This window comes from Tardiphaga sp., from assembly GCF_044340795.1.
Classification (GTDB): domain Bacteria; phylum Pseudomonadota; class Alphaproteobacteria; order Rhizobiales; family Xanthobacteraceae; genus Tardiphaga.
Map to the genome: position 1 here is coordinate 1 of NZ_JBIISY010000013.1, position 51,841 is coordinate 51,841.

At 62.8% G+C, this 51,841-nt stretch carries 54 protein-coding genes and 1 pseudogene; 27 read left to right on the forward strand and 28 right to left on the reverse strand.

Annotation, left to right across the window (positions count from 1 at the left end; genetic code table 11):
• The 3 genes from ACIQ17_RS03670 to ACIQ17_RS03680 form a co-directional block, all read left to right on the forward strand.
• A partial coding sequence (locus ACIQ17_RS03670; RefSeq protein ID WP_398465495.1) for a hypothetical protein occupies positions 1-845 on the forward strand: 845 nt, incomplete at its 5' end.
• Between the two features lie 57 nt (positions 846-902).
• On the forward strand, positions 903-2,681 hold the full coding sequence (locus ACIQ17_RS03675) for an ATP-dependent nuclease (RefSeq protein ID WP_398465497.1): 1,779 nt from the start codon (positions 903-905) through the stop codon (positions 2,679-2,681).
• Positions 2,671-4,452: an ATP-dependent helicase gene (locus tag ACIQ17_RS03680; protein WP_398465499.1), complete on the forward strand. Its 1,782-nt coding sequence runs from the start codon at positions 2,671-2,673 to the stop codon at positions 4,450-4,452. Before ACIQ17_RS03675 ends, ACIQ17_RS03680 begins: the two co-directional genes overlap by 11 nt.
• Positions 4,453-4,463: 11 nt before the next feature.
• Here the strand turns inward: ACIQ17_RS03680 and ACIQ17_RS03685 are convergent, their stop codons facing one another.
• Positions 4,464-4,856, reverse strand: a complete 393-nt coding sequence (locus ACIQ17_RS03685) for a helix-turn-helix domain-containing protein (RefSeq protein ID WP_398465501.1) — start codon at positions 4,854-4,856, stop codon at positions 4,464-4,466.
• A gap of 161 nt (positions 4,857-5,017) precedes the next feature.
• On the opposite strand from ACIQ17_RS03685, the gene ACIQ17_RS03690 reads away from it, so the two are divergent.
• The 7 genes from ACIQ17_RS03690 to ACIQ17_RS03720 are packed head-to-tail and all read left to right on the forward strand — an operon-like array spanning position 5,018 to position 9,059.
• Positions 5,018-5,398, forward strand: coding sequence for a hypothetical protein (locus ACIQ17_RS03690; RefSeq protein ID WP_398465503.1), 381 nt, complete (start codon positions 5,018-5,020; stop codon positions 5,396-5,398).
• A gap of 45 nt (positions 5,399-5,443) precedes the next feature.
• Positions 5,444-5,884, forward strand: coding sequence for a hypothetical protein (locus ACIQ17_RS03695; RefSeq protein WP_398465505.1), 441 nt, complete (start codon positions 5,444-5,446; stop codon positions 5,882-5,884).
• Positions 5,885-5,935: 51 nt separating this feature from the next.
• Positions 5,936-6,472: a hypothetical protein gene (locus ACIQ17_RS03700; protein ID WP_398465507.1), complete on the forward strand. Its 537-nt coding sequence runs from the start codon at positions 5,936-5,938 to the stop codon at positions 6,470-6,472.
• Positions 6,473-6,477: 5 nt separating this feature from the next.
• Positions 6,478-7,200: an SOS response-associated peptidase gene (locus ACIQ17_RS03705; protein WP_398465509.1), complete on the forward strand. Its 723-nt coding sequence runs from the start codon at positions 6,478-6,480 to the stop codon at positions 7,198-7,200.
• Positions 7,190-7,459: a hypothetical protein gene (locus ACIQ17_RS03710; protein WP_398465511.1), complete on the forward strand. Its 270-nt coding sequence runs from the start codon at positions 7,190-7,192 to the stop codon at positions 7,457-7,459. The genes ACIQ17_RS03705 and ACIQ17_RS03710 overlap by 11 nt, the downstream gene beginning before the upstream one ends.
• Complete coding sequence (gene dinB / locus ACIQ17_RS03715) at positions 7,438-8,547, forward strand: DNA polymerase IV (RefSeq protein ID WP_398465513.1); 1,110 nt, start codon at positions 7,438-7,440, stop codon at positions 8,545-8,547. Before ACIQ17_RS03710 ends, dinB begins: the two co-directional genes overlap by 22 nt.
• A gap of 2 nt (positions 8,548-8,549) precedes the next feature.
• Positions 8,550-9,059 carry a 2'-5' RNA ligase family protein gene (locus ACIQ17_RS03720; RefSeq protein WP_398465515.1) on the forward strand — a complete coding sequence of 170 codons (510 nt, stop codon included), beginning with the start codon at positions 8,550-8,552 and terminating at the stop codon, positions 9,057-9,059.
• A gap of 24 nt (positions 9,060-9,083) precedes the next feature.
• Here ACIQ17_RS03720 and ACIQ17_RS03725 read toward each other — a convergent pair whose 3' ends face one another.
• Positions 9,084-9,296 (reverse strand): DUF2934 domain-containing protein, encoded by a 213-nt coding sequence (locus ACIQ17_RS03725; RefSeq protein ID WP_398465517.1) that lies wholly within the window; start codon positions 9,294-9,296, stop codon positions 9,084-9,086.
• Positions 9,297-9,391: 95 nt separating this feature from the next.
• The gene (locus ACIQ17_RS03730; protein WP_398465519.1) at positions 9,392-9,916 is read right to left on the reverse strand and encodes a MarR family winged helix-turn-helix transcriptional regulator; all 525 of its coding nucleotides are present in this window, start codon (positions 9,914-9,916) and stop codon (positions 9,392-9,394) included.
• A gap of 400 nt (positions 9,917-10,316) precedes the next feature.
• On the opposite strand from ACIQ17_RS03730, the gene ACIQ17_RS03735 reads away from it, so the two are divergent.
• The 7 genes from ACIQ17_RS03735 to ACIQ17_RS03765 all read left to right on the forward strand — a co-directional run bounded on the left by ACIQ17_RS03735 (position 10,317) and on the right by ACIQ17_RS03765 (position 15,716).
• A complete protein-coding gene (locus ACIQ17_RS03735) occupies positions 10,317-12,815 on the forward strand; it encodes a PAS domain S-box protein (protein WP_398465521.1) in 2,499 nt (832 codons plus the stop codon).
• 316 nt (positions 12,816-13,131) lie between these two features.
• Positions 13,132-13,488: a hypothetical protein gene (locus ACIQ17_RS03740; RefSeq protein ID WP_398465523.1), complete on the forward strand. Its 357-nt coding sequence runs from the start codon at positions 13,132-13,134 to the stop codon at positions 13,486-13,488.
• Between the two features lie 80 nt (positions 13,489-13,568).
• On the forward strand, positions 13,569-13,745 hold the full coding sequence (locus ACIQ17_RS03745; protein ID WP_398465525.1) for a hypothetical protein: 177 nt from the start codon (positions 13,569-13,571) through the stop codon (positions 13,743-13,745).
• 13 nt (positions 13,746-13,758) lie between these two features.
• A complete protein-coding gene (locus ACIQ17_RS03750; RefSeq protein ID WP_398465528.1) occupies positions 13,759-14,112 on the forward strand; it encodes a PRC-barrel domain-containing protein in 354 nt (117 codons plus the stop codon).
• A 373-nt stretch (positions 14,113-14,485) separates the two neighbouring features.
• Positions 14,486-14,659, forward strand: coding sequence for a hypothetical protein (locus ACIQ17_RS03755; RefSeq protein ID WP_398465530.1), 174 nt, complete (start codon positions 14,486-14,488; stop codon positions 14,657-14,659).
• Between the two features lie 57 nt (positions 14,660-14,716).
• Positions 14,717-15,061, forward strand: coding sequence for a hypothetical protein (locus ACIQ17_RS03760; RefSeq protein WP_398465532.1), 345 nt, complete (start codon positions 14,717-14,719; stop codon positions 15,059-15,061).
• A 175-nt stretch (positions 15,062-15,236) separates the two neighbouring features.
• A complete protein-coding gene (locus tag ACIQ17_RS03765; protein WP_398465534.1) occupies positions 15,237-15,716 on the forward strand; it encodes a TspO/MBR family protein in 480 nt (159 codons plus the stop codon).
• A gap of 28 nt (positions 15,717-15,744) precedes the next feature.
• Here the strand turns inward: ACIQ17_RS03765 and ACIQ17_RS03770 are convergent, their stop codons facing one another.
• The gene (locus tag ACIQ17_RS03770) at positions 15,745-16,929 is read right to left on the reverse strand and encodes an ABC transporter substrate-binding protein (RefSeq protein WP_398465536.1); all 1,185 of its coding nucleotides are present in this window, start codon (positions 16,927-16,929) and stop codon (positions 15,745-15,747) included.
• A 42-nt stretch (positions 16,930-16,971) separates the two neighbouring features.
• Positions 16,972-18,585: a gamma-glutamyltransferase gene (gene ggt, locus ACIQ17_RS03775; RefSeq protein WP_398465538.1), complete on the reverse strand. Its 1,614-nt coding sequence runs from the start codon at positions 18,583-18,585 to the stop codon at positions 16,972-16,974.
• Positions 18,586-18,739: 154 nt separating this feature from the next.
• Between ggt and ACIQ17_RS03780 the strand changes: the two genes are divergently transcribed.
• Positions 18,740-19,618 (forward strand): LysR family transcriptional regulator, encoded by an 879-nt coding sequence (locus tag ACIQ17_RS03780; RefSeq protein WP_398465540.1) that lies wholly within the window; start codon positions 18,740-18,742, stop codon positions 19,616-19,618.
• A 27-nt stretch (positions 19,619-19,645) separates the two neighbouring features.
• Here the strand turns inward: ACIQ17_RS03780 and ACIQ17_RS03785 are convergent, their stop codons facing one another.
• The gene (locus ACIQ17_RS03785; RefSeq protein WP_398465542.1) at positions 19,646-20,551 is read right to left on the reverse strand and encodes a LysR family transcriptional regulator; all 906 of its coding nucleotides are present in this window, start codon (positions 20,549-20,551) and stop codon (positions 19,646-19,648) included.
• Positions 20,552-20,702: 151 nt separating this feature from the next.
• Here ACIQ17_RS03785 and ACIQ17_RS03790 point away from each other — a divergent pair, with 151 nt between their 5' ends.
• The 3 genes and pseudogenes from ACIQ17_RS03790 to ACIQ17_RS03800 all read left to right on the forward strand — a co-directional run bounded on the left by ACIQ17_RS03790 (position 20,703) and on the right by ACIQ17_RS03800 (position 24,430).
• On the forward strand, positions 20,703-21,596 hold the full coding sequence (locus ACIQ17_RS03790; protein ID WP_398465544.1) for a carbon-nitrogen hydrolase family protein: 894 nt from the start codon (positions 20,703-20,705) through the stop codon (positions 21,594-21,596).
• 25 nt (positions 21,597-21,621) lie between these two features.
• Positions 21,622-22,959 (forward strand): MFS transporter, encoded by a 1,338-nt coding sequence (locus ACIQ17_RS03795; protein ID WP_398465547.1) that lies wholly within the window; start codon positions 21,622-21,624, stop codon positions 22,957-22,959.
• Positions 22,960-23,027: 68 nt separating this feature from the next.
• A pseudogene (locus ACIQ17_RS03800) lies at positions 23,028-24,430 on the forward strand (FAD-binding oxidoreductase).
• 144 nt (positions 24,431-24,574) lie between these two features.
• On the opposite strand, the gene ACIQ17_RS03805 reads toward ACIQ17_RS03800, so the two are convergent.
• From ACIQ17_RS03805 to ACIQ17_RS03830, 6 genes are all read right to left on the reverse strand, one after another.
• Positions 24,575-26,155 carry a Fic family protein gene (locus tag ACIQ17_RS03805; protein WP_398465549.1) on the reverse strand — a complete coding sequence of 527 codons (1,581 nt, stop codon included), beginning with the start codon at positions 26,153-26,155 and terminating at the stop codon, positions 24,575-24,577.
• 632 nt (positions 26,156-26,787) lie between these two features.
• Entirely contained in the window at positions 26,788-27,288 is a 501-nt protein-coding gene (locus ACIQ17_RS03810; RefSeq protein WP_398465551.1) for a hypothetical protein, read from the reverse strand.
• A complete protein-coding gene (locus ACIQ17_RS03815; protein ID WP_398465553.1) occupies positions 27,263-27,619 on the reverse strand; it encodes a nucleotidyltransferase domain-containing protein in 357 nt (118 codons plus the stop codon). Before ACIQ17_RS03815 ends, ACIQ17_RS03810 begins: the two co-directional genes overlap by 26 nt.
• 206 nt (positions 27,620-27,825) lie before the next feature.
• Positions 27,826-28,776, reverse strand: coding sequence for a transporter (locus ACIQ17_RS03820; protein ID WP_398465555.1), 951 nt, complete (start codon positions 28,774-28,776; stop codon positions 27,826-27,828).
• 678 nt (positions 28,777-29,454) lie between these two features.
• On the reverse strand, positions 29,455-31,050 hold the full coding sequence (locus ACIQ17_RS03825) for a hypothetical protein (RefSeq protein WP_398465557.1): 1,596 nt from the start codon (positions 31,048-31,050) through the stop codon (positions 29,455-29,457).
• A 182-nt stretch (positions 31,051-31,232) separates the two neighbouring features.
• Positions 31,233-31,853, reverse strand: a complete 621-nt coding sequence (locus ACIQ17_RS03830; protein ID WP_398465559.1) for a hypothetical protein — start codon at positions 31,851-31,853, stop codon at positions 31,233-31,235.
• 168 nt (positions 31,854-32,021) lie between these two features.
• Here ACIQ17_RS03830 and ACIQ17_RS03835 point away from each other — a divergent pair, with 168 nt between their 5' ends.
• Together ACIQ17_RS03835 and ACIQ17_RS03840 are read left to right on the forward strand one after the other, a co-directional pair.
• Positions 32,022-33,476, forward strand: coding sequence for an alkaline phosphatase D family protein (locus tag ACIQ17_RS03835; protein ID WP_398465561.1), 1,455 nt, complete (start codon positions 32,022-32,024; stop codon positions 33,474-33,476).
• A 186-nt stretch (positions 33,477-33,662) separates the two neighbouring features.
• Complete coding sequence (locus ACIQ17_RS03840) at positions 33,663-34,316, forward strand: outer membrane protein (protein ID WP_398465563.1); 654 nt, start codon at positions 33,663-33,665, stop codon at positions 34,314-34,316.
• A 92-nt stretch (positions 34,317-34,408) separates the two neighbouring features.
• Here ACIQ17_RS03840 and ACIQ17_RS03845 read toward each other — a convergent pair whose 3' ends face one another.
• Positions 34,409-34,669 (reverse strand): hypothetical protein, encoded by a 261-nt coding sequence (locus ACIQ17_RS03845; RefSeq protein WP_398465565.1) that lies wholly within the window; start codon positions 34,667-34,669, stop codon positions 34,409-34,411.
• 89 nt (positions 34,670-34,758) lie between these two features.
• On the opposite strand from ACIQ17_RS03845, the gene ACIQ17_RS03850 reads away from it, so the two are divergent.
• Both ACIQ17_RS03850 and ACIQ17_RS03855 read left to right on the forward strand, forming a co-directional pair.
• Positions 34,759-35,112 carry a hypothetical protein gene (locus ACIQ17_RS03850; protein WP_398465567.1) on the forward strand — a complete coding sequence of 118 codons (354 nt, stop codon included), beginning with the start codon at positions 34,759-34,761 and terminating at the stop codon, positions 35,110-35,112.
• 154 nt (positions 35,113-35,266) lie between these two features.
• Positions 35,267-35,533 carry a hypothetical protein gene (locus ACIQ17_RS03855; RefSeq protein WP_398465569.1) on the forward strand — a complete coding sequence of 89 codons (267 nt, stop codon included), beginning with the start codon at positions 35,267-35,269 and terminating at the stop codon, positions 35,531-35,533.
• Positions 35,534-35,706: 173 nt separating this feature from the next.
• On the opposite strand, the gene ACIQ17_RS03860 is transcribed toward ACIQ17_RS03855, so the two are convergent.
• Positions 35,707-35,976, reverse strand: a complete 270-nt coding sequence (locus ACIQ17_RS03860; RefSeq protein WP_398465571.1) for a hypothetical protein — start codon at positions 35,974-35,976, stop codon at positions 35,707-35,709.
• A gap of 458 nt (positions 35,977-36,434) precedes the next feature.
• Here ACIQ17_RS03860 and ACIQ17_RS03865 point away from each other — a divergent pair, with 458 nt between their 5' ends.
• Together ACIQ17_RS03865 and ACIQ17_RS03870 are read left to right on the forward strand one after the other, a co-directional pair.
• On the forward strand, positions 36,435-37,883 hold the full coding sequence (locus ACIQ17_RS03865) for an OprO/OprP family phosphate-selective porin (RefSeq protein ID WP_398465573.1): 1,449 nt from the start codon (positions 36,435-36,437) through the stop codon (positions 37,881-37,883).
• 116 nt (positions 37,884-37,999) lie between these two features.
• Positions 38,000-38,239 (forward strand): DUF2171 domain-containing protein, encoded by a 240-nt coding sequence (locus tag ACIQ17_RS03870; RefSeq protein ID WP_398465575.1) that lies wholly within the window; start codon positions 38,000-38,002, stop codon positions 38,237-38,239.
• 49 nt (positions 38,240-38,288) lie between these two features.
• Here ACIQ17_RS03870 and ACIQ17_RS03875 read toward each other — a convergent pair whose 3' ends face one another.
• The 14 genes from ACIQ17_RS03875 to ACIQ17_RS03940 form a co-directional block, all read right to left on the reverse strand.
• Positions 38,289-38,507, reverse strand: a complete 219-nt coding sequence (locus ACIQ17_RS03875; protein WP_398465577.1) for a ribbon-helix-helix domain-containing protein — start codon at positions 38,505-38,507, stop codon at positions 38,289-38,291.
• 56 nt (positions 38,508-38,563) lie between these two features.
• The gene (locus tag ACIQ17_RS03880; RefSeq protein ID WP_398465579.1) at positions 38,564-38,821 is read right to left on the reverse strand and encodes a hypothetical protein; all 258 of its coding nucleotides are present in this window, start codon (positions 38,819-38,821) and stop codon (positions 38,564-38,566) included.
• Positions 38,818-41,010, reverse strand: a complete 2,193-nt coding sequence (locus ACIQ17_RS03885) for a heavy metal translocating P-type ATPase (RefSeq protein WP_398465581.1) — start codon at positions 41,008-41,010, stop codon at positions 38,818-38,820. The genes ACIQ17_RS03880 and ACIQ17_RS03885 overlap by 4 nt, the downstream gene beginning before the upstream one ends.
• A 10-nt stretch (positions 41,011-41,020) precedes the next feature.
• Complete coding sequence (locus ACIQ17_RS03890) at positions 41,021-41,227, reverse strand: hypothetical protein (RefSeq protein WP_398465583.1); 207 nt, start codon at positions 41,225-41,227, stop codon at positions 41,021-41,023.
• The gene (locus tag ACIQ17_RS03895) at positions 41,227-41,964 is read right to left on the reverse strand and encodes a flagellar hook-basal body complex protein (protein ID WP_398465585.1); all 738 of its coding nucleotides are present in this window, start codon (positions 41,962-41,964) and stop codon (positions 41,227-41,229) included. The genes ACIQ17_RS03890 and ACIQ17_RS03895 overlap by 1 nt, the downstream gene beginning before the upstream one ends.
• A 25-nt stretch (positions 41,965-41,989) precedes the next feature.
• Positions 41,990-42,889, reverse strand: coding sequence for a cation diffusion facilitator family transporter (locus ACIQ17_RS03900; RefSeq protein ID WP_398465587.1), 900 nt, complete (start codon positions 42,887-42,889; stop codon positions 41,990-41,992).
• 1 nt (position 42,890) lies between these two features.
• Complete coding sequence (locus ACIQ17_RS03905) at positions 42,891-43,730, reverse strand: hypothetical protein (RefSeq protein WP_398465589.1); 840 nt, start codon at positions 43,728-43,730, stop codon at positions 42,891-42,893.
• Positions 43,730-44,203, reverse strand: a complete 474-nt coding sequence (locus ACIQ17_RS03910) for a hypothetical protein (RefSeq protein ID WP_398465591.1) — start codon at positions 44,201-44,203, stop codon at positions 43,730-43,732. Before ACIQ17_RS03910 ends, ACIQ17_RS03905 begins: the two co-directional genes overlap by 1 nt.
• A gap of 5 nt (positions 44,204-44,208) precedes the next feature.
• Positions 44,209-45,348, reverse strand: coding sequence for an OpgC family protein (locus ACIQ17_RS03915; protein WP_398465593.1), 1,140 nt, complete (start codon positions 45,346-45,348; stop codon positions 44,209-44,211).
• A gap of 52 nt (positions 45,349-45,400) precedes the next feature.
• Positions 45,401-45,769, reverse strand: coding sequence for a hypothetical protein (locus ACIQ17_RS03920; RefSeq protein WP_398465595.1), 369 nt, complete (start codon positions 45,767-45,769; stop codon positions 45,401-45,403).
• The gene (locus tag ACIQ17_RS03925; protein WP_398465597.1) at positions 45,769-48,990 is read right to left on the reverse strand and encodes an efflux RND transporter permease subunit; all 3,222 of its coding nucleotides are present in this window, start codon (positions 48,988-48,990) and stop codon (positions 45,769-45,771) included. Before ACIQ17_RS03925 ends, ACIQ17_RS03920 begins: the two co-directional genes overlap by 1 nt.
• A gap of 81 nt (positions 48,991-49,071) precedes the next feature.
• Positions 49,072-50,091 (reverse strand): divalent metal ion exporter adaptor subunit IhpB, encoded by a 1,020-nt coding sequence (gene ihpB, locus ACIQ17_RS03930; protein ID WP_398465600.1) that lies wholly within the window; start codon positions 50,089-50,091, stop codon positions 49,072-49,074.
• A complete protein-coding gene (ihpA, locus tag ACIQ17_RS03935; RefSeq protein ID WP_398465602.1) occupies positions 50,088-51,356 on the reverse strand; it encodes a divalent metal ion exporter subunit IhpA in 1,269 nt (422 codons plus the stop codon). The genes ihpB and ihpA overlap by 4 nt, the downstream gene beginning before the upstream one ends.
• Before the next feature lie 55 nt (positions 51,357-51,411).
• Positions 51,412-51,841: hypothetical protein (locus ACIQ17_RS03940; RefSeq protein WP_398465604.1), on the reverse strand; the 430-nt coding region annotated here is incomplete at its 5' end.

A 51,841-nucleotide genomic window follows, 5' to 3' on the forward strand; every position in this document is an offset into this window, starting at 1 on the left:
GCCATGTCGCCCACCTCGCATCGGCACAAAGGATCGTGGAAGATGCTCGGATAAGGTCTCGCCTCGTCTACGACAAAAGCGTTGCAAACACGTCGCGCATCAGCGTTACATGGCTGTCAGCGAATACGTGGGCGGACGGCTCGTTGTACGGCACCACCGCCTTCGAGTTTCCGTGGGACGAGATCGAAGGCGGCAGAAACATTTATTGGGTGGAGGCGATCGATTCCTATAGACCTCCGGCGTTCAGGCTTCTCTTTACCAAGCACTCTCCGTCATTCACCTTCCTGATACCTTATGATCCTAAGACCGACGATGGCCCTATCCGTTTGAGAAACGGAAAATGGTATCGTAATCGCAGGTTCAATTCGGAGTTCATGCTAGACGAGGACATCACTCTAGACCGCTGCGTCGAGATCAACTTCGTGAAGCATCACCATTCGCTGTGCAATCTGCTGGGAGGCTCATGCCCCGATATCAGCCAGCAACCTCTTCCGGAATTCACAGCGAGCAGAATGTTGGCTCACACCCTGGCCAACGACATCCACCACATCGATGACCTTTGGAAACCTCACGGAGTCAAATCGGTGTTTGCGCCCTTGGAAATGGCTCACACAGGCATTTGGCGAAGACTGGTCACTTTCAGTTCAGGCCTTTTCGCAGGTACCGTGCGCCAACCGAACGAATGCAGATTCATCGCGCTTGGCGGTTTGGCTCTTTACAGCGCGGGACGATTGGAGGAGGCACGCAGATTGATCGAGATGATCGCCGAAGAAAAGCACTATGAAGACGCTCTCACGGAAATCATCAGAAGGCATTTCAACGATCCGTCTTGGTCACCTGTCTGATGATCCGGCGACGCGGATGACCGGTCATAAAGCAGCGGCAACGACAAGGAAGATAAGATGCGCCTGAGCAGACTGACCGTCCGCAATTTCCGCAACTTCAACGCGGTCGACATCCCGCTCGCCGGCGACGTGGTGCTGCTCGGCGAGAATGCCATCGGCAAAAGTAACCTGCTCTTCGCCATCCAGCTGATACTCGATCCCATGCTGCCGGATTCCGCGCGGCAGCTTCGACTGTCGGACTTCTTCGACGCCGGTCCCCCCAGCTACGACCAGCCCATAGAAGTCTCGCTGGATATCGCGGACTTCAGTTCGGATCCGGCGCTGATCGCGCTACTCACCGATTTCCGGACGCCCCACGATCCATTGGTGGCGCGGCTGACCTATGTCTTCCGGAAGAAGGCGGACGTGGCGGGCACCGTCCAATCCAGCTCCGATTGTGAATTCCTGGTCTACGGCGGCGGCGACGAAACCCGCAGCGTACCGAGCAAGGTCCGGCGCCGGATAGCAATCGACGTCCTGGATGCGTTGAGGGACGCCGAGGGCCAACTGGGATCATGGCGCAGTTCACCGCTCCGCCATCTTCTGGAAGAGGCCGTCGCTGCGATCGATCCGTCGGATATCTCCAAAGTGTCCGCAGAGCTTGCCGCAGCGACGACCACGCTGGAGTCCTTCACGCCGATCCGCACGCTCGAGGAAGCGATCAGGACGGACATCCTCAACCTTGCCGGCAAGGCCAACGACATCGACGCGCGGTTGCGGTTCGCTCCGTCCGACCCGCTCCGCCTCTTCAGGGCCATCGCGATGTACATCGACGGCGGCAAGCGCGGCATTTCGGAAGCCAGCCTAGGCTCCGCGAACGTCGCCCTCATCGCGTTGAAACTGGCGGAATTCGCCTGGCGGCGGCGGAAGAACGAACGCAACTTCTCCCTCCTCTGCATTGAAGAGCCCGAGGCGCATCTGCACCCGCAGCTGCAGCGCTCCGTGTTCAAGAAGCTCTTCGGCAACGGCGATCCGGCGCAGGCGCTGATCGTCACCAGCCATTCGCCGACGCTCGCCGCCGTAGCGCCGCTGCGTTCAATAATCGTGCTGAAGACCGACAAGACGTCAACCCAGGCGCTCTCGCTCGCGAATCTTCCAGTCTCTCAGGACGAACTGGACGATCTCGAGAGCTATCTCGACGCGACGCGCGCCGAGCTTCTCTTCGCGAGGGGCGTCATCTTCGTCGAGGGCGACGCGGAAGAGGCGTTGCTGCCCGTCTTCGCCAAATCGCTCGGCCACGACCTGGACGATCTCGGCATCACGGTGTGCAATGTTGCCGGGGTGAATTTCCGCCCTTACGTGAAACTGGCGACCGCACTCTCCCTTCCCTTCTCGGTGATCACGGACTGGGATCCCCAGCCCGATGGATCCGCATTAGGGCGCAAGCGAACGTTGGACATCTATCGGGACTACGTCGTGTCGAAGGGAATGGCACAACCGACCGCTGAAAGCTGGCAGTCGTGGGGGAATGCCGACTTTGCCACCTTCACCGGGTGGTTCGCCGGGTTGGGCGTATTCCTCAACGACCACACGTTCGAAGTCTCTGTCGCAAACACGCCGGCCCTGCGGGATCCCCTGCTCGACGTACTCGACGCGCAAGGCTTCGGATCCACTCGAACCAAACGCCTGGAAAGCTGGAGGAACAACACGCCAGTCGATGCCCAACAGCTGCTCGCCATGATCGCAGACGTCGGGAAAGGCCGCCTCAGCGCGAAGCTCGCCAAGAACGCTGCCGGTCTCGCACCGCCGGTCTACATCGCGAGCGCGATCAAGTTCGTGGTGGACCTTGTTCAGTGAGAGGGCCTGGCAGCGCGCCGTCCAGGACCACCAAGGCAATCCGGAACAGACGGCGGCGATAAACGAGACGGGGCACTGCGTCGTGCTGGCGGGCCCCGGAAGCGGGAAGACCAAGACGCTCACCTCCGCCATGGCTCGAGCGCTACGCGACGACGTCCTGGATCCGCGCGGCTTGGCCTGCATCACCTACAGCAACGAATGCGCCGCCGAACTGGAGGGGCGCTTGCAGGCTTTCGGAATCGCGCCTGGCGACCGCACCTTCATCGGTACCGTCCATGGCTTCGCATTGAGCCAGGTGCTGATGCCCTACTCGCGTTGCGTGCCGGGTGGTCTTCCATCCGACTTCCGTCTGGCGACCTCGGACGAAATCAGGGCTGCCATCGTCGCTGCCCACGCCGCCGCGATCAACATCTTCGAAGATCCACACGAACGCTGGAAGTACGCCGCCGAAAAGCGGAAGCGGGACGTCGATCGCTCGCGGCCCGAGTGGTACGGCACGAACATCGAACTCGCCCGGTTCATCGAGGCCTACGAGGCGGAACTCCGTCGGCAGGGTCTGATCGACTACGAAGACATGCCGCTTCTGGCATTCCGCATGCTTAAGGAGCACGGTTGGATCAGGGAGGCCATCCGTGCCCGGTATCCGATACTATTCGTCGATGAGTATCAGGATCTCGGGCATGCGCTGCACGAGCTGGTGCATCTGCTGTGCTTCGACGTCGGCATCCGGCTCTTCGCCGTCGGCGACGTCGATCAGACCATCTACGGCTTCGCCGGCGCCAGCGGAGATCTGCTGGAAGAGCTGGCTGCCCGGCCGGACGTCCGCACGATCAGGCTGCGGTTCAACTATCGCTCAGGTGCCAGGATCATCCGTGCGTCTCTCGGCGCGCTGGGCGAAGATCGCGACTACTCGGGTGTCGCCGGCGCTCCGGACGGCGACCTGACGTTCTTCGAACTGCCCTACGGTCTCGACTATCAGGCGCAGGTGATCGCGACCTCGATCGTTCCCGGACTCATCGCCAAAAACTTCGAGCCGGATGAAATCGCCGTCCTCTATCGAAACCAATGGCAAGGTGACAGGGTCGCTGCGGCGTTGAGGGACGCGAACATCCCCTTCGTCCGGACGGACCCGAAGGCGCTCGTCCGCCGCAACTCGCGGCTCTCCAGGCTGATCGAGGGATGCGCCCGATGGGTCACTGGCGGTTGGCGCGATGGCGACCCGACATATGGACGGCTGCTTTCTCAGGCGATCTCGCTCGTTTTCGGGCGGCGCATCGCAGAGCCTTTGGAGCAGCAATTCTCGACCGAGTTCATGGCGTTCCTTAGCGGATCAATCGACACGACGGAAAGCACGCATGAATGGTTGACGCGCTTCTCGGATGAGCTTCTCGACCCATGGCGGGCGATGGCACGCAATCCGGAACAGGATTGGGACAAGTGCGCGGAGATGATCGCAAACACCGATCCGGCGGAGGGACTGGATCTACCGCTCCGTCATTTCGCCGGACGGATCGAGGGCACCGGACGCGTGACGCTCACCACCATGCACAGCGCTAAGGGCCGCGAGTTTGACGCCGTTATCCTGTATGGCGTGAATGCCAGCGATCTGCCGAACGACCGAGACCGGCGAAACGATACCTCGCTCAGGGATGCGCGTCGGTCTTTCTACGTCGGCGTCACGCGGCCGCGGAAGGAGCTTTGTCTCGTCTATCAGGAATACCACCAATCGCCCTGGATCACGGAACTCATCCAGCGGGTGAATGCGGGTTAGCCGAGCTAACGTCACATGCCATAAGACATCGTCGGCTCACGGTCCGCCTCGACGGGCGCGGCTTCGACGACCGAGACCTCGCCCGTCGTCCAATCCGGGCGCTCTTCCATAACCACCGAGATGCTTACGCCCAAATTGTTCAGCAGCTTGTAGAGCCGGTCGATGCAATAGTCTTCCGTACGGCCTCTCCGCAGTTCGGAGACCTTCTGCTGAGGCAATCCCATGAGCAGGCCGGCCTGTACCTGGGTGAGACCGCGCTTTTCAATGACTTCGTCGATCTTCGCAACGAGCTGAGACTTGAGGAGGCGAAGCTCCGGGTCGGGCAATCCCAGACCCGCAAAAACGTTTCCGGATCCGACAGTGCCCAAAACCGTCTGACGGCGGCTATGGCTTTCGTGGCTCATTCGACTTTTCCTTCAGTTCCTGTTCGTCGAGTGCTGTTTGCCGGTGCCGCCCTGGAATGTTTCAATTCATATGGTGACACCGGCTTCGGCAAGTTCCGACTCGACTTTTGTTCTTCTTATGTTCTAATTCGGCTATGAAGGATCATCCTGCGAGCTGGCGCATGCCAACACCGAAACAAATGGAGCGGATGGAGGCGGAGGCCGTCCGGAAGCTGGCCTCGGGTATGACCGGCGCGGAAAGCGCCGACATGCCGCCCGAATACTGGGATGCCGTGCTGAGCGACCCCAGTGCGGGCGCGCGCCCGTCCGGCGGCGTCCCCCTTCAGCAGCGCCGGCTGTCGGAGATCCCCCGCCACGTGCTGCGGGTATCCTGCCGACGATGCGACCGTGTCGTCGAGATTCAGACCGCTGACGCCATTCGGCTCGCCGGACCGCATGCCGTATGGAAAGACGTCGGAATGCGCCTCCTGGGCGACGGCTGCCCGCAGAGGACCGGTAGCCGAGACGACGACGGCTGCTGGCCGAACTTCGAGACGCCTTGAGCTTCGGCCGTAGCCGATCCCCGTATTGCCCGCACAGCGACCCTGATGGCGCCCAAGTACCACCCCACGCCCCTCTCCGGAGGGGATCGGAGGGCTCTCCAGAAGGAGCTCGGCAAGGCCCGCGCGATGACGACCGTTTTCGCCCAGCAGGCCGAGGAATTCCGGGCCAAGGGTGAGGCTCTGATCCGGAAGGCTGACAAACTCTCTTGCGAGAGCTGGAACGAACGGATGTGGGCGGACGGCGAGCCGATCGATCCGTCCCCCACGATCGACCAGGCCGTGAACGGCGGCTTTCCCTGGCTGCAGATCGAGTGCTCCCGCTGCAGAGCGCCGAGCGAGGTCGATTTCGCCGCCCTTCCCCATCCACCGACCACCTTCGTGCATGATCTCGCCAGTCGGCTGCGGTGCAGGAAATGTGCGAAGGTAGGGCGACGCGCCGGAGCCACGCTGCTTCAGCTCGCGCAACAGAGACGAAATGGCCCTTAGCTGGCCCGGTGCCGGATGGATCGATTGATTGGATTTCCACCGATGGTGACCTTGAGCGACATCAAAGCCGACCTCCCGGCCTGGCCGGACGACGTCATCGAGGGATGGCTACTGAAATTCGCGAACCAACCCGATATGGGATGGCCTCCTCCGGCCTCTCTGGGATCGCATCGCTGGGCCCTGCTCATCACGAACCCTCTCGAATGGTGGAAGAAGGTCAGCTGGAAGCTCGAAGACGCCGATTGCAGCTTCGACAAGCTATCGACGAACACTCAGGATATCGTTCTCAAAATGTTTGATGCGCTGGTCATCGGCAACAAGAACGGCTTCGAAGGTGACAACAGTTCCGAGCGATTTCAGCAGGCACTGAAGCATCTCGGTTTGACGGGGAGGTTCTTCAGTCCTCCGGTGACGATGGCGATCGATTCCGGCCTGAGCTTCCTGGACGGCAATCACCGGATTTTCGCGCATTTCGTTTCGCAGGTAACTCCTGATGTGGAGCTCGAGAAATACAAGCTGAAACGGCCTGGCTCCATCCAGAAAGTCTGGCTCGGATCCCATGAGGACGGAGAGGTCCTGGAAAGCTAAGTGCCATGTGCAATCTCTATTCCATGACGAAGAACCAAGCGGCGATCCGGCAACTCTTCGCGGTCACGAAGGATAGCGCCGGCAACTTGCCGCCTCTACCAGGCATATTCCCCGACAAGATGGCACCGATCGTCCGGAATGCCGATGACGGACGCGAGCTCGCGATGCTGCGCTGGGGCATGCCATCGTCATCGCAGGCGATCTTCAAGAAGGCGACCACGCGTGCCGAGAAGCTGGCGGCGAAGGGAAAGCAGTACGATTTCAAGGAGCTGCTGCGGCTGGAGCCCGACAAGGGCACGACCAACATCCGGAACACGACGAGCAAACACTGGAAGCGCTGGTTCGGCGTCGAGCACCGCTGCATCGTGCCGATCTCGTCCTTCAGCGAGTTCAACAAGGATGCCGGGGGCGACATCTGGTTCGCGCTCGACGAGAGCCGCCCTCTCGTCTGCTTCGCCGGCCTCTGGACGAATTGGACATCGGTCCGGATCATCAAGGAAGGCGAGACGACCAACGACATATTCGCATTCCTGACGACGGACGCTAATGCCGAGGTGCATGCCGTTCATCCCAAAGCGATGCCCGTCATCCTCACCAAACCCGAGGAAGTCGACGTCTGGATGCGAGCCCCCTGGGACGAAGCCAAGGATCTGCAACGCAAGCTTCCCGATGGGTCACTCCAGATCGTGGCGCGGGGACAGAAGAAGGATGGGAGCGATGCGAATTAAGTGGATTGCCCTGCTCGCCTTGATCATGCCGACCGCCGTTGCGGCGCAGGACATCACGCAGCGACCGGCGCGCACGGAAAAGATAACCGCTGCGCCTGCAGGAGTCGGGCTGTACGACGTGTCGCCGGACGGCGCCGTCATGATCGACTGGCGTGCCGTCGAGGCGACCGCCGAAGGTCCGACCGACCGGACTCTGACGCCGGTCGCGCAGATGATGCTGGCCATCCGGGACGGCAAATGGAAGCCGATGTCCCGTTGAACGACGACGAGCAGACCACCGCGCCGCAACGCAAAGTCATCCATATCGACATGGATGCCTTCTACGCGTCGGTTGAACAACGCGACAATCCGGAACTGCGGGACAAGCCCGTCGCGGTCGGCGGCTCCCGGGAACGGGGTGTCGTGGCGGCCGCGAGCTATGAAGCCCGCAGGTTCGGTGTCAGGTCCGCCATGCCGTCCGTGACCGCCAAGCGTCAGTGCCCGGATTTGATCTTCGTGAAGCCCCGCTTCGAAGTCTATAAGGCGATCAGCCAGCAGATCCGCGAGATCTTCGCCGAGCACACACCGATCATCGAGCCGCTTTCGCTCGACGAGGCCTATCTCGACGTCACGGAGAACCTGCAGTCAATTCCGCTCGCCCGCGACATCGCCTTGGCGATCCGAGCGAAGATCAAGACGGAGACTGGGCTGAACGCCTCGGCCGGCATCAGCTACAACAAGTTCTTGGCCAAGCTCGCGTCCGACCATCGAAAGCCGAACGGACAGTATGTGATATCTCCGGAGACGGGACCGGCATTCGTCGAGACGCTGCCCGTCGGCAAATTCCATGGCATCGGCCCGGCGACCGCCGCCAAGTTCAATGCGCTCGGCATCCGGACCGGCCTCGACATCCGCAATCAGACGCCGTCTTTCCTCGAAGCAAACTTCGGCAAGTCCGGCACATACTACTACTGGATCTCGCGCGGCATCGACGAGCGCCCCGTCCGCGCGAACCGCATCCGCAAATCGGTCGGTGCGGAGAACACGTTCTTCGAGGACCTTAACGACTTCGAAGCCATGGCGACCGCCTTGACGCCGCTCGTCGACAAGGTCTGGCGGCACTGCGAGACGACCGGCAACCGAGGCAGGACGGTGACGCTGAAAATCAAGTTCTTCGATTTCGAGATCATGTCGCGGAGCCGTTCTACCGATGTCCCGGTCGGCACCCGCGACGATCTAAACCGGGCAGCGATTCAATTGCTGAAGAGCGTCATGCCGCTGCCGAAGGCTGTCCGCCTGCTCGGCGTTTCGCTTTCGTCGCTACAGCGGACCGATGACGAAGCCGAACAACTCGGATTGCCGATATAGCGATGACCGATAGCACCGGCCCCATTTTCATCCTCACCGCCGAACTGGACGCCGAAAACTTCGCCTGGCTGGATGGCCTGCGACGAGCGCACTTTCCAGCGGAGCGGAACTTCCTGTCCGCTCATCTCACGATGTTTCATCGCTTGTCGCCGCTGCACATCGAGCGCCTACTGGCGATCCCGCCTCCGTCGGGTCCGATGAAGATCGCGTTCACCGGCGTCACCTTCCTTGGCTTCGGCAGCGCGATACGCGCCACCTCGAGCGAACTCGAGCGATTGCGCGAAGAGTTGAAGGATGGCATGGGCGACGGGTTTTCACGTCAGGACGCACGACATTGGTCACCCCACGTTACGGTCCAGAACAAGGTGTCGCCCGAGGAGGCCCGCGATCTGTTCCGGACGCTCGATGACAAATTCACGACACGGGACGGCGAAGTGCTTGGACTGCTTATCTGGGAATATCTCGGTGGCCCCTGGAAGCTGGCTCGCCGCCTGCCCTTCGAGCACCGGTAGGACACGCGCCTGACGATGGCGGCCTCAGGCGACTTTACGCTTGCGGGTCGAAGCCGCCTTCGCGCGAGATGGTTTCTTCGGAGTAGCGGGTTTCACGCTGGCGATCTGCCCCAGCGACTCGGCGATCAGTGCGCGTTGAGCGTTCAGCCAAAACGCCTCGGAGCTACCGTCCGGTCGGCCGGCGTCATTCCACATGTGATAGGCGCGAACTCGGATAGCTTCTTCCATGTACAACATCGACAACTGCTACTGCGACGCGCCAACGATGGATCGGCCTGATTAACAAAAACCTACCGCGAAAATGAAACTTGGATGACCCATCGAGCGATTCCTCACGCGGACCGATCCGACGATCGTTGGCAATTCTTCCGCATGATGCTCATGACCTTGCGGAAAGACGACATCTGCTCCGCGGTCGCCCCCTGCAGAATGGACTCGTCCGCAGCTTTGCGCGCCGGCCCGCTCTTTCGTACGAGCTCCCTGCCCCGCCGAGTGAGCCCGATCATGCTTCCGCGCGTGTCATTTTCCTTGGGACGCCTCTGAACGATTCCGGCAGCCTCGAGCTTCGCGATCTCCGAGCTAATGAACTGGCTGGAAACCGATAACGCCGCCGCCAGGGCGCCCACGGCGACCGATCGCATTTCGGAGATTGCCATCACGGCGCCCAATTGGAACGCCGTCACGCCCGCATCTCGCGCGACGTGGGATCGAGCTTTCGCGACAAGTTGTGAAACCGCAAGCAGATCCCTGACAAGCTCGCTCGATCCGTTACCGTCTTCCCCCGACAACGAGCTCGCATCGACCGTGATGCGCTCCGAAGATCTGTCTTCCGTTTCGATCGCGTCGATATTCGGCACCACTTGGCGCCGGCGTGTCCTCGGCATGTCTCTTCCGTCCACTCGATCTCATACTTCGTGACGGCTCACCGTCGGCACCGGTGGCCGCTGCAGGGCCGCTCTGACGCAACAACGGTGCGACCGCGGAAGTTGCAATGCGCGTGCCCGGAACATGTGTCAATCCAACGCGCGGACGCCGGCAATGACCAATAAGAGCGAGTGCCGCAACGCGCGAGCATTCAAATCGACATGGATACCGTTTGCTGTCCTGTCGAGCAGCGAGACGCGCGACCCCGAGATCGGTTCCAGCCGTACTGAGCGCCATTTTGCGCGTTTCAAGCCACCGCAAGTTCGTCTACGGTTGCGGACCGATTAAGGGCGCGCTTTGCAGCTCGTCGGCTGTCAGAGATACGCCAGATAGATGTCCACCGTATTGGAGCCAAACGTCGGCCGCAGCGACGCCCGACCCGCCTTTCTTCGGGGTGGCGGCTGCTGCGCCGACCTGATTGCCGAGAAAAACTGGGCTGCAACTCCCCTGGGTCCGATGGAAGGTTGGCCACCGTGCCTGCGGAATGCCATCGCCCTTCTCCTTAGATCGCATGTACCGATCGTGATGCTGTGGGGCGACGAAGGCGTCATGCTCTACAACGACGCCTATTCCGGATTCGCGGGAGGACGCCATCCGGAGTTGCTCGGGTCCAACGTCCGCGAAGGATGGCCCGAAGTCGCCGACTTCAATGACAACGTCATGAGGGTCGGCCTTGCCGGCAAGACGCTCCACTACCGCGATCAAGAGCTCACGCTGCATCGCAATGGCGCTCCGGAACAAGTGTGGATGGACCTCGACTATTCGCCGGTGCTGGACGATGACGGCGAGCCCGCCGGGGTCATCTGCATTCTCGCTGAAACCACCGAGCGCGTGGCCGCTGACCGACGGACCGCCTTCCTGCTGTCACTGTCGGACGCACTGCGACCGCTGACGACGCCGGCGGATGTCATCCGCCTGACTGCCGACCGCATCGGCGAATGGTTGGGAGCGAGCCGCGTGTTCTATGCGGAGATCGTCGACGGCAGGATGACCGTCGAGCGCGATTTTACCTGCGGTGTCCCATCCATCGTCGGCGAACATTCACTGGAAGCGTTCGGTCCCGACCTTCTGGCCGCATACAAGATCGGAACGCCGGTCGTGGTCCGGGACGTGACCTCGGACGGGCGGCTAAGCGATGGAGCCCGCGAAGGATTGAGCTCTCGGGAGGTCGGCGCCTTCATCGACGTCGTGATGTTCGAGGAAGCGCAGTGGGTGGGTCTCCTGGCCGTGCAGAGCGCGGCTCCCCGGGTATGGACCAGCGCGGAGGAAACGCTCGTCCAAGAGGTCGGAGAGCGCGTCAAAATCGCCGTCGAGCGTGCGCGTGCAGAACGAGACCGTCTCTGGGACCTCTCGCAGGATCTTCTCGCCCGCGCCGACTATGCCGGCATGATGTCCGCAGTGAGCCCGGCTTGGACACGCGTGTTGGGTTGGAGCCGGACGGAGCTTCTTACGCGCGGGTATGAGACGTTCATGCATCCCGAGGATGCGCCTCCGACGATCGAGGCGATCCAGCGGATGGCAGCCACGCGCCAGCCAACCAGATTCGAAAATCGCATCGCTGCGCAGGACGGAACCTGGAAACACATCGAATGGACTGTGGCTCCTGAGTCCGATGGCGCCAACTTCGTCGCCGTCGGACGCGATCTCAGCGAGGCCAAAGCACGCGACGCGGATCTGCAGGCGGCGCAGGACGCGCTGCGCCAGAGCCAGAAAATGGAAGCGGTCGGCCAACTCACAGGCGGCATCGCGCACGACTTCAACAACATGCTGACCGGCGTCATCGGAGGCCTCGATCTGATCCGGCGGAATATCGCGGCGGGAAAGATGGACCGCGTCGATAAATATCTCGAGGCCGCCACCATCTCTGCGGAACGGGCTGCTGGGCTCACATCCCGGCTACTGGCATTCGGAAGGAGGCAATCGCTCGATCTGCGGGCGACCGACGTGAACGCAATGGTCGTCAGCATGGAGGATCTGCTTCATCGCACGCTCGGCGAACAGATCACGCTCGAAGTCAATCTCGCGGAAGACCTTCGTAACGCCTACACCGACGTCAATCAGCTCGAGAGTGCTCTGCTCAATCTCTGCATCAATGCTCGCGACGCGATGCCCAATGGCGGCAAGCTGATCGTCGAGACCGACAACATCGAGTTGGACGAACGCTATACGCGTGAATACCCCGAACTTGAGCCCGGGCAGTACGTCACCATGAGCGTGACGGACACCGGATCGGGCATGTCGGCGACAACCTTGGAAAAGGTCTTCGAGCCGTTTTTCACTACGAAGCCGGTCGGTCAGGGCACCGGTCTCGGTCTCTCTATGATTTACGGCTTCGCGCGCCAATCCGGCGGTCACATCCGGATCTACAGCGAGCCTAGCCAAGGCACGACGGTCAAGCTTTTCCTGCCACGCTTCAAGGGCTCAACCGAACCGGAAGTCGTCAGCAAGGCCGAGACGCCCCGTGGCGCCGGCGAGACGGTGATGGTCGTCGAGGACGATGCTTCGGTCCGCCTGATCGTGACCGAAGTCTTGAACGAACTAGGCTACAGATCGATCGAAGCGGTGGATGCGGCGACGGCGATCCCGATCCTGGAATCTCAACGGCGTATCGACCTTCTTGTCACCGACGTCGGATTGCCTGGGCTCAATGGACGCCAATTGGCAGAGATCGCGCGGCAATCCAGGCCTGACCTGAAGATCCTTTTCGTGACCGGCTACGCTCGAAGCGCGGCCGTTCGCTCGGGGTTTCTCGATCCAGGCATGGATATGATGACAAAGCCATTTGCGGTCGACGCGTTAGCTACCAAGATCCGCGAAATCCTGCGCGTCTGATCCCGGCCAGCCGAATTGCCGCCGTTCCAAACGGATTACGGGCCGTGCGAGGAACGCCACCCCGTTCCAAGCCGTTGCACATGCCGAAGACAAGTTCGGAGATCCAATGCTGAAATGGTGGCGCCTCATTCGCGAGCACAGACGATCCCGCATCCGTTCCAGGGACGAAGACCTTCCCTTCGCGCCGGACGAACTTGCCCGGTTAATCCGGAGCGGCAGCAGAGATGATTTCAAGCGTCTCGCCGCGGGCCTCAGCGATCCTCGCAGAGCTGGCCGTCCTTTCTAGGCACCACGTGCAAGCAGCTGGACGATCCCCATGAAGGTCCACGACATCCTGCTGGAGTACGGCTACGCATTGTCAGGCATGGCCGGAGCGCCCCGGGACGGCCGCCCGATCATCGCCTTCTCCAAGTGGGAGGGAGCGAAGATCTACTTCTGGGAGGCCTCCCCCGCCCATCTTGCCGGGCCGGCGTGGGTCGAGCGACCAGGTGCCGAGGCAGGATTCGTCGACCGCTACTTCCAGGGCTGGATCGATCTGGCGCGACTGAGGCCGATCGACGAAATCGGGCTGCAGCGGCTTCTGATCGCCCACATCGACGAGGCGCGCTCGAAGGGCGATCCGATGACGGTCCTCGACGACGTCGCCGACCGACAGAATGCCAACGATCGCTGACGCGACGTTCCCCGTGCCCATGTCGCGAATGAACTCCTCCCGTTCCCGTGAGTTGGCCGGGCACAACATCGGAGGACGGCATGAGCATCGAAGAACGCACAGTCGAAAAGCCCGCGCACCAGCGCGGAACTGAACCGCAACAAGAGGCGACAGGTGCCCTGGCGGGCCGTGCCGCGACCATTTCGCCCGAAGCCGGCAAGGACGACGAGGCGTCGCCTGGTGCCGAAGCCGACAAGCGTGCGGCAAAAGACCGGTAAGGAGAATCAGACCATGGAAGAGCGGGAAACCGTCGCGCTGATCGGCAGCGACAAGGTCGCAGGCACCACCGTGTACGGAGCGGACGGCGAACGCGTTGGCTCGATCGAGCGTGTCATGATCGAGAAGACCAGCGGTCAGGTCTCCTACGCCGTCCTGAGCTTCGGCGGCATCCTCGGCATCGGCAGCGATCGCTATCCGTTGCCGTGGAAGAGCCTGGTCTACGACGAGCGCCTGGGCGGCTATGTCAGCAGCGTGACCAAGGATCAACTCGATGCGGCCCCACGCTACAGCAACGAGGCCGACTGGAGTTGGGAGGATGCCGGTCGCACGTCGGCGCTCAACGACTACTACAAGAATCTCACCTGAAACCTTTCGCACACCGGGACATTGCCGAATGCACGTGCCGGGTGCCAACCGGCCGCAACGGGGATGATGGACGCGGTGGTTTTGCCGGTTTCTCATCGCGACAGCAACGCATCGGTACGCGTGGCAATCTAACCCGTTCCCGGCGCGTGCTCTCGTTCGACGACGTCGGATAGTGCAAACGCGCATAGTTTGCCGCGTCCAGAAGGAAACGCTTATGCTCGAAGAAACGATCACCGAAGCCATCAAGGTCGAACTCGAACGACAGGCAGCCACACCCCCTCCAACTTTTCGATCGACGACAAACAGGGTTACCGAGTGAACGGCGTCATCGATCTCGAGGCGCTCGCAATGGCCGTGGCCGGGAGCGTCGCCGGTGGCCCGTGAGCCGGAAACCGATCCGGCCAGGCTCCGGCAACTGGCCGAAAGGGCCCGACGCCTTGCGGACGGCACGCAGGATGGCCTCACTCAGGATCGCCTGCGGGCGGCAGCAAGCGAATATGAGCAACGAGCAAAGGAAATCGAAATGGACGACGGAACGGGCCAGTGAACCGGAACCAATCGCCGGTACACGCCTTGAATCCGCCGTCTAGACGCGGAGTCGAGTATGAGTTGGTCCCCCTCGGTAGTGCCTGCCGGCGTTCATGACACCGTTTACCTCGTCGTCGACTGCACCGGTCCCGGCGGGTGCGTCTGGCGCGAAGCCGACATCAACGGCACCGATCTCGAGACGATCATCGCCGATCTCATGCGGGGGGAATACTCGGACCCGTTGTGCGTAGTCGCGTTCAACACGACCGAGAACTGGTCGAAGGACGTCACCGCCGACATCGCGCGAGAGATTCAGGAACGCAGCGATCTCGCCTACGAAGACGTGCCAGCGTGGCTCGAAGACTTCGTCCATCGCCACGTCCGTCCCGAGCTCCAACTGCCGTTGCGGCTGAAGCCATGAGCGATCTCTGCCCGTCGCTCACCCCCGCGCTGAAGACCATCTCTAGCCGAGACTTCCTCCGTGGGCTGGTTGGATATCCGAGTGCATCGCTTGTCCGAGCCGACAAGGTCACCTACGCCACCGCGCGGGAATATCTGACTTCGCGGCATCGGCGGAATTAAATGCAGGTGTCCGCATGAATCTCAGCACCGGTTCGCTGGTGGCTTTGGTCATCAGCCTCACGATCTGCTTCGCTGCGGCGGCGCTGGGCGCCCGAGTGACCACGCCGGAGATTCCGACGTGGTACGCGAGCCTTGCAAAGCCGTCCTGGACGCCTCCACGAGCCGCTTTCCCGATCGTATGGCCAATCCTATATCTCCTGATGGCAGTGGCGGCGTGGCTCCTGTGGATCGCTCCGCCGTCGCCGGCGCGGACGGCCGCGCTCATCGGCTTCGCCGCGCAGCTCACTCTCAACGCCGTGTGGTCGCCGGTCTTCTTCGGCCGGCACGACCTCACGGGCGGACTGGTCATCATCTCGCTGCTCGTCGTGGTCCTCACGTTCACAATCGCGATGGCGTTCGAGGTCGCTTGGTTGCCGGGCGTCTTGCTGGTGCCGTACCTGATCTGGATCTCGTTCGCGGCCGCGCTCAACTTCCGGATCTGGACCTTGAACTAGGTCACTCTCCCCTTGGCACGGGTCGGCATCACTGGACCGTCGGGCACCCGCCTTCGGCCATTGGCCTAAAGGACTCCTCACCGGACATCTCGGCGAGCTGTTCATAGAAATCACCGCGATACTTCGATTGCTGCGGGCCTTTCACACGCATGAGATAGGTCTTGTGCATGACTCGGCCATCGGCGCGCAGTTTCACGTTCTTGTTGTAGAAGTCATTGACCGGCAGCTCCTTCATCTTCGCGGCGACCGCCTTGCCTTCATCGGTACCTGCGGCCTCGACGGCCTTTAGATAGTGGAGGACCGACGCATAGGTGCCTGCCGTGATCAGGTTAGGGATGAACCCGCCGGACCGAGCCATGTACCGTTTTGCCCAGGCGCGGGTTTCCTCGTCCTTATCCCAATAGAACGAGGTCGTCAGAGTCAGTCCCTGCGCGACGTCCAGTCCAACGCCTTCGATGTCGTTGATGTAGACAACGAGGCTCGCCAGGCTTTGGCCAGCCTGGACGATGCCGAATTCGCGCGCTTGCTTGATCGCGCTCAGGAGATCGCCGCCCGACATTGCAAGCCCGATGACCTTGGCATTCGAGGCCTGCGCCTGAAGCAGGAACGACGAAAAGTCCGGGGAATTGAACGGGAAGCGGACATTGCCGAGCACCTTGCCGCCATTGGCTTCGGCGAAGCGGCCCGCTTCTCGTTGCAGCGAGTGGCCGAAGGCATAGTCGCTCGTCAGGAAGAACCACGAGTTCCCGCCCTGCTTGGTCACCTGCGTCGCGGTGCCCTTGGCAAACGCGTACGTGTCGTAGCTCCACTGAGACGTCGTCGCAGAACATGCCTTTCCCGTTAGTTCGGTCGTCGCGGCGCCCGAGACGAGTAGCACCTTGCCGCGCGGGCGAGCAATTTCCTGCGCAGCAAGTGCGACCGCGGAACCTGCGACATCCGTGATGGCATCGACGCCCTCGTTGTCGAACCATTTGCGGGATAGAGCCGAGGCGATGTCCGCCTTGTTCTGATGGTCCGCGGTGACGACGGTGATCGGCTTGCCGAGTACCTTGCCGCCGAAGTCGTCCACCGCCATCTGCGCGGCCTCGACCGAATACTTGCCGACCAGATAGGCGAAGCTGCCGGAGTGATCGGTCAGAACGCCGATCTTGACCGCATCATCCGACACCTGCGCGTGTGCTGTGCCGCATGCAAGCAGCGCAGCGAAGGCCATTCCAAGCTTGGTTAAGCGCAAAATCATAACTCCTGATGAGGGTCAAATCGAAATGGCGATGCCGTCATGGCCGGGATCCGCTCCACCGTCGAAGCGGTCGCCGTCGATCCGGATGCCGTGAACGGCAGCGAAACCGAATGTGTACGGACTGCGGATGACCTCGTAGCCATCGGCCTCCAGCGAGCGCGTCACGCCATGCGTGATGCGGTTCGAAACGTCGATGGCGTTGCTCGTCGCGGAGAAGCGCGGCGCGCTGACCGCTTCGGTCATCGTCATCCCGAAATCGAGAACATTCAGGATCGCCTGAAGCACGCCCATCGCAATCTGCGTGGCGCCAGGTGCGCCGATCACGAGATACGGCTTGTTCTCGCGGAAGACGATGGAGGGACACACGGAGGTGAATCGTGCCTTGCCGGGTGCGATCGAACCGGCACGGCCGGGACGCGGGTCGAAAACACCCATGCACCCGTTGTAGAGGAAGCCGAGCCCGTCGGTGATGACGCCCGATGGCATGCCGAGCGAATGAGTCATGGTAACGCAGTTGCCGTCGCGATCGACCACGGACACATGCGTCGTGTCCTTCGACGGCATACCCGAATTGAAACGGGGTACGTCCCCCTTGATGCGCTGTTTGATCTCCGCCGCCATGGTCGCGGCATAATCCTGCGACGTCAGCTTCGCGACGGGTACGTCTAGGAAAGCCGGATCACCGACATGGCGATCCTTGTCCGCTGTCGCACGCTTCATGGCCTCGCAGACCACCCGGAGATACTCCGCGCTGTTGTGCCCGATCCGCGCCAGGTCGAAATGCTCGAGGATGTTCATCATTTCGAGCAACATGACGCCGCCGCCCGGTGGATTGTTGGTGGTGACCTCGAAGCCGCGATAGTTGCCACGCAACGGCTCGCACCATTTCGGTTCATAGGCGGCGAGGTCTTCCTCCGTGATCAATCCGCCATTGTCGCGCATATCGGCAGCAATGCGCCGGGCGAGTTCGCCGCGATAGAAGACATCCGACCCGCCCTCAGCGATCATCGACAAGGTCGATGCCAGGTCAGGGTTGCGCACCACGTCACCGACGCGTTTGAGCGTGCCGTCTTCGCGGCAATAGAGTTCGCGGCCAGACTTCGAGAAACTCATGCGCTCCAGGCCGGATGCACGCCCCATCATGCCCGGATCGGACCAAAAGAACTCCACGTGGGGGCGGATCATCCAGCCGCGCTCGGCCCAGGCGATCGCTGGCTCGACGATGCGCCGCCACGGCAGCACGCCAAGTTTCGAATGTGCCTCGTAGTAGGCCTTCAGCGACGCGGGAACGCAGATCGACTGATAACCGAGATCATTGACCTTGCCGCGCAGGATGAAGCCGTAGCCGTCGCGTGCTTCCCCCTCGATCAGCTCTTCCCACATGTCCGGCCGCGCCGCGGCGGGAGCCGGTGCATGGAAGTCGAGATAGCGATGGAAGTTCTTTCCGGGAAAATAGATGCCGGCGCTGCCGAAGCCCGAGATGCCAGCCATCAACGGATCGACGACCCCCTGCACCAGGGCGCAGGCGATGGCAGCATCGATCGCATTGCCTCCCTCACGCAGGATGTCAGCTCCAGCCTCGGCGGCTTCTGCTTGGGCGGCAACGATCATCGCCTTCGATTGAGCCATGCTTCTCTCCCTTCACTCGGCTGACGTACCGATTGGTGAGGGATTTGACAGACGGCATTGATGTCAGTCCAATACCGAATGCGTCTTTATTTATGCTATGGTGTTCTAAATGGTTGCATCCGGCCCAGCTCCTCGCGCGTCGGTCATCGCCCGAATGACGCAATTCCTTGCCGTCGGCGAACTCATGAGCTTCAGCCGCGCGGCTGAGCGACTGGGAATTGCCCAGCCGGCACTCAGCCGCAGCATCCGGGAGTTGGAGAAGGAACTCGGTTTTCGGCTGTTCGAGCGTTCGACCCGGCGTGTCGCACTGACCGACGCCGGCGAGGTCCTTTTTCGTGACGCCACGGACGCCATGCATCGCCTGTCGCGCGGAGTTTCCCAAGCTGCACGGGTGGCTCAGGGGCTGAGCGGCAAGATCAACATCGGCTATTCGATTTTCGCCGCCACAGGCCCGATGTCCGACATCATCATCGAATTCCGCAAACGGCATCCGGATGCACAAGTCGGCCTCCGCGTTCTCGCTTCGCCGGAGCAGTCGGCGGCGCTCGACGATGCGACCATCGACCTCGGGTTTATGATGGCGAATGTCAGCACGACGACGCAGCGTTGGATCCCCGTCACCAGCGAGCGTCTGGTCGCCCTGGTCCAGAACGGCCATCCTTCCGTCCAACGTCAGCGCATCTCGTTCGGCGAGCTCGCGGCGGGACCGCTGGTCGTCGGCACCGTGCAGCGGTGGCGGGGATTTCGGACATTGATGGATGACATGGCATCAGCACATGGACTGTCCCTATCCATCGCCGAGGAAGCCGACGACGTCCCTCTCCTCCTTCAGTTGGTGCGTTCGGGTTTCGGATGCACCGTGCTCGACGCATCCTGCATTCCAACACTGCCACCCGGCATCACACCGCTCGAACTCGACGGTATCGAAACACGCCTCGATATATCCCTCGTCTGGAACGAACGAAACGCGTCGCCACTGGTGGCGCGGTTTGCCGACGTGGCGAGGCAGTTCCTCGACGCACGCGGAAAGTAGGCTTTGCCCGCACCGCGTCCGGTCCCGTTACGCGGAAATAGACGACCCAACGGTTTCTCGCGCCATCGCGACGAAAGCTCTGATCAGCGGCCCGGGGTGTCTGCGCCATGCGATGCTGAGATCGAACTCTGCATGCGTGTCGGTGATCGCAATGGCCTTGATATTCGGCGGCAGCAGCGTCGTGACCGACGAGCTGTAGAGAGTGATCCCGCGGCCGAGCGACACGAGTTGCATGAGCAGCGGGACGTCGTCAGCCTCTTCGACGACCCGCGGGAGAAATCCAGCCTGCAGGCAGACGTTCTCGACCAGCGAGCGGAATGTCCCCCATCGCCGCGGGCTGCCCATCACGAAGGCCTCGCCCGCTAGTTCATTCACGCCGACCGTGCTGCGCGACGCGAACGGATGGCCGAGCGGTAAGAGCAGAACGAACCGCTCGCGATGGATCACGCATTGCTCCAACGGCGCCCGACAGGCACTCGTCAAAAGGAAGCCGAGATCGGTGCGACCGTCTTCAAGCGCTGCGACCTGCTCGTCGGACGAGAGCGAGCGCAGCCCGACCTGCGCCTCCGGATAGGCGGTCCGGAAACGGACGATCAGTTCGGGCATCACACCATTGGCCGCCTGCGCCGAGTAAGCGACGAGCACCTCACCTGCCGTCCCCTCCGCAACTTGCCCCGCCTTCCGGATGGCGCGCTGCATCTGGCCGACGATGTCGCCGGTCTCCCGCGCGAGCGCCTCGCCGGCGGGCGTCAGGGCCACAAAACGAGTGGTGCGGTCGAGCAAGCGGAAACCCAGAACCATCTCGAGCTGCTGAATGGCACGCGTAACGGCCGGTTGAGCCACGTTCAGGCTCTCCGCCGCCCGACGGAAATTGAGGGTTTCGGCGACCGCAAGAAAATAGGGCAGATACGCAAGTTCCCGGGATCTGCCCATTGATGCTTTTCCGTTATCAATAATGCGTTGATTGATATTGGACTTCTTACGTTTGAAGCGTCAAGCCGGACAGAAGCCACCCCCTTCCGGAATTCGTTCCGGCAGCTTCGTTGGCGCCAATGAGGACCCGAGGTCCATAGGGAGCGTTCAAATGCATTCGACATTCCGCCCAACTCCGGGCCCGGTCTCCGTCGCCGTAGCTCAATTCGCGGCTATCGCCGATGTCGCAGCCAACCTGGCCTCTATCGCGCGGCTGGCCGAAACGGCGGCAAAAAACCGGGGCGCTCAGGTCGTCGTGCTTCCGGAGGCCTCCATGTACGCTTTCGCCTCCCCAGCCGAAGAACTTGCGGATGTAGCCCGACGCGAGGGCCGCCGCTTCTCCGATGCCATCCACGCGCTCGCACTTCGCCTTGGCGTCGTCCTGGTCGCCGGAATGTACGAGGACGGAGGGCGCGGTCTGTCCAAGAACACCTTCATCGTCGCGGGGGCCGACGGCTCGACGCTCGGCCGGTACGAGAAACTGCATCTCTACGACGCGTTTCACTATCGCGAATCCGACAAGAACCAGCGGGCGCCGTTGCGGCCGGATTTGGCCGAACTATGCACCTTCGACGTCGCCGGTTTCCGCTTCGGTGTCATGAATTGCTACGACCTCCGCTTTCCCGAAATGGCCCGGGTCCTCCTCGACCGGGGCGCCGACGCCCTTCTGCTGGGTGCCGGGTGGGTTGCCGGTCCGCTCAAGGAATTGCACTGGGAGACGCTGATCCGCGCGCGCGCGATCGAGAATACGTGCTTCGTCGCGGCTGCCTGCCAGCCGGCTCCGCTCTCCGTCGGCCAGAGCATGATCGTCGATCCCGGCGGCCTCGTCCTCGCGACCGTCGCCGCCGACGAGGGTGTTGCCGTGTGCGAACTGCATCCGGCCCGGCTCAAGGCCGTGCGGGACGTGCTCCCCTGCCTGCAGCATCGCCGATACGAAATCACCCAACGCCGGGAAACCGGCGAGACCCGTGTCGCATCAACCTCAGCACCGACTGAGAAAGCATAAACCCAACACTTCGGAGGAAATACAGATGAGCGTCGAAGCGAACATGAGTTACGGCAGCGCCGCTGCTGCGTCAGAAAAAAGCGCGATGCGTCGCGTTCTGAGCTCGGCCGCGATCGGTCAATTCGTCGAATGGTACGACTTCGTGATCTACGCCTACTCGGCTACGATCATCGCAAAGCTCTTCTTTCCGAACTCAGATCCGACCGCGGCCCTGCTCTCGACCTTCGCGGTCTATGCGGTCGGGTTCATCATGCGTCCCCTTGGCGGCTTTCTCTTCGGCAGCCTCGGTGACCGCTTCGGCCGCCAGAAGATCCTTTCCTTCGTCATCCTCCTGATGGGCTGCGCGACGGTCGGTATCGGCCTGCTGCCGACCTACGCCCAGATCGGCATTCTCGCTCCGATCCTGCTGGTCGTGTGCCGCCTCGTTCAGGGATTGTCTGCCGCCGGTGAGACCATCGGCTCCAATTCCTTCGTCGCCGAGCACGCGCCCGCCGATAAACGCGGACTGTATGTCGCCTTTACCTGGTCTTTCGCCGTCATCCCCCCGATCGTTGCGGCTCTGCTGGTGCTCGGCCTTACGAATTCGATGACCCCTGAAGCCTATGGTTCGTGGGGCTGGCGCATCCCGTTCCTGATCAGCGGTCCGTTGGCACTGGTCGGCCTGTACATTCGCAACGTGTTGGAGGAATCGCCCGCCTTCAAGGCGACCAAGGCCGCCAAGAGGGTCACGACCTCGCCGATCAGCGAAGCGATGCGCAGTCAGAAGCGCCAGATGGCCTACAGCTTCGGCCTCACCGCCTTCTCTGCTCTCAGCTTCTACACTTTCGTGGGCTATTTCGTCAGCTACCTCACCACTACGGTCGGGCTGACCAGCAACGACGCCCTGATCTCCAACAGCATCGGCCTCTCCATCGCCTGCGTCACGATGATCGTGTCGGGCGGATTGTCCGATCGGTTCGGCCGCAAGCCGATCCTCATTCTGGGCCTCGTCGTGACGGCGCTGAGCTGCGTCCCCGCCTATCTCATCGCGGCGCAGGGCAATCTCGTCTCGGCTATCATCGGGCAAGGCATGCTGGCCATTAGCTGCGGTCTCTATTGGGGGCCGGTAGGCATCGCTCTGATGGAGCTCTTTCCGACCCGCACCCGGTTCAGCGCCTCGGCGATCAGCTACAACGTCGCCTACACGATCTTCGGCGGCACCGCCCCCTTCGTCGGCACCTGGATGGTGCTGCAGAGCGGCAGCAAGATCGCGCCGGCGATCTACATGGCGATCGTCTCGGTCATCGTCTTCTTCGTCGTCCTCGCGATCCCGGAAACGTCGCGCCGATCGATGATCCACAAGGAAGACATTGCCGAGGCATGACCTCGGCCCCTCCCCGCAAAATCAAGCAGCCACCGTCGCCTGAACGGTGGCTGCAACGGAGTCCTTCAATGCCTCAGGATATTCCCGACGTCAGTCCGGTTGCCGTCGCAACGGTCATTTCCGAATTGCGGACCAAGCTTGGCGAAAAGGTCGTGACCTCCATGGAGGTCCGCCGCCAGCACGCGAACATAACGACGTGGCTTCCGAATGAGCCTGCCGATGCGGTCGTGTTCGCAACCACGACGCAGGACGTGCAGGATGCCGTTCGGATAGCCGCCGCCAATCAGGTACCGATCATTCCCTTCGGTACCGGCACGTCGCTCGAAGGACACGTGAACGCGCCGTTCGGGGGCATCTGCATCGATCTGTCGCAAATGGACGAGATCGTCGCCGTGCATCCGGAGGATCTCGACTGTGTCGTCCAGCCGGGCGTCACCAGGAAGAAGCTCAACGACTATCTCCGCGACCAGGGCCTGTTCTTTCCCATCGATCCCGGTGCCGATGCTTCGCTCGGCGGCATGGCGGCGACCAGAGCATCCGGAACGAACGCGGTCCGCTACGGGACGATGAAGGACAACGTTCTGTCCCTGAAGGTCGTGCTACCTGACGGAGAGATTATACGCACGGCGTCGCGTGCCAAGAAGTCATCAGCCGGATACGATCTCACCCGACTGTTCGTCGGATCGGAAGGCACCCTCGGGATCATCACCGAACTGACCTTGAGATTGTCAGGGATTCCGGAAGCCATCGCCAGTGCGGTCTGCCCGTTCAATTCGGTCGAGGGCGCTTGCCAGGCCGCGACGATGGCGATCCAGTCCGGGATACCGATCGCGCGCATGGAGTTCATCGACGCCCTCGCGATCCGTGCGACCAACGCCTACGCGAAGTTGTCCCTCGCCGAATTGCCGACCCTGTTCCTCGAATTCCACGGCAGCGATGCGAGCGTGAAGGAGCAATCCGAACGCTTCGGCGAGATCGCCGGCGAATTCGACGGCGGCCCGTTCAAATGGACGACTCAGGCCGAAGAACGCACGAGGCTTTGGCAGGCCCGTCACGACGCATACTTTGCGATGGTGGCCATGAAGCCGGGTTGTCGACCGCTTTCAACGGATGTGTGCGTGCCCATTTCCCGGCTTGCCGAGGCGATCACCGAAACCATGCGTGACGTTGAGGAGTATCGGTTGCTCGTCCGATCGTCGGCCATGTCGGCGACGGCAATTTCCATGTCGGCCTCATGATGGATATGGACGATCAAGCGGAGATCGAGCGCGCGCACCTGTTTCTCGATCGATTGTCGGAGCGCGCTCTGCGCCTGGACGGCACTTGCACCGGCGAACACGGCGTAGGTCAGGGAAAGATCCAGTATCTGGACGCCGAGCATGGCACGGGGGCTATGAATCTGATGCGACGCCTCAAGCGGTCCGTCGATCCCGACAATATCATGAACCCGGGAAAAATCTTCATGCTCTAAGACAGCGCTGCACTGTCCGATTGGCGCCGAGAACTTCCCCGTCCATGCGTAGCCAAGCTTCGCGGATGCGGTCGATTCCGCGCGCCGCCGCCAGCGTGCGGACCGAGAACGGCGGCCGATGACCAACTTGGGCTCCGAGCCCGATCAGGGCGCCGGCGGATCGTTGGACGGGACATCGAGCTCGAAGATCTCCCTGACCAAATTTTGCATCGCCTCGACGTCCGCGTCGGTGAGATCAGGGAAATCCTTCTTGCGCTTCGACTTCGAGAGCGTACCGTCGTTCTGCAGCGTGAACTGGACAAACCGGTCGACGAGCCTCTCCGGCATATCCAGGATCTCGCGCACCCGCTTCACCACGCGGTCGCGCCGGTCCATCTCGACCAATTCGTCGGGGATGTCCCGTTCGAGGACCCGATCGATGCATTTCGACAGGAAGCGGACGTGCGCGGAAGGATCGAAGAAGCGGTAGAGATCGGCGGTATCGTTGATGACTTCGACGTTCCCATTGCCGGTCGCGCGCCACTGGATCTGGTCGAAGCGGTCGTTCTGGCACGACTCCAAGGCCTCGATGTAACCGTCCAGATCGTTCCAGATCGCTTTCGAAATCGGGAGTGTGATGCCTAACGGCTTGATCCCGCGCCGCCCCAGTACCTGCTGCAGCAGATAACGGTGCAGGCGCCCGTTGCCGTCCTCCAACGGGTGGATCAGCACCATTCCGAAGGCGGTGGTCGCCGCCTGCACGAGCGGATGCATGCCGCCTTCGGCCATCCTGCGGTCGGTTTCAAGGAGACCGTCCATCAGGTCCGGGAGATCTTCCGGGCGCGCTCCGATCCACACGGGCACCGGGACGCCGTCCACGTGCTCGCCGAGGAAGACGCCGTCGCGCCGCAGGCCAGGCGTCACGTGCCGACGCTCCGACATCAGAAGCGTCTGCAACCGAACGATCAATGCGAGGTCGAGGGGATCGCTCCCGGCCTTGGCGAGTTCGTTTGCCCAATTCTGCGTCATGCCGGGCGTCGGTATCTCCTTTTCGATCAGGAACGTGGACTTCGAGTCCTTCAGCAAAAGCCGCTGCCGCAGGCGCCAGAGCTGACGCTCCCCAGCGCCTCCGGCGATCTTGCTCAGTCGCGCGGTTGCTGCTTCGGCCAGATCATCCACGAGCGGCACGCTGCGGGGCATCATCGGACAGAATGCAGGCGTACCAGGCAGGTTGTTCACGACGCGATGCCGGGGCGACCGGACCGCGGGACCGACGTGCCACTGCGTTGCGTCGATGGCATCCACGTAGGGGCCCAGCTGGTCGCCCGGACCGACCGGTTCGATCCGCCTACCGGTCAGCCATTCGTAGAAGAACCATGCCTGGCGACGGAAGGCGGTTCTCGGCGCTGCGGCGACGAAGTCGGTGACTTCCTGCGGCGGGACGGCCAGGAAAATGCGCTTGAGAGCCAACAGGTCGAGCCGTTCGTGACGCAACGCGAAGCCCAGGTGGGAGCCGAAATCGGAATCGACCGCATAGTTGCGCTCGAAGACCGCGAAGCCATCTTTCAGCGCGTGGTTTTTGCCGAGGTCAGAACGGTGTCTGCCTTCACTGATCACCGAGACCGTCTTCGGCATCGGAACGGGTAGCCTCAACGCCGTTATCAGCGCCGCATAGCCTGCAAGCACGGTGTTGGCAGGCTGCTGCTTTCCGTCGATCGTCAAGGTGCCAACGTTGTCGATACGCATTGCGTTTGCTCGTCGAATGCCCAGTGCGGCGCAGAAAAAGCTGAACTTGAACTCAACTTGGCAGAAAAAGCTGAATTTCGAAAGGATGTCGCAGAAAAAAGTGAATTTCCGAGTTCTGCTGCAGAAAATAGTGAATTTTATGCGCTGCAGGTAGAAAAAACTGAACTGAGTGGATGTCTCCGGACGCCCCGGTGGCCTCAGATCCTCAGAACCGTGCCGACAGCCCAACGAAGGGACTGTAGCGTGGGGACGCAGGCGTCACGCCGAAGTTCACGCCGCAGTCCAACTGCACGTCCTTGGTGACCCGGTAGGCCATGCCGCCGCCGACCAAGCCGGCATCGCCCAATCCTTCGCGAAGCCCCGTCCGTGCCGCGACCTCGCCGTAGGTCGAGAACTTGGCTATCCGGATTTCCGCGTGGGATCCCCGTTCGAAGCGTGCAGGGCGTTAACCGGTAAATTACGATTCAAATTGGTAGGCAGATCTACGCGGCAGCTTGCCGCCGCGCAGGTCACCTTCATGCCTTCGATCATTCGCACCTTCACGACCCGGATCGGCAGCCATCCAACTTTAAGAACGACATCCGACTCATACCCGCGCAAGCGGAAGTCCGACGGCATCCGAGCCGAATGCATTACGGACGCGGGTTGCCGGGAACTGGATCGTAATTGTCCGTGAACGCAGTCATTTCTGCGAGAAACAGCGGCACTACATCTCGGAGGATCGCTTCGTTCCTTAAAACGTCGTCTTGACGCAGCCCATAACCGTAATGGGATCGCACGACGTTGCGGAAGGCGCGAAGTTGGTCCAATGCAGCGAAAACCTGACGCGAGATTATAGGCTCTCGATCCACCAGATCATTGCGATTTGCGGCTTGGAGAAGCAGTTTCTTGTGCCAAGCTCCTCCATCCGCATAGATGTGTACGTCAGTAACCTTCAGCACTTCTTTCAGCGTACGCTCTATACCGGTGTAAATATCCTCAATCTGAGCCGCCCGCAGGATGGTTTTAGCCTCGTTGCCGGCCTTACTTTCCGGCAGTAGGTCGATGACCTCGGTTTCGATCTCAAGAAGCCGTTCGAACGCGCTTCCAACATCTGCCAACTGCAGCCTAGCGCTCAACAAGTTCGGATGCATTTTTGGCAGTCTCCCTCAGGCGAACCATGGCATCCTCTCCGACCCACCTGCAAAAGACCAGATCGAACGGGAAATCCCCCAATTCCCTCTCAATAGCCAAGAACACATCGTGTTCAGAGACTTGATCGCAATCGACCATGAAATCGATGTCCGACTGCGATGAGAAAGTGCCAGACGCTAAAGACCCGACGACCCAAGCTTCGAACCCCATTGCTTCGATCGACCGGAGCGCAGCGACAGCAAGAGGCCGGGCAACCTCTTCGCGCTCTTCGGCGCGACGTTGGAAGTCGTCGGCCATGTCGGCCGTGATGTGGAATTCAGGCAAGCTCATGAAATCTCCCAAAAGCGACACCTGAAACAACTGTTTTCAACTTTTCATCGAATTTTGGCATCCGACGGCGCTCACAGCTCGAATTTTGAATACTGCCTACAGATATGGCATCTGCTCAGAAGGACTCAACGCCCCCCTAGAGAGTATCGTTAACTGACGCGACAAGATGCCGGCACCAAAGGGAATTTGCCACGGATACCAGCATCTCAAAACCGCGCCGACAGCCCAACGAAGGGACTGTAGCGAGGGGACGCGGGCGTCACCCCGAAATTCACCCCGCAGTCCAACTGCACGTCCTTCGTGATCCGGTAGGCCATGCCGCCGCCGACCAAGCCGGCATCGCCCAATCCTTCGCGAAGCCCCGTCCGTGCCGCGACCTCGCCGTAGGTCGAGAACTTCTCCGTCCACGCATAACCGAGCGTCGCGGATGCTGTCGTCTCAATGTGACGGCCGGCGGCATCGAGATTCTTCACGGAATGAAGGCCGGCGTTCATACCGAAGGAGAAGTTGCCGCCCAGCTCAGCGGCGAAGAACGTCTGCAATCCGCCATCGACGGCCTCCGGACTGACACCGTTGTGCGTCTCCGTCGGCAGCGACACGTACGGGAGGACCGCGAACGCCGTCGAACTCGACTTGCCGAAGGTGTCGTTGCCCCAGATGTTCCACTTCGCCCGCAGCACGACGGCTCCGGATCCCGAGGCGACGGTGCCGACGGCGGGACCCACGGTCCGTTGCCGCGCATAGGGTGCCACGATGATCGTCGCCTCCAGATCGTGCGTGAGGCCGATCCGAATGTTGCTCCCCATCAGCTCGTAGCCTCCTGTTACCGCCCCAACCGCATCCGGACGCGAGCGCGCATAGCCGAATGCCGTCGTCTCGACCTGGACCCGCCCGGCATCGACTGTGAACGGCACCTCTGTGATGTCCGGACGATCGGTCGTCATCTCGCGCATTAGCCGATCAGGTGTGGGGTTGGCCAACGAGTAGATGGTCTTGTCATCGGCAGCCGACGCCGTCACGCCGCCCGCCGTCAACAGCGCGCAGATCGCAGCGACCCAGATAAGCCGAGAGCCTGCAAGCCTCGTCTCCGACGGCAGCCTCAGGACCCACTCAATCAATGTCAGGACGCTCAGATGGGTATCGCTAATGCAACTCATTCGCAATAACAGTCACGAGACGGTTCCCGTGTCAAGTTGTTGCAAGTCGTTCGCAAATGAAACAGGCGCCCGTAGGCGCCTGAATCTCCCCTCCCGATCGACGGGCTATCTCGTGGTGGCCACCATGACCGAAGCCACCGTGGTGACTGACCACTCCTTGAACGATGACCAGATCCACGACCCGCGAGCGGGAACGCAACGCGATGTGGCGTCGGTTGGCCGACGAGCATCCGCCGATCCGTCAGAGAGCGCCTCGTTGAGTGGCACATACTGTCAGACGACCTCTCTGAAAGCGTCATCGATCAGACTGGCACCAGTCTAACTTGGCATGCAAAGCTGCTCGGCCTCCACGTCATTGCTCCGGACCTGCGCTCGGAACGTCGCTGGGATCGCGTAATGGGTGACGAGGGTTGGCGTGCCCTCGACGTGGCCAAGGCGCAGGTGGACACCGGACGGGTGCTTCTACTCTCAAGCGTCCACGCTCTCGGCCCCGCCTTTCATGGGTCGACGCGGTACGGAACCTGCTCCCCAACATGCACAAATACGGCTATCGGATTTCCGTGTGGAATCCGCACCACCGCGCCGGCCGTGAGGCCGGTCCGGAGGCGGCGAGGTCTAGCCGTAACCTGAACCTCGCTCGCGCAGGGGAATCTCGCCCCCGTCCGGCGAAGGGAGGCGTCAGCCGAACCCCGTCCGACGATCGCGAGAGGTCGCGAGACCTCCGGCTCCGTCGGATCGCGCCCAGCGGCGCGCCCACCGTCGTCCTTCATGGACCGCTGACAATCCGCGCGACAACTGGCTCCACGACGACCACACATGCCTCCGCGCGATCCTTGCAGGTCGCGGGAGGGTGACGCGGTCGCCGGAGGCGAGAAGCACCTGGATGCCCCCGCCGGAAGCCGGCAGTCGTTCGGAAAGGGCCATCGCCCGACGGGCGATCGCCAAGGCCGCGGCCGCGTGGACGCTCGACCCGTAGCGGGGAGCGAACTTCACCAGGCCGATGATGGAGGTGTAGGCAGGATTCACCAAAACAAGCCGGACGGACCGGCGCACGCAAACGCGCGCCAATGCCTCGGCGAAGGAAGAATACGCGAAGGACGACAGCATGCGAGCACGCTTCTTGCCGTTCTGTGTTTCCAGCTCCGCGCGCTTGCGCTTGAAGTCCAGCTTCTCGGCCGCCACCGGCACGCCTAGCCGGTCCGCGAACGCCGCGATCTCCGCGGCCGCCTTGCGGATCATGTCGAGCCGCTGTGCGCTGGTCTTGCCGTAGGTGACGAGCTCGATGCGCCGCTTCATCATCGGGCTGCCAGGCGCGTCTTTGATAGTCGTCAGCGGATTTCCGAAAGCATCGACCAGCGTCAACGCAATGTGGTCGGCATTAAGATCGACGCCCAGACAACCGTTCGCGAAGCCCGCGATCGCGGGCTCGTCGAATTCCTGCCGCAGCATGATCGAGACGAACCATTGCCCGCCGTCGTCCCGGCGGAAACGGTATGACAGCGGCTTCCCGCCTGCGAGCGCGTCTCGGATCTCGGCGGCTCCGTGCTCGAAATGCAGGCCGGTGAAATATGCCGCACGTACCACATGACCGCCTAGCAGCATGTCGCTCTCGGACCAAATGCCCGCAGCTTCCGGCAACCGAAGTTCGAGGGAGAAGGTGCCTTCCTCGCTGCCTTTGAGCCGGGCGAACTGGTTGCCCCCGATCTGCCGGGCATCGCCCTCGATGAAGAACTGACTGTCGCGCGCCGAGCGCCAAGCTCTCAGCCAATCTTTGTGGTCGTCAAATCCGTTTGCTGCGAGATGGTGCTGGGCGTTGAAAAGCTTCCGGGTCCCGAAGCAGATGTTGGGATTGTCTATCCGCTGTCTTGCCTGGATCTGCCTTGCCTGGAGCGTCGCCAGGCGCCGCCGGTGCTGATGCAGGGAGAACCGCAGGCGTCGCCGACGCTCGCCGTCGGTCGCCCGACAGAACCTCTCGGCGTCGGCGATCTTCCTGCGCAGCGCGGCGGTGCGGACGTCGAGTTCGGCCACGCGGAGCTTGGCGAGCTCCGAGATCGCGTCCAGCTGCGCTTTCAGTTGACGGTGGATCCCATCCAGCGTCTTCGCGGATATGCCGAACTGCTGATAGAACGAGACGGCGAGATCGCCGGTGAATTTGCGGCCGGTGCGCAGCGCGGCATAAAGCTCCCGTTCGACACGCGACTCCAGCGCCGCCCTCGCGGAGAGAGCTGGATGGTTGCCGATCCGGGTCGTAAAGGTGCGGACGATCGAAGGCATTAAGGTGACCTGCGCGGCGGCAGGCTGCCGCGTAGGTCTGCCTACGATTTGAATCGTATTTTACCGGTTAATACCCAGCACTTTTTGAACGGGGGATTCCACACCGAAACCCGGACAGCCGCAAAAACAAAACAGGCGCCCCCCGGGGCGCCTGCACAATCTCCCGCCCGATTTTCGGGCGCTTACCAGTGGTGGCCACCACCATGACCGAAGCCGCCGTGTCCAAAGCCTCCATGTCCGAAGCCACCGTGGTGACCGAACCCGCCGTGACCGAAGCCATGATGGCCAAACCCACGACCGAAACCGATGCCGCCGAATCCGAACGGCCTGCCGTAGCCACCGTAGCCGTAGCCGCCGTAGTAGCCGCTCCCGTAATAGGCCGGCTGCCAGCCGCCGTAGTCGTAACCCGAGTAAGCCGGCTGAAGATACTGCGATCGGTACTGACGGGCGTAGCCCGACCCGTACATGCGATGATGCCCGCGATGTGCGTGATGGCGATGCGAACGATGATGACGTCGGCTTGCTCCGACATCGGTCGCCTTGCTCTTCGCCGACGTCGAGATCTTCTGCGACTGTTGCGACGCTGCGACGGCACCGGTGCTTATGAACGCGCCCGAGAAGGCGATCGTGGCCGTCAATGCAGCAGCGCTTATCCAAGTCTTCATTTCGAATCCTTTGTTTTCCCAGCAACGACCAACGCCGGCGACACACGCTGTTTCCAGCGAAAGATCAAAGGCACCATCACGATCGCGCGACACCATCGAGTGTTGTAAAAATACAGCGGAAAACACCGATGATTTCATCATACATCTCCATCGAGCTAACATATCCGCTACTACAATTCGCTCATCCTAACATTCGCATCGACGAGCCTCGAAGCGCTGGCGTCATGCGTACAAGGTTGCTATCTGCGTCGCATGCGACGATTAGCAGCGACCAGCACGAACGGCATCGATGTATCGGGACGAAGCGTGTCCGATGAAGGCGATGAACCTTCGACGCGCTCCAAGACCGAGATCGTCGGTCCCCTTCTCTATCTCCAAGGGCTGCGCGACGGACGCGTCCATCTCGTAGCCCTGATGGTGATGCCGCTCGCGGCCGCCCTCCCGGTCCTTCGCATCGACGACCGTTTCGTCACTGCGGCATCCATTCTCGAATGCGATGGCCGGCGCATCCTGCGCTACGCCTTCGATGTCGCGCCATCCTCCGACGGATCCTACGAGATCGACGGCCGAAGCTACGCGCTGAACACCGCGTTCGACGGCGACCTCCGCATCGCCTTCGTGTCTTGCAACGGCCAGGAGGCCGGCGACCAGGGCCGGGACCGCAGCGAACGCAACGCGATGTGGCGGCGATTGGCAGACGAGCATGTCGCGAGCCCGTTCAAGCTGCTCCTTCACGGCGGCGATCAGATCTATGCCGACGAGGTCCTCGACGCGCATCCGCTGGTCCGTCGGTGGGCAGATGGCGAAACCGTGCGCCCGACGCAGTCCGAGCTCGACGAACTCGTTGGCGCGTTGCGCCAGGCCTTCTTTACCCGATACGTCGGCGTCCTCGGCGAAGAGGAAAGCTCTTCGTTGATGGCGTGCATCCCGTCCCTCGCCATCTGGGACGATCACGACATCTGCGACGGATGGGGATCGATGGACGCGGCGAAGCTCGATGCCCCGGTCGGAAGGCTGTTGTTCGAAATCGCGCGCGAATTCTACCTCGTCTTCCAGTTCGGAAGCGAGCCCGACGACCTTCCGGAAGGCATCATCGATCAGACGGGCACCAGCCTCACCTGGCATCTGAAGTTGCCCGGCCTCCACGTGATCGCTCCGGACCTGCGCTCCGAACGTCGTTGGGATCGCGTAATGGGCGAAGAGGGCTGGCGCGCCTTCGACGTGGCGATGTCGCAGGTCGACACCGGACGGGTGCTGCTCCTGTCGAGCGTCCCAGCTCTCGGTCCCCGCCTGTCGTGGGTCGAAGCGGCGCTGAACCTGCTGCCGAACATGCACAAGTACGGAGACGACCTTCGCGATCAGTGGCAGAGCCGCGCGCACCGCACCGAATGGCGGCGCTTTTTGGAGCGCCTCGCGGAGATCCACCGCAACCCGGCGACGCCAGTCACACTGCTCTCAGGTGAGATCCACCTGGCGACTCGCGCGACCTTCGACACGGCACCGGCACCGATGCACCAACTGGTCGCTTCCGGCATATCGCATCCCGCCCCGACCGTCGCCTACGCGCTGGCGCTCGATCTCCTGGCGCGACTCGGAGAGACGCCGGTGCCGGGCAAGCCCATCCGCCTGCATCCGCTGCCGGGAAAGACCTCGATCTACATCTCGCAGCGTAACTATCTGGTACTTGAACGCCGATCCGGCGAATGGACGGCATGCTGGGAGCTGGAGAAGGACGGAAGGACGGCGCCTCTAAAGCTTTAAGCGCCGCGATCCCACTCTGCGAAACAGGCCCAAGATCTCGCCACTACCGGCGTACAATCAGGAAAGGTTCCTACGACTTTGGCTCACGAATTCGTGTGCGCGATTGTGCACATGTGTGGCAAACCGGTGACGCCAATGAGGCTGGAAGCTTTCTAGGGTCCCTCCGTGATTCCAACGGAGACCATCATGAAAAAGTATCTTCTCGCCTCGGCCGCCATCGCGGTTCTCGGCACCACGGCGGCTTCGGCAGCCGACCTCGCCGCCCGCCCCTACACCAAGGCTCCGATGGCGGCGCCGGCAGTGGTCTACAACTGGACCGGCTTCTACATCGGCGGTCACCTCGGCGGCGCCTTCCGCGGCAACTCCAACAACATCCTCGGCGGCAGCAGCGACGGCAGCTTCATGGGCGGCGGTCAGATCGGCTGGGACACGCAGTTCGCGCCGAACTGGGTCTTCGGCCTCGAAGCAAACTATAGCTTCCTCGATGCCCGCGGCGTGATCGCCAACCGCGGTCTCGGTTCGGTCACCGGTCGTCTCGGCTACACCTGGGGTCCGACCATGCTCTACGTGAAGGGCGGCTACGCCTGGGCCGACTCGCGCTTCATCAACGGCTTCACCGGCGACTCCGGTCGTAACGGCTACACCGTCGGCGGCGGTCTCGAATACCTGTTCACCCAGAACTGGTCGGGTAAGATCGAGTACCAGTATTACGACTTCGGCACGACCAACTTCGCGACGCCGGTCACGCTCATTCCGGGCAACTTCCGCAACGACGAGCACACCATCAAGGTCGGCCTGAACTACCGCTTCAACTGGGGCAGCACCCTCGGCGGCTTCTAAGCCTTCGCCTCCGACAACGAGCCCGGCCTAGTGCCGGGCTTTTTCTTTTGCGGACGACACGTGGCGATCGACGAAAATCGTCTGCCCGCCATCTACGTGCAGGCCACCCCGAGATCGCGCGCTTCGCGCCGGATGACTTCCTGGATCTCGCGTAGCGGTGACTGAAACGCTCCTTCGATCGCGTTCGCGTATGCGAACGTGTCTACGATCGCGTTGCTCGGAGCGCTGGCCAGATGGCGGCGCACTTCGTCGATCAAATCCTTGTTCTCAATCATCGCGACGCCGCTCCAACCGTTCAGCGCCGATCGTAGAATGAGTTGGGACATCGAGCCAGTGAGCAAAAGGTCTCGCATGGACAGCTCAGCTCGCATTTTCGCGGAGGAAGGAACGTTGCGGCCATCCTCCCGTTCGACTCCAGGAAACGACAGCCATGGAGATCGACATGAACTTGAAGAAGACAGCACTCGTCGCGGCCGCAGTCATCGCTCTGTCCGGATCCGCCTTCGCCCAAGGCGGCGGAGGCGGCGGTGGTGGTGGTGCCGGAGGCGGTGCGGGCGGTGGCGCCGGCGGAGGCGCAGCAGCATCCGGAACGTCGGGCGGTGGCTCCGGCGGCATGGGTGGTTCGGGCAGCACGAACTCCGGCAGCAGCGGTGCCAACACCACGACTTCCGCGCCCTCCTCCACCACCGGCTCGTCCAGCACGGGCGGTACAGCCGGCTCGCCAGCGACGAACTCGCTCGGCAACACGAACACCGGCGTCATGCCTTCGACCGGCGGCAACACCGGCAATCGCTGATTTAATTCGCCTCGCGCTTGAGGGCTCCGTCGTTTGGCGGAGCCCTTTTGCTTGAGCCCGCAACGAAGTCTGTCGCGCCCGGGACCTATGGCCGCGGGAACGAGTCCAGACGGAGTCGATTGCCGAAGTGCGAACCAACCACGGAGCACTCGCAATGAAGAAGATCGCAATCACGGCCGCAGTCGTCTCGTTCATGTCGACGGCAGCCTTCGCTCAGACGACAGGTGAGAACATGCGCCAGCCCAACGCTCCCGCAGGCGCGACCAACCATCCGATGCAGGATCCCAATCGCACCGCCATCGAGAACGGCAAGACGAGTGGCTCGAACATGCGCTCGCCGGACAACTCCACGAACGTCAATCGCGGCGCCGCGACGAAGGACGGTGACGGCCAGACCAAAGGCGGCATGAAGACCCACTGATCCCGCCTCCAGATCTATCAGCGCAGCGAGGGCCGGCAGCGATGCCGGCCCTCGCTGTATGTGGAAGCGGGTATGCGGAAGACTCCTACGATTCAGAAATCGGAGTTCATCGACGACCTCCCCTCCCGAAGCAAAAAAGGCCCCCGAAGGGGCCTTTCGCATCTCGACGGCAATCAGTAGCGACGATGCATGCGCGGCGCACCATGTCGCGCCGGCGCGCCGTGACGTCCCATGCCGGGCGCCACCATCATGCGCGGCCCGCCATGTCCCCGCCGCACCATCGCGGGCCGATTGCCGCGGTGGCCGCCGCGCCAGGCGCCACCACCATGGCCTCCGCCTTGAACCACGACACCGCCGTGCTGCGCCTGAGCTTGCGACGTGAACGTCGGGACCGCGAGACCGAACGTGGCGACGGCGGCGATCGCCAGAATTAGTTTACGCATCTTCTTCTCCTCGATTGAAACGCACTGGACGAATGCGGAGATCGACCGTGCGTTCCCCTACTATCAAACGAATCCTTGCGATGTCTCATTCGCGCATCAACTCACGTCGCTCAACTATCAAAACCAACGCGTTGTTCGCTGTTCATCCCGAGATCGTCTATAAAAACCCATGATAAAATCATGAGTTTTTATAGACGAATTACATCGACGGATTTCCTCATTGTGAAAGCGCGACACGCGCACAGCTTCGATCGTTCGACGATGCGGGTTTAGTTGAACTGTCGCAAACCGTCCCTACGGTGCCCGCGAGCTCAAAAGACGGCTCGCCCGGAGATTCGGATCCGCAACTACACAAATCGGACGCCTGGTCTTCGCCAACACATCACCGCAAACCTACACACGCCCGCGAAGCGATTCACGGCGCGCGCGAGGCTTTGCCTATACAGGGGCACTACTCCATGAATTTCGTCACCAAGGGTTTCCTCGCGACGGTCGCCGTCGTCGGCGCACTCGGCACCGGCCAGGCGCATGCACAGTCCGCAAGCGACGGCGAGATCGCCGCGCTAAAGGCGCAGCTTCGCGCGCTCGAGAAGAAACTCGACAACGTCCAGAAGCAGGCGAACCACACGCAGAAGCAGGCCGACACCGTCCAGGCCAACTTCGCCAACGCCAACGCGGCCATGCACAAGAAGGCCGTGCCCTTCCTCGACGCCACGCTGAAGATGCCGGGCAATCGTCCGACCTTCTGCACCGCGGACGGTCTGAACTGCGTCGCCGTCACCAGCCGACTGCACTTCGACGCGGGCGCCTACTCCTACAGCCCGAACTCGGCCGCAACGGCGCCTCAGTCGCTGAACGACGGCATCAACGCCCGCCGCGCGCGCCTCGGCGTCATCGGCGTGTTCAACAAGGATTGGGAATACGGCCTGATCTTCGACGCCGGCGGCACCACCGACGGTGCGGCCGTGCTGAACAACGCCTACGTCTCGTACAAGGGCGTCAAGGGCCTAGTGATCCAGGGCGGCTATATCGACGTTCCGTATACGCTCGACCAGGCAACGAGCTCGAATAACGGCCTGTTCATGGAACGCGCCGCTCCGCAGGCGATGGCGACCGGCATCGCCGCCGGCGACTTCCGCTCCGCGTTCGGTGGCTACACCTACGGCGAGCGCCACTGGATCGGTGCCTACGTGACCGGCCCGACCACCGGCACCACCACCGTCAACCATGCGCAGCCGCAGCCGCTCGGTGCAACCTTCCGCGCGATCGGCTTGCCGATGCGCAACGAGGTCGGCACGATCCTCGTCGGCTTCGACGCCCTCTATCTCGCCCAACCAGGCGGCCCGACCAACAGCACGCTCGGCCTCAGCGACCGCATCGAGGTCCGCATCGATCCCGCCTCAAACGCGCTGCTGAACACCGGCACGATGCAGAACGTCGATAGCGCCCGCGTCCTCAGCGGTGAAGCGGCCGCACAGTTCGGCAGCTTCATGGCCCAAGGCGAATATTTCGATTTCGCCGTACAGCGCACCAACGGTCTCGGCGACCTGAGCTTCAACGGCTTCTACGGCCAAGCGAGCTACGTCCTCACCGGCGAGCAACACAAGTACAGCACGACCTCGGGCTCCTTCGGCGGCATCAATCCGAAGCATCCGGTGAACTTCGCGATCGGTGACTACGGCGCTTGGGAATTGGCGGTCCGCTACAGCTCCGCGAACCTCAACGACCTGAACATCCGTGGAGGCGAGCTCAAGAACACCACCGTCGGATTGAACTGGTATGTGAACCAGAACATGCGTTTCATGTTCAACTGGATCAATGGTCGCGTCGACAAAATCAATGCCGCCGGCCTCGACGCGGGCGCCAGCTACAACGTCTTCGCGATGCGTACGCAGGTCGCCTTCTAAGACGACCGAGGGCGGCGCAAGTCGCCGCCCTCGCGACTTCGAAATATTTGATTGCCTTTGTCGGCAACCTTGCCGACTTCGCGCCGTTTTAAAGGCCTCAACGGAAGGAGGCACTCATGGTCGATACTACGCAGATTAAAGAGCATATGGACGTGATCTCTGCAGACAAAAAAGTGGTCGGCAAAGTCGACCACTTGGACGGGCCGGACAAGATCAAGCTGACAAAGGCGAGCTCGCCGGACGGCCAGCATCACCATTTCATTCCGACGGAATGGATCGATCACATTGACGAGCATGTCCACCTGAATAAGTCCGGTGACGACGTCACCTCGCACTGGCAGCATGGCAAGTCCTAACTTTTAGATCTGGAGGCGCGGTCCTACCCGACCGCGCCTCTGTCCGATATCAATCGGGATTCGGATCTTTCTTCCTGAAGTGGTCGAGCACGAACACCCGAAGTGCCGACGAATAGTTGAAGTGCTTCTGCCCGCTCAGCACCCGGGTGGCCAGTTCTGCGGCGGAGCACTGCTCCTTCGCTGCGATCTCCCGGAACGCTTCCCAGAATTCATCCTCCAGCGTGACGTTCGTCTTCCGGCCATGCAGCGCGATCGAGCGCTGCTTCATCTGGCCCGATCTTCTATTCCTACTGCCGAACTGCGGCGCCTTCACCAGAGCCCTGTTCACTGCTTCACGGCCGCCATCGCGCCGCCGAGAAGCTCTTCGTTCTCGGCGAGTTGGATCCAGGACAACGCCGTCTGCACGCAGCGCATCGCCTCGTCGCCCTTTCCCTCCATGTGCAGGGCCTCCGCCGCGCGCGCGAATTCGGCGGCCCTTCGACGGAACCGCACGGATATCGGCGTCATCGTCATTCCACGATCCATCCTACTCTCCAGTCCGCAGAGCAGCCGATGCAGCACCTGCATCGCATCCGTGATCATTGCGCCGGCATCCTGAGGAGCCGCAGCGCGTTCATCGTGACGAGAACGGTCGCGCCCGTGTCCGCCAGGATCGCAGGCCATAGGCCGGTGATCCCCGCCACCGTCGTGACGAGGAAGAGCGCCTTGAGACCGAGCGCGACGCCGATGTTCTGCTTGATGTTGTTCATGGTCCGCCTTGACAGTTCGACCATGGCGGCGACGTCGGCGACCCGCCCATGCAAGACGGCGGCGTCCGCCGTCTCCAGGGCGACGTCCGTCCCGCCCCCCATGGCGATGCCGACATCGGCGGCCGCGAGAGCGGGCGCGTCGTTGATGCCGTCGCCGATCTTGGCGACCTTCTTCCCGCCGTTCCGGAAGCCCGAGACGATCTGCTGTTTGTCCTGCGGCAGCAGTCCGGCCCGGACGCGGATCCCGATCGTCCGCCCGATGGCGGTTGCGGTACGCTCGTTGTCGCCGGTCAGCATCATGGTCTCGACGCCGAGGTCGCGTAGGCGCTGCAATCCCTCCGTCGCGTCCGGACGCGGCTCGTCCCGCATGGCGATGGCACCGGCAGGTGCGCCGTCGACGATCAGGACCGAAGCGGTCTTTCCGACTTCGTTGAAGGCGACGATCAGAGCCTTCTGCTGTTCGGCGAGCGATGCGAGTTCTTCTGCGGCCTGCGGCGAGCCGAGGAAGACGAGCCGCCCCTCTACCGTTCCCCGGACGCCCTTGCCGCCGATGGCGCTGGCGTCGGTAGCCGCCGGCACGACGATGCTCCGATCGGCGGCTGCGGCCAGGATGGCGGTCGCGAGCGGATGGCTGGACCCGGATTCGAGCGCAGCCGCGAGCCGCAGCACCTCCGCTTCCGGAACGCCGAACGACGCTACGTCGGTGACTTGCGGCTTGCCGGCCGTCAGCGTGCCGGTCTTGTCGAAACATGCCATCTGGATCCGGCCGACCTCCTCCAGGACGGCGCCGCCCTTGAGAAGCAGGCCCCTACGAGCGCCCGCCGACAAGCTCGCCGCGATCGCGGCCGGCGTCGAGATCACCAGCGCGCAGGGGCAGCCGATCAGAAGGATGGCGAGGCCCTTGTAGATCCATTCCTGCCATTCGCCGCCGAACAGCAGCGGCGGGACGACGGCGATCATCGCGGCCACCACGACCACGCCAGGCGTGTAGAATTTCGAGAAGCGATCGATGAAACGCTCGGTCGGCGCCTTGGACTCCTGCGCTTCCTCCACCAGGCGGACGACCCGCGCGATGGTGTTGTCGGCGGCCGCCGCCGTAACCCTGACCCTCAGCACCCCATCGCCGTTGATCGTGCCGGCGTACACGGTCCCGTCGATACCTTTCCGGACGGGAGTGCTCTCGCCCGTGACCGGCGCCTCGTCGATCGCGCTCTCGCCGGCGACGATGACCCCGTCCGCCGGAATGCGGTCGCCCGGACGGACCTGGATGACCGCCTGAACGTCCAGGCTCGCGGCGGGGACTTCCTCCACGCGGCCGTCCCGTTCGAGCCTGGCGGTCTCCGGAACGAGTTTGGTGAGGTCCTGAATGCTTGCTCGGGCACGGCTCGCGGCGACGCCCTCCAGCAGTTCGCCGATCAGGAACAGGAAGACGACCGTGGCCGCCTCCTCCGTCGCCCCTATGAAGACGGCACCGATGGCGGCGATCGTCATCAACATCTCGATCGAGAACGGCGTTCCGGAGATGGCGGCGTTGAAGGCGCGGCCTCCGATCGGCACCAGGCCGATCAGCATCGCCGCCAGGAACGCCGGGGTCTCCACGGCCGGGACGAGCTTGCCCAGGACGAAGGCCGCTGCGAGCGCGACGCCGACGGCGATGGTCATCGTCGCCTTGGCGGTCCGCCACCAGGGGGTCCGGGCAGCCGGCCCCGCGTCGGCGCAGGAACCTCCGTGGTCATGGTGATCGTGGGAATGGCTGTGGTGATGGTCCGACGCCTTGGAGTGCGCGTGGCCGCCTTCCCCTCCGACGTCGAGCACCTTGTACCCCAAGCCTTCCACCCGTTTCCGCATCGACAGGACGTCGGACGCCGCATGCTGGACCGTTACCGTGCCCGCTGGAACCGACACCCTCACCTCGGACACGCCCTCGACCCGCAGCAGGGCGTTCTCGATCTTCGTGGCACAGGAGGCGCAGTCCATGCCCTCCACACGCATCCTGGTCTTTTCGGCTGTCGCAGCGTTCATGGCCGACCTTTCATGCATCGCGCCGTGCGCCGGGACGGCGCTGCGGCGTCTGGTTCAGTTGATCCCGGATCAGTTCCGCCTCGATCCGGAACAGACCCGTCGGCGGAGGCGTCACGCATGTCACCACCTGCCCGGTCTCCCGATCGCGCACGCACCATCCGTCGTCGTCCCGGCCGATCTCGAATCTTCCATTGTCGTCGCCGGCGCGCCGTCCCATCAGTCCTCACCCGCTCCTGCCAGCTTCCGGAGCTCCTCGGCGGGCTCGCCTTTGAAGACCGTCTTGGCCAGGACGTCGTAGGCGTGCGTGGCCGCCATCATCCGGCTCATCTCGTCCGCAGGCCTGACGTTCGCCATCTCGAGGACGCCCGTCGCCAGGCGTCCCTTCCCGGACGGGATGTCGATCGGCGGCGTCGCCGACGAGAAGAGACCGCCGCCTTCCGGTGTCAGTTGCTGTCGGTCGGCGAACCGGACCATCCGCAGGCCGGCGACGCGTCCCTGCGATGTCGAGATCGAGCCATCCCCCGATATCGTGACGGGACCGTCGCGCTGCTGCACCACGAGTGGGCCGTTGCTCGTCATGACGGGCGCACCGTCCAGCGTCGTCAGCTTGCCCTTGCCGTCCAGCGTGAAGGCTCCGGAGCGCGTGTACCGGGGACCGGACGGCGTATCGACGACGAAGAAGGACTGATCGTCGATGAGCGCCACGTCCAGGAAATTGCCCGTCGCCTTCACGCCGCCGACGGTGAAGTCGGTGAACTGCGACGTCGAGACCATCGAACGCTTGGCGAGATCCGGGACCTCCGCCTCCTTGGCCTCGGTCAGGTACTCCTTGAACTGCACGCGTCCCGCCTTGAACGCCGGCGTCGTCTGGTTGGCGACGTTGTTGGCGATCGAGTCCAGGTGCTTCCTCATCGCGAGGAGGCCGGACAGTCCGATCATTTGCTTGTCGCTCATGACACCCTCCGAGGGACCAGCCGGCTCAGAAGCCGAGTTGCGCTTCAGCGCTTCTCATCGCTTCGTCCTCGACCTGGATGGTGACGTGGTCGATGCCGAATTCCTTGCGTATGCGGGTCTGCGCCTCCCGCAGCACCTCTCGCCACCGGGCCGCGTCCTCGACCACGAGGTGACCGCTCATCGCGTCGGTCCCCGAGGTGATCGTCCAGACGTGCAGATCGTGGACCGCGGTGACGCCGGGGATCGCGCCCAGGCTCGCGGTCATCTTCTCGACGTCGACGTTGGCCGGCGTCGACTCCATCAAGATGTTGACCGCCTGCTTGAGCAGGATCCAGGTGCGCGGCACGATGAAGAGACCGATGCCGGCACCGATCAGCGGGTCCGCCAACTGCCAGCCCGTGAACATGATGATCAGAGATGCCGCGATCACGCCGACGGAGCCCAGCATGTCGCCGAGGACCTCGAAGTACGCGCCCTTCACGTTCAGGCTTTCCTTCGATCCGTCCATCAGCATCCACATGCTGACGAGGTTCACGGCAAGGCCGATGAGCGCGACGATCAGCATCGGTCCGCTCAGGATTTCCGGCGGTGCCAGGAAGCGCTGATAGGCCTCGTAGATGATGTAGATCGTCAGCAGGAGCAGGATGACGGCGTTGGTGAGCGCCGACAGCACCTCCATTCGGAGGAAGCCGTAGGTCCGCTGCGGCGTCGCCGGCCGCGCGGCGAACCTGATCGCCAGAAGCGCAAGCCCGAGCCCTACGACGTCGGTCGCCATGTGCGCTGCGTCCGCGAGCAGCGCGAGACTGCCGGTGATCAAGCCGCCGATGATCTCGGCGACCATGTAGGTCGCCGTCATCCCCAGCGCAATCGCGAGCCTCTTCGAATGTTTTGCCGCCGCCGTTCCGTGTGAACCGCCACCGTGCATCTCAGATTTCCTTTGCTTCCGGCGCGTTCAACGAAGCGCGCAACTTCTCTTCCAGTTCGTCCAGCAGGAACAGGCTGACGTCGTCCACGGAGCCGTGGCCCTTGGCGAAGGGCTGCTCCAGCAGTCTGATGAGGTAGAGGACGTAGACGAACATGTAGGCCATGAAGCCGAACAGGATCGCGGACGCCGGATCTCCCTCCGTCTTCAGCAGCATGAGCAGGATGATGATCGACGAGACCAGCGTCTGGACCAGCACCCGCACGGAGGGCACGAACTCGACGCGCTGGATCGTGTAGATCCGGAGTAACGAGCTGCGGAGCCGGTCCTGCGAATTGCGGAGCCTGACGACGAAGTTCGAGGCCATTCCGAGACCTTCGAGCCGGCCGAGAATGGGCGTCAGTTTGGCGAGCTCGTCGAGCGCCGGCGTGATGTCCTTGTGGTCCTTCGCGTGTCCGAGACCGGTTCGCAGTTTCGCGAGAAGCGCGACCATGATCCCGCGGTGTTTTGCGACGTCGAACGTCGTCTCCTCCTCCGCGAACATCTCGAGATCGCCGTCGATCGCCTCGATCTCGGTCCGGATGGCCGCCGGAATTCGCTCCGCCTCCTTGTAGTCCGCCAGGATGCTGGACAGCATGAAGCCGATGATGAAGATCGCGCCGGCAATGCCGCTGGTTACCAACCGGTTGAGGTCGAGCAGTTCGAGGCCCGAATAGTGGATCGCAAGCTTGATGGCGCTCAGGATGAGCACCACCGACGCCACGATGATGAACAGCCTGAACTTCTTGCGGTAGCTGATGTTTGCGCCGCCGAAATGCAGGTGGCCTATAAGCGAGTGTTCCATCATCGTCTCCTGCACTCGATCACTGGCGAGAACCCGTTGCGCGCCCACGAATAGGTCTCGGTCGTCCAGCCCTTGCGGACCGCGAGGCATATGCGGCCGCCGTCGTTGCTGAGTGTCGTCTCGTCCGCATAGGCCTGGAAGACGGGCGACCAGCCCCGTCCGCTACGGACGAACACCTCATGAAGGCATCCTCCCGAGCGGCAGACGGCCGCCCGGTTCGTGCAGGTGAGCTTGTCGTAGTGAAACGACATGAATTCACGGCCCTCGCCTCCTATCGACACCGAGAACAGGTGCTGCGCCGACGGCTCGTTGCCGCAACTCGCGGCCCGGCTCCGGACGACCCTGCGGAGCTCCTGCGGCAGGTTGTCGATGTGATACGGAGCGCGTGGAGGTTCGTCGGCGAAGCCGGCACGCGCCGCGGCGCCGTCCGGAGTCAGCAGGATCGTCAGCAAAACGAGTGCAATCGCGCGCATCGGTCTCACCCCGTCTTCGCCGGCTTGGCCCTGCCGGCCTTGGCCCATTTCCGGAAATAGGCAACGCCGGTCATCGCGGCGATGCCGGCGATGCTGACGAGCAACTGGAACCAGAACGCCTCGGAGACGAGGTCGATGGCGAAATACGCCACGAACGCCAGGAACACGCCCGCACAAAAGACTTCGAGCGACTGCTGGCCGGATACGATGATCGGCCGCCACACCGGCCACTGCAGCGCGGGCGCGTCCCGGGAAATCAGACGCGACACGACGATCGCCAGCGCCAGAAAATGAATGATGCGGTACGGCGCAAGGTTGGTCTTGTCGTTCGGAATGAAGAAGGACCGAACCGCCTCCGGAAGGATCGTCTCATTGCCCGTGTGCGCCGCCACGGTGACGACGGCGGAGAAGACGAGGATGGCGATGCAGACGGGCATGACGACGCGCGAACGCAACGCCTTGTGCAGCGTCGCGCGGTCGATGACCGCAGTCCATGCTCCGATCACGAACAGGAGCTGCCACGCGAAAGGATTGAAGTACCAGGTGCCGGACGGAAACCCCGACAGATTCCAGCCCATCTGACGGGCGACGACGTAGAGAACGAGCGACGCCGCAAGCGTGACATTCGGCGCTTTCGTCAGCAGCCAGAGGATCGGTGGAAACGGGGCCATCAGGACGATGTAGAGCGGCAGAACGTCGAGATTGAGCGGGCGATATTCGAGCAGCAAACCATGCTTGATGAATTCGACCGGCTCCGCGATGAGCAGGCGTATGTTGAATTCGTCGAGCAGGTGCGCGTGGCCGTAGCGTTGAGCCACATAGCCGATGGCGACGACGTAGAAGACGAACAGCAGGATGTAGGCGACGTAGATCTGCCAGACCCGACCGAGGACGCCGACGGAAGCCTTGAAGAAGCCGGCCGTCCGCATCATGCGTCCGTAGACGAACGCCACGGTGAAACCCGACACGAACACAAACAGTTCGGCCGCGTCGCTGAAACCGTAGTTCCGCGCGGTGATCCAGGCCACCAGGTTGTTGGGCACGTGATCAAGGAAGATCGCCCAATTGGCGAGTCCTCGGAAGAGATCGAGTCTCAGATCCCTCCCCGAACCCTTGTCGTTCGTTGCTTCGGTCATCTTTTCCATTCAGGAGCGCCGCACATGGCGGCGCTCCGATCAGCGAGACGGACGTATCCGGTCAGTTCTTGAACTTGGCCTGGCCGGACTTGCCGGCCGCGGTCTTCAGGGTCACGGCGACGGACGCGCCCTTCGCGATCTCGCCCTTGGCCTCGGCCTTGAGCGCATTGCCCGCGGCGACGAGCGGGATCGTCTCGCGGTCGCTTCCGGACGTCAGCATGACCGATCCGGAGAAGCCGTTCGTCGAGACAGGCTTCTTGGCCTCGTCGAACACGTTGAACGTCAGCGTCTTGCCGGAAGCGACCATTTCGACTTCCACGCCTGCGACGTCCTCCATCTGGCCTCCGTTCGGCCCCTTCTCATGGGCGTGCTGTGCCATCGCCGGCGTGGCGAGCAGCAGCGCGGATGCGACGAGCAGGATCTTCTTCATCAGTGGTCTCCTTTGGTAGCGTGGACAGGCATCGCCTCCACATGGGCAGGCGAAGATTCCCGGCGGAATAGGATGTAGAGCGCCGGAAGGACGAGAAGCGTGAGAATGGTCGACGAGATGATGCCGCCGATGACGACCGTCGCCAGCGGACGCTGAACCTCGGCACCGGCCCCCGTCGCGATGGCCATAGGCACGAAGCCGAGCGAAGCCACCAACGCGGTCATCAGCACGGGACGCAGACGGGTCAGCGCGCCTTCGCGAACCGCGTCCATCACCGTCTTTCCTTCGAGACGAAGACGCTCGATGAAGGTGATGATGACGAGGCCGTTCAGCACGGCGACGCCCGAAAGCGCGATGAAGCCGATGCCGGCGCTGATCGAGAGCGGGATGTCCCGCAGCAGCAGAGCGAAGATGCCGCCCGTCAGCGCCAGCGGTACGCCGCTGAACACCAGCAGCGCGTCGGCGGCAGACCCCAGGCTGAGGAACAGGAGCAGGAAGATCAGCAGCAGCGCGATAGGCACGACGATGGTCAGACGCTGGGTCGCCGAGACGAGCTGCTCGAACTGACCGCCCCACCCGATCCAGTAGCCCGCCGGCAGCTTGACCTTCTCGGCGACCTGCTGCTGCGCTTCGCCGACGAACGAGCCGAGGTCGCGGCCGCGCACGTTGGCAGAGACCACGATGCGGCGCTTGCCGTCCTCGCGGCTGATCTGGTTCGGTCCCGGCGAGACCGAGATCTCCGCGAGTTCCGCCAGGGGCGCGTAGCGCATCTGGGCCAGAGGCGACGTCCCGAACACGGCCGGTGTGGCCTTGTTCTGGTTCGGCTGGCCTTCGACGGGAGGCAGCGGGATCGGCAGCGCCTTGATCGCCTCGACGTCCGTCCGGAGTTCATCCGGAAGGCGTACGACGAGATCGAACCGGCGGTCGCCCTCGAACACAAGACCGGCGGTCTTGCCGCCGACGGCGATCTCGACCAGGTTCTGGACGTCGGAGACGCTGATGCCGAAGCGCGCCAACGCCTTGCGGTCGAGCTTGACCGTCAGCACCGGCAGACCCGAGACCTGCTCGGTCTTCACGTCCGCGGCACCCTGGATGCCTTGCAGCGCGGTCTGCACCTGCCCGGCGATCTGGGCGAGGACATCGAGATCGTCGCCGAAGATCTTGACGCCGACGTCGCTGCGCACGCCCGAGATGAGTTCGTTGAAGCGGAGCTGGATCGGCTGCGACAGCTCGTAGAGGCTGCCGGCGACCTCTTCCGAGGCCTCCTCGATCGCCTTCATGACCTCGAGCTTGGGCTTCTTGGGATCCGGCCACTGATCACGCGGCTTGAGCATGACGTAGCCGTCCGAGATCGACGGCGGCATCGGATCGGTCGCGACCTCGGCGGTGCCGGTACGCGCGAAGGCCTCCTTCACCTCCGGGATCTTGTGCAGACGCTCTTCCAGAGCCTTCTGCATCTCGAGCGACTGGGTCAGGCTGGTCCCGGGAATGCGCATCGCCTGGATCGCGACGTCACCCTCGTCGAGGCTGGGGATGAACTCGCCGCCCATCCGCGTCGCGGCGTATCCACTGACTATGACCAGAACCACCGCTGCGGCGGCTACGACGACACGGAGGCGGATCGCGGCATCGAGCAGCGGAACGTAGGTCCGATGCGCGGCGCGCATGAACCAGTTCTCCTTCTCCGAGACCTTCCCGGTGACGAACAGGGCGACCGCGGCCGGGACGAAGGTCATCGACAGGATGCTCGCGCCGAGAAGCGCCATCAGAACCGTCAATGCCATCGGCGTGAACATCTTGCCTTCCACGCCCGTGAGGGTGAGGACCGGGAGGTAGACGACGGCGATGATGAGGGTGCCGAACAGGCTGGGCTTGATGACCTCTCGGGAGCCTTCGATGATCGTCGCGAAGCGTTCATCGCGCGTCAGAAGACGCCCCTGCTTCGCCTGTTCGTGGGCGAGCAGACGCAGGCAGTTCTCGACGATGATGACGGCACCGTCGATGATGATGCCGAAGTCGATCGCGCCGAGGCTCATCAGATTGGCACTGACCTTGTTCTCGAACATGCCCGTGATCGTGAAGAGCATGGACAGCGGGATGACGAGCGCCGTCGCGAACGCCGCCTTGAAGTTCCCGAGAATGAGGAACAGGATCACGATGACGAGCAGCGCGCCTTCGACGAGATTCTTCTCGACCGTCGCGATGGTCGCGTCGATCAGGTGCGTACGGTCGTAGATCGCGCGGAGAGAGATGCCTTCCGGAAGCGACTTCTGGATCTGTTCGAGCTTCTGCGCGACGCGCTGCGCCACGGTCCGGCCGTTCTCGCCGATCAGCAGCATAGCCGTGCCGAGCACGACCTCCTTGCCGTCGACCGTGGCGGCACCCGTCCGCAGATCGGTGCCTTCCTTGACCTCTCCGATGTCCAGGATGCGGACCGGGACGCCGTTGCGCGAACCGATGACGATCTGGCTGATCTCCTCGACGTTCGCCACCTGCCCCGGCGTACGGACGAGATACTGCTCGCCATTCTTTTCGATGTAGCCGGCGCCGACGTTGTTGTTGTTGTTCGCGAGCGACGTCATGACGTCGCGGAAGCTGAGCTTGTAGGCCATCAGCTTGGCCGGATCCGGAAGCACGTGGAACTGCTTCTCGAAGCCGCCGATCGTGTTGACCTCGTTGACGCCGGCGACGTTCCGGAGCTGGGGCTTGATGATCCAGTCCTGCACGGTCCGCAGGTCGCTCGGCGTGAATGGCTTGCCGTCGGCGCTTTTCGCGCCCTCCTTCGCCTCGACGGTGTACATGTAGATCTCGCCGAGGCCGGTCGAGACCGGTCCCATCGCCGTCTCGATGCCGGTCGGCAGGGAGTCCTTGACCCGCTGAACGCGTTCGTTGACGAGCTGACGGGCGAAATAGATGTCGGTCCCGTCCTTGAATACGATGGTGACCTGGCTGAGGCCGTAGCGCGAGAGCGAGCGCGTGTTGACGAGGTTCGGCAGGCCGGCCATCCCCGTCTCGATCGGGAAGGTGATGCGCTGCTCGACTTCAAGCGGCGAGAACCCCGGAGCGTTGGTATTGATCTGCACCTGGACGTTGGTGATGTCCGGCACGGCATCGATCGGAAGGCGCGTGAAGTTCCAGACGCCGAAGGCGCCCATCATGAGCACGCCGATCATGATCAGCCAGCGCTGATGGACGGAGAAAGAAAGAAGCTTGTCGATCATGTTCGAATTCCCGACATGACGATCCCCTGTGGGGACCCGTAGAGGCTCAGGTGGACGCGGACATGCCGCGTCCGGACGGGTTCAGTGCTCATGGGACGCCGATCCCTTTCCGAGCTCCGCCTTCACGATGAAGCTGTTCGTCGCGGCGTACTTGTCGCCTTCGAGCAGGCCGAAGAGGATTTCCACGTTTTCCGGATCGTGCGCCCCGGTGTCGACGTCGCGGGCCTCGAACTTCTCGCCGTTGCGGACGAACACGACCTTGCGGTTCTCGACGGTCTGGATCGCGGACGCCCGCACCGCGAGAGGCACCTTCTTCGCCGCGAGGATCAGGCGCGCCGATACGAAGAGACCAGTCCGCAGGCGCATGTCGGGGTTCGGCACGACGGCGCGCGCCAGCGCGCTCTGTGTGTCGCTGCTGCCGACCGGAGAGATGTAGGACAGCGCCGCCTCGATGGGAGCGCCGCCATCGCCGACGTCGATCAGGATCTTGTCGCCGATCCGGACGCGCGGCAGGTTGCGCCGGTAGACCGACAGATCCACCCAGACCGTAGAAATATCGGCGACCGTGAAGGCCGGCTTCTGTTCGGAAGCGTACTCGCCGAGAGAGATCTGCCTGTCGATCACGGTGCCCGAGATGGGCGCGCGGATCTCGTACACCGTCAGGCTCTGGTTGCTCTCGATCTTCGCGAGCAGTTCGCCCTTCTCGACGTTGTCGCCGATCCGCTTCTTGATCTCGCGGACGATGCCCGGAAAGCGCGGCGTCACCTGGACCAGCGCTTCCTGGTTCGGTTGGAGGATGCCGTTCAGCGGGAGCGAGTCGCGCAGCGTCTCGGGTCCGACAGCGAGGATCTCGATGTTGGACGATGCGACGCGGGCGTCGTTCATCTCGACGGCCCCCTCCTCGCCGTGCCCCTTCTCCTCCTCGCCGGCGCCGCCCTTCTTCTCCCCCTTGGACTTTTCCCCCTTGCTCTTCTCGCCCTTGGCGTTCTTCGACGTGGCGGCGGTCTGCGCGTCGTTCTTGCTCGGCGCATAGGCGTAGACGCCGGCGCCCAGAGCGAAGATCGCGACCGCCCCTACCAGAATCATGACGGGCTTCTTCATCGTGCGCTCCCCCGAGCCAATGCAAACGGATTGCCGACAAGCCCCTCGATGGTGGCGACGGCGACATGGAAATTCTGTTGGGCTTCCTGCTCGCGCAGGCGCGCCTGCGCGACGCTCGCTTGGGCGTCCAGCACTTCAAGAAGCGTGTAGCGTCCTTGTCCGTAACCTTCGAAGATCGCGTCGGCCGCGTCCTTCGACTTCGGAATGGCGCTCTCGCGCAGTATCGCGAGTTCGCGCAGCGAGCCGGTCAACGAGTCGTAGGCGCGGCCCGCGATCACGACCAACGTGTTGCGGTTGCCCTGCCGTTCGGCGGCTGTCTTGGCGAGGCTTTCCTGCGCGGACAGGATGTTGCCCTGGTTCTGGTCGAACACCGGGATCGGCACCGACAACGACAGACGGACAGCGCTGTCGCCGGTGTCGTTGTATTTCCGCCAACCGGCCGCGACTGTCACGTCCGGATACGGCTTCAGGCGCGCGAGTAGCAGTTCAGCGTTCCGCTGCGCGTAGATCGCCTTCCAACGGACCAATTGCGGATTGGCCTCGATCGCCGCAACAACGGACTGGAAGCTGGGCGGCCGACCGACCGCGTCCAAACGTCCCGAGACCGAACTAAACTTCGGCGCGGTGTCGCCCATCAGGATCGCGAGTTCGCGACGGGCCGTAGCGAGATTGGCCTTGGTGCGCTCGAGGTCGGCCTTGACCAGAGCGGACGCGACTTCGGCTCGGCCCGTCTCCGCGATCGACGATGCGCCCGCCTCCACGCGACGCTGCAGCAACGGCGTGAGCTTGTTGATCGCCTCCACCTGCTCTTCGAGAATGTGGATGCGGCGCTGCAGGCCGAGGACGCTGACGAAGGCGATGGCCGTCTCGGACAATACCTCCAGACGCACCGCCTGGCGGCCGATGCCGGCGGCATCCAGACCGGCCTGGCCGGCGGAGATGCGCGCGTCGCGCTTGCCCCAGAGCTCGAACATCTGGCTGACCTGCAGCGTGGACTGCGCCGAGCGCGTTCCTCTGTAAGCGCCCGATCCGAACGAGTCGTCCTGTTCGTAGGAGACGTCCGGATTGATCAGCGCTCCGGCCTGGATGCGTTGACCTCGGGCGATCCCGACGTCACGCTCGGCTGCGGTCAGACGTGGGCTGGCGGCGAGCGCGCGCTGCAGCGCCGCCCCCATGGTGAGGGTCTGCGAATGGGCCACCCCCGTCGGCAACGCGACGAGCAGCACAGCCGCGCACGCGAGACGCGTGGCGTATTTCGGGAACATGATGAAAAGCCTGACGAACGACGGATTCTGGGCGCGATGCGCCCGGCGATTACGTTCAGGTCAGGGATTTGGGGGGCGGAGGATCGATGCCGCGCGGCAGGCTGCGACGCTCGACATCATGAGCGACCGGCATGCGGCTCGTCATTTCGACGGCGATGAAGGTGCCGAAAAGCGGCGCAGGCATGGAGACCGAGAAGCATCCATGGCAGTGGTGATCGGCCAGAACACCCTTGTCCGAAGGACCCGGATCCTGATCGGCAAGCGAGACGATGGTCGCCCCACCCGCGTTGGTCACATCCAGTTCGAACAGCCCGTGCATCGCACCGGCGAAGAGATACGACGCCAGCACGACCATGACCAAAGCCTTGCGCGAGAAGCGCAGCGGGCCGTGGCGGAAGATGCGAGCGAAAAGCGTCACTATCGTTGTCTCTTTCGAACTATCCGAGTGGGGTAGCATGGATCGACGAATCCTGTCGATGACGAAT

What these genes read in the sequence shown, in the direction of transcription:
- ACIQ17_RS03865 (WP_398465573.1), top strand. Translation starts at nt 36,435, where the DNA reads ATGAATTTCGTCACCAAGGGTTTCCTCGCGACGGTCGCCGTCGTCGGC.
- ACIQ17_RS03850 (WP_398465567.1), top strand. Translation starts at nt 34,759, where the DNA reads ATGAACTTGAAGAAGACAGCACTCGTCGCGGCCGCAGTCATCGCTCTG.
- ACIQ17_RS03925 (WP_398465597.1), bottom strand. Translation starts at nt 48,990, where the DNA reads ATGATCGACAAGCTTCTTTCTTTCTCCGTCCATCAGCGCTGGCTGATC.
- ACIQ17_RS03915 (WP_398465593.1), bottom strand. Translation starts at nt 45,348, where the DNA reads ATGGAAAAGATGACCGAAGCAACGAACGACAAGGGTTCGGGGAGGGAT.
- ACIQ17_RS03880 (WP_398465579.1), bottom strand. Translation starts at nt 38,821, where the DNA reads ATGATCACGGATGCGATGCAGGTGCTGCATCGGCTGCTCTGCGGACTG.
- ACIQ17_RS03905 (WP_398465589.1), bottom strand. Translation starts at nt 43,730, where the DNA reads ATGGAACACTCGCTTATAGGCCACCTGCATTTCGGCGGCGCAAACATC.
- ACIQ17_RS03860 (WP_398465571.1), bottom strand. Translation starts at nt 35,976, where the DNA reads ATGCGTAAACTAATTCTGGCGATCGCCGCCGTCGCCACGTTCGGTCTC.
- ACIQ17_RS03810 (WP_398465551.1), bottom strand. Translation starts at nt 27,288, where the DNA reads ATGCATCCGAACTTGTTGAGCGCTAGGCTGCAGTTGGCAGATGTTGGA.
- ACIQ17_RS03805 (WP_398465549.1), bottom strand. Translation starts at nt 26,155, where the DNA reads ATGCGTATCGACAACGTTGGCACCTTGACGATCGACGGAAAGCAGCAG.
- ACIQ17_RS03875 (WP_398465577.1), bottom strand. Translation starts at nt 38,507, where the DNA reads ATGAAGCAGCGCTCGATCGCGCTGCATGGCCGGAAGACGAACGTCACG.
- ACIQ17_RS03720 (WP_398465515.1), top strand. Translation starts at nt 8,550, where the DNA reads ATGACCGATAGCACCGGCCCCATTTTCATCCTCACCGCCGAACTGGAC.
- ACIQ17_RS03910 (WP_398465591.1), bottom strand. Translation starts at nt 44,203, where the DNA reads ATGCGCGCGATTGCACTCGTTTTGCTGACGATCCTGCTGACTCCGGAC.
- ACIQ17_RS03790 (WP_398465544.1), top strand. Translation starts at nt 20,703, where the DNA reads ATGCATTCGACATTCCGCCCAACTCCGGGCCCGGTCTCCGTCGCCGTA.
- dinB (WP_398465513.1), top strand. Translation starts at nt 7,438, where the DNA reads ATGGAAGCCGATGTCCCGTTGAACGACGACGAGCAGACCACCGCGCCG.
- ACIQ17_RS03710 (WP_398465511.1), top strand. Translation starts at nt 7,190, where the DNA reads ATGCGAATTAAGTGGATTGCCCTGCTCGCCTTGATCATGCCGACCGCC.
- ACIQ17_RS03740 (WP_398465523.1), top strand. Translation starts at nt 13,132, where the DNA reads ATGAAGGTCCACGACATCCTGCTGGAGTACGGCTACGCATTGTCAGGC.
- ACIQ17_RS03765 (WP_398465534.1), top strand. Translation starts at nt 15,237, where the DNA reads ATGAATCTCAGCACCGGTTCGCTGGTGGCTTTGGTCATCAGCCTCACG.
- ACIQ17_RS03920 (WP_398465595.1), bottom strand. Translation starts at nt 45,769, where the DNA reads ATGAAGAAGATCCTGCTCGTCGCATCCGCGCTGCTGCTCGCCACGCCG.
- ACIQ17_RS03780 (WP_398465540.1), top strand. Translation starts at nt 18,740, where the DNA reads ATGACGCAATTCCTTGCCGTCGGCGAACTCATGAGCTTCAGCCGCGCG.
- ACIQ17_RS03695 (WP_398465505.1), top strand. Translation starts at nt 5,444, where the DNA reads ATGGCGCCCAAGTACCACCCCACGCCCCTCTCCGGAGGGGATCGGAGG.
- ACIQ17_RS03795 (WP_398465547.1), top strand. Translation starts at nt 21,622, where the DNA reads ATGAGCGTCGAAGCGAACATGAGTTACGGCAGCGCCGCTGCTGCGTCA.
- ACIQ17_RS03675 (WP_398465497.1), top strand. Translation starts at nt 903, where the DNA reads ATGCGCCTGAGCAGACTGACCGTCCGCAATTTCCGCAACTTCAACGCG.
- ACIQ17_RS03770 (WP_398465536.1), bottom strand. Translation starts at nt 16,929, where the DNA reads ATGGCCTTCGCTGCGCTGCTTGCATGCGGCACAGCACACGCGCAGGTG.
- ACIQ17_RS03745 (WP_398465525.1), top strand. Translation starts at nt 13,569, where the DNA reads ATGAGCATCGAAGAACGCACAGTCGAAAAGCCCGCGCACCAGCGCGGA.
- ihpB (WP_398465600.1), bottom strand. Translation starts at nt 50,091, where the DNA reads ATGAAGAAGCCCGTCATGATTCTGGTAGGGGCGGTCGCGATCTTCGCT.
- ACIQ17_RS03825 (WP_398465557.1), bottom strand. Translation starts at nt 31,050, where the DNA reads ATGCCTTCGATCGTCCGCACCTTTACGACCCGGATCGGCAACCATCCA.
- ACIQ17_RS03840 (WP_398465563.1), top strand. Translation starts at nt 33,663, where the DNA reads ATGAAAAAGTATCTTCTCGCCTCGGCCGCCATCGCGGTTCTCGGCACC.
- ACIQ17_RS03870 (WP_398465575.1), top strand. Translation starts at nt 38,000, where the DNA reads ATGGTCGATACTACGCAGATTAAAGAGCATATGGACGTGATCTCTGCA.
- ACIQ17_RS03830 (WP_398465559.1), bottom strand. Translation starts at nt 31,853, where the DNA reads ATGAAATCATCGGTGTTTTCCGCTGTATTTTTACAACACTCGATGGTG.
- ACIQ17_RS03815 (WP_398465553.1), bottom strand. Translation starts at nt 27,619, where the DNA reads ATGAGCTTGCCTGAATTCCACATCACGGCCGACATGGCCGACGACTTC.
- ACIQ17_RS03890 (WP_398465583.1), bottom strand. Translation starts at nt 41,227, where the DNA reads ATGGGACGGCGCGCCGGCGACGACAATGGAAGATTCGAGATCGGCCGG.
- ACIQ17_RS03900 (WP_398465587.1), bottom strand. Translation starts at nt 42,889, where the DNA reads ATGCACGGTGGCGGTTCACACGGAACGGCGGCGGCAAAACATTCGAAG.
- ACIQ17_RS03725 (WP_398465517.1), bottom strand. Translation starts at nt 9,296, where the DNA reads ATGTTGTACATGGAAGAAGCTATCCGAGTTCGCGCCTATCACATGTGG.
- ACIQ17_RS03760 (WP_398465532.1), top strand. Translation starts at nt 14,717, where the DNA reads ATGAGTTGGTCCCCCTCGGTAGTGCCTGCCGGCGTTCATGACACCGTT.
- ACIQ17_RS03735 (WP_398465521.1), top strand. Translation starts at nt 10,317, where the DNA reads ATGTCCACCGTATTGGAGCCAAACGTCGGCCGCAGCGACGCCCGACCC.
- ACIQ17_RS03885 (WP_398465581.1), bottom strand. Translation starts at nt 41,010, where the DNA reads ATGAACGCTGCGACAGCCGAAAAGACCAGGATGCGTGTGGAGGGCATG.
- ggt (WP_398465538.1), bottom strand. Translation starts at nt 18,585, where the DNA reads ATGGCTCAATCGAAGGCGATGATCGTTGCCGCCCAAGCAGAAGCCGCC.
- ihpA (WP_398465602.1), bottom strand. Translation starts at nt 51,356, where the DNA reads ATGTTCCCGAAATACGCCACGCGTCTCGCGTGCGCGGCTGTGCTGCTC.
- ACIQ17_RS03690 (WP_398465503.1), top strand. Translation starts at nt 5,018, where the DNA reads ATGCCAACACCGAAACAAATGGAGCGGATGGAGGCGGAGGCCGTCCGG.
- ACIQ17_RS03685 (WP_398465501.1), bottom strand. Translation starts at nt 4,856, where the DNA reads ATGAGCCACGAAAGCCATAGCCGCCGTCAGACGGTTTTGGGCACTGTC.
- ACIQ17_RS03820 (WP_398465555.1), bottom strand. Translation starts at nt 28,776, where the DNA reads ATGAGTTGCATTAGCGATACCCATCTGAGCGTCCTGACATTGATTGAG.
- ACIQ17_RS03750 (WP_398465528.1), top strand. Translation starts at nt 13,759, where the DNA reads ATGGAAGAGCGGGAAACCGTCGCGCTGATCGGCAGCGACAAGGTCGCA.
- ACIQ17_RS03705 (WP_398465509.1), top strand. Translation starts at nt 6,478, where the DNA reads ATGTGCAATCTCTATTCCATGACGAAGAACCAAGCGGCGATCCGGCAA.
- ACIQ17_RS03895 (WP_398465585.1), bottom strand. Translation starts at nt 41,964, where the DNA reads ATGAGCGACAAGCAAATGATCGGACTGTCCGGCCTCCTCGCGATGAGG.
- ACIQ17_RS03855 (WP_398465569.1), top strand. Translation starts at nt 35,267, where the DNA reads ATGAAGAAGATCGCAATCACGGCCGCAGTCGTCTCGTTCATGTCGACG.
- ACIQ17_RS03785 (WP_398465542.1), bottom strand. Translation starts at nt 20,551, where the DNA reads ATGGGCAGATCCCGGGAACTTGCGTATCTGCCCTATTTTCTTGCGGTC.
- ACIQ17_RS03845 (WP_398465565.1), bottom strand. Translation starts at nt 34,669, where the DNA reads ATGCGAGACCTTTTGCTCACTGGCTCGATGTCCCAACTCATTCTACGA.